Here is a 56,042-nt window from a genome sequence, read left to right as displayed (position 1 = left end):
GGGAATCCCGGCGGAACCTCACCGACCCCGGTCTGCGCACGGCGATCGGGAGCCCGGCAGCCCGGCCACGGGAAGATCCCCGCCCGGTCGAGACCGGACGGGGACTCACGTGACCGTTCGGTCAGGCCAAGCCGAAGGCACCACGTCTGGTGCCGGCGACGAAGGCATGCCAGTCACCTGGGGCGAAGACCAGGGCCGGGCCGGCCTTGTCCTTCGAGTCCCGCACTCCGACCGCCCCGGTCACGTACGCCACCTCCACGCAGTTGTCGCAGTTCGGCCCGCTCTTCGAGCTCTTGAACCACGTTGCCTGCGTCAGGTCCACGGGGAACCCCTTGGTCGCCATTTCCACAACGGCTCCTCTGCCAGTTTTGCGATGTGTGCGACGGACTCCTCCGGACGAATGGCCGCGGCGCGGATGTGATCGAAGATGAAGCTGTACTTCTGTAGTTCGTCACTCTTCTCAAGGAAGAGCCCACCCGTGGCGTTCTCCGCGTACACGACATCCGGATCACCGGGCTCGGGGAAGCTGAGGATCGTGAAGGTGCCGTCCATGCCGGCGTGCGCACCCACCTCGAAAGGCAGGATCTGCAACGTCACGTTCGGCAACTCGGCCACTTCGACCAACCGTTTGAGCTGGCCACGCATCACCTCGTCCCCACCCACCGGCCTGCTTACCACCGCCTCATCGAGCACCACCCACAGATCGACCGGATCGTCCTGGGTCAATAACGACTGACGGCCCAGTCGGACACGCACCCGCTGGTGGACCTGATCGGCGGTGAAGTCCGGCCGGGCGGCGCGGATCATCGCCCCCGCGTACTCCTCGGTCTCCAGCAGACCAGGCACCACCTGCTGCTCGTACGCCCGGATCGAACTCGCCGCGGCCTCCAGCCCGACGTACGCGCCGACCAGCACGGTGCTGTACGGATGCCACCAGCCCTTCTGCCGGGCCTCCCGGGCGATCTGCACGAGTTCGTCGCTCTCGGCACCGACCACGCCGTAGATCCGCAGCATGTCCCGGACGTCGCGCGGGGTGGCCGTGGTGTGCCCGGTCTCGATCCGGGAGACCTTCGACGCCGAGCACTCCAACTGCTCGGCGACGACCTCGATGGTGATCCCGGCGGACTCCCGCTGGCGGCGCAGCTCGGCACCGAGCCGCCGCCGCCGGATGGTCGGGCTGCGCCGCTCACTCATGCCGCTCCCCGGTCACTGGTCCCCGCCGCTGGCTGCTCGACCCCACTCGGGCTACCTCCGGTCGACGCGCCACTGGCTGCCGCCCGCCGTTGGCGCGACCGTCGACCGGCGAGCGTTCGCGGCGAGGGGTGGTGCCGGTCATCGGCCGGCCGCGACGGGCGAAACCATTCCTCAGTGTGCCGTCCGGACGCGGATGGCTTCAAGCGCCGCTTTGCAGGGGCGACTCACGTATCGGCAAAACTCGACGTGCAACTTGCATGAAGCACGTCACTGATGCACTCTGTCCGTATGGCACGGATCACTCAGCGTCTCCGTCCGGTCCCCCGGTGTGGTGATCCCACCGATCCGGGAGAGCCGGGCGCGATGCGGGCCCGGCCGGCGACACCGAGAGCTGCTCCGGGGTGATGACCCCGCCGCTGCAAGCCTGCCGGCTGCGGCGGCGGGCGCGGTTCCCGGAAGCAGCCGCGTGATGGTCGGGTGGCGGCACGCCACCAGCGGAGTACGGCCCGACCACCACCAACCGCACCACCGGTCCACGAGGCGCGACCCCGTCACCGGGCCGAGACGTTCCCCTGATCAGTCACCGCCGGCACCACCGCCGGCCGAACTTTCCAGGAGCCCATGTGCTTCCCCGCTCCGGTGACGTACTGAACGTGACTCGCGCGGCGAGTGTCCAGTTCCTCAGGCCCATCAATTTCCGGGTGATCCGGGTGCTCGACTGGCCGACCTACGACGGTTGGCTCTGGCTCGACGGCTACGAGTTGAACACCGCGGGCGACGCGGTCAACCGTCGGTCGATCTTCGTCCAGCGGGAGGGGCTGCAACAGGTGCAGGCCGCGCCGGAGTCCCGCCCGCACACCGTACGGAGCCGCCGCCCGGTCGTCCGTACTCCGGTACGGGTTGGCTGACCGACGCGATCCGCCGCCGGTGGGCGTGCCGTCGCCATAGAATTGGTACGCCCACCCCGGCACCGTTTCACCCGCACGTCCAGGGCCCTGAGCCTGGGATGGTCATGGTCAATCAGCCCGCCGTGCGGCGGCACCACCGCTCCCGTATCGCCTACGCTTCTGGACTGCTCGCCCTGCTCGGGGCCGTGACCATGCTCGTGGTCCTGGTCCGCGACCCGGCACTGTCGTCCACCCGGCTGACCACTCCGGTGCCGGCACCGGAGATAACCGTGGTCGATGCCGACCCGCCGACGGCCGACGAACCCGGCTGGTTCGAGACCCACACACCGGACAGCAGCGCCGACGTGATCGACCCGGCCGGTGTCGGCTCGGGTGGCGGCGGTCAGTCCGTCGGAGGAATCACCGAGGCCGGCCCGGCCCGGCACACCGCGACGGACGTCCGCCGCTCGTTGTTCTGGTCCGGCATCTTCGGTCTCACCATCTCGCTGGCCGGCCTCGGCCTGGTCGGCACCCGCCGCCGGATGTGGTGAGCAGGGGTCACGGCGTGCGCGTCACCGTCGGGCTCGGCCTTGCCGGACTGGTCGACGTCCCCGCCGAGGGTCGGGCCTGGGACACGATCAACAGCACCTCCTCGTCGGCCGGCACCGTGCTGCCGGCGTCCGGTTCGGTGCCCACCACCGTCCCCGGTGGCAGCTCGGACGGGCGGTACACCACCCGGTAGGTCAGGCCGAGGCGGTCCAGCAGCCCTTCCGCGGTGGCCTGCGGCAGACCGGCGAGCGGCGGCACCGGCACCTCGGCGGACTCGGTGGTGGCCGCTGGGCTGCTCGGCGTCTCGCTGGTCGGCGCCGCCGAGGTGGGGGCCGCACTCGTCGGGGCGGCGCTGGTGGCACTGGGCGGCGGCAGCGACGGGGTGGAGCCCGGGTCGTCGTCCCGGCCGTCGTCCTGCGCGGCGAGCACCACCCAGAGCGCGGTGCCGAGCAGGCCGGCGAGCAGGAGCGCGAGCACGCCCCAGAGGATCGGCAGCCACCACCGTCGACCACCCTGCTCCTCGGCGTACCACTCGCCGGAGGGCTCGGCCGGTCGCGGCGCCCGTACCTCCGCCCGCCCGGACCACGGCGCCGGAGTCGCACGCTCGGCGGGCATCCGTGCGGTCCGGTCGACCGGCGCGCCCGGCTGCGTCGGCCCGGGGCGGTCGATCGGCATGGTCTGGTCCGGCGAGGCGGCGGGGGCCGAGGCCGCCCGGTCGATCGGTGCCGTCTCGTCCGGCGACGCGGGCGTAGGGGTGGCGGGCCCGGTCGGTTGGGGCGGCTCGGACCCGCCGGCGCTGGGCGGCAGGGGGCGCGTCCGGTCGTCGTCGTGCTCCCCGGTGGGCGGCTCCTGGCGGTCGTCGCTCATCGCACGTCCTTTCCCGACCCGGGCGGGCGGCATGGCCCTCGACCGCCAACCTAACCGCCCGCACCCTGATCGGCGCGGATCATCGGCCCGAACCGCCCGGCGCGCGCGAGCCCCGACCGGCACATCGGCAACCGCGATCGCGCGTGCGGATGGCGGTGGGAACCGGTTCGTGGGCCGGGTGTCAGAGGGGAGGGTTCGTGCCCGGCAGGCTCGGTGGCGTCGCCCCGCACCAGATGCTGACCTCGTCGTTCCAGCGGGCCGGGCCATCCTCGGCCGGCTCCTGCCGGCTGACCTTTCCGGTGCGGCCGCTGCGGTAGCGCGGGTACAGCCCCTCGTCGACCAGCTCGTCGGCAGCTCTGGCGCAGTCGTCACCGACCACGTCCGGCACCTCGGCCGCGGGCGGCGGGCCGGCAACCCGCAGTTGCACCGTGGTGCCCCGGGCCACCTCGGTGCCCACGGCGGGCGAGGTGCTCTCGACCGTACGTCCGGTGCCGCTGCCGAAGACCAGCCGCCAACCCAACCGCTGCTTGCGCAGGGTGTCCCGGGCCTCGACGAAGTCGGTGCCGACCACCGGTGGCACGGTCAGCCCGGTCCCCTTGGTGGCGCTGGCGGAGGTCCGGGGGGCGGAGGGCGTGGTCCGGCCGGTGCTCGGTCGGGGCGCGGTGGCCCGGCTGGTCGGCGTACCGGTCGCGGTCGCCACCGCCAGTGGATCCGCCGGAGGTGCGTCGTCCTCGCCGGCCAGCAGCCACCCGCCGGTCGCGCCGACCGCGGCGAGGAGCACGGCGACCAGCCCGCCACCCAGCAGCACGCTGGCCCGGCCCGCACCGCCGCCGTCCCGGCCGGCGATGGAATCCTGCCGACCCGTGTTCGCGTCCGTCATTGCGCCCACCGCCTCATCACCGGCGACCGTACCGGTCGTCGCCCAATCCGTTGCGTCTGCGGTCCACCCCGGCGGGTAATTGCGACTCGCCGCGCCGACGACGGGACGTTACGCTGCCCGGCATGGCCAAACGGGGCTGGGGAGTATCGATCGTGACGGCGATCGGGGTCGCTGCCGGCGCTGGCGCCGCGCAACTGGGCTTCGGCTACGGGCTCGGCGTCATCACCTGGACGCCCACCGATGCGGCGGCCACCGGCACGGCCTGGGCGGATGGCCTCGCCTGGGCCACCTGGCTGGCCGCCAGCTCCACGGTGCTGGGTGCGGTCTGTGCGCAGCGCCTGCACCAGCGGGCCGTGCCGCCAGTGGCCGAGCCGGCGGTGACCAGCGCGGAGCCGACGAAGGTCCCGGCGGCCGATCCCGCTGAGCCGGTGACGCTCGCAGCCGGGCGGCCGGCCCCCTCCGAGGGCACCGGCGCGGCGGCGGACCGGCCGAGCGCGTCGGACGGCGTGACGCCACAGGCGGCCGAGGTCCTGCCCAGCGAGCGCGGCGGCCTGCTGCGGCGGGTGTCCGTGGCGCTCGGCGCCGCGCTCGGCGGGCTGGTCACGGTGCTTCTGGTCGCCGTACCCGCGCGGGTCGCGGTGGGCGCCGACACCGGCGCGCCGCAACGGGTGGCCGCCGTACACGCGGGGTTGGGCGTCCTGATCGGGGTGCTCGTCGCGCTCTGGGCGCTGCGCTCCCGCGCCGCTGCGGTGAACGTGACCGCGACGGCCGCCTGGCTCTGGCTGCTCGCGGTGGTCTCGGTGATCGACGGGGTACGCGTCGGGCGCGGGCTGACCGGCGCCCAGCTCGGCACCTGGCAGCTCGACCCGGACCACCCGCGGTACTGGATCGCCGACCAGCTCTACTGGCCCGGTGCGCTGCTGGCGATCCTTCCCGCCCTGGTGATCGGCGCGCTGGCCGCCCGGCGGGCCGCCCGGTCGACCGGGCACCTGGTCGGCGCGGCGGTCTCCGGCGCGGCCGGCCCGCTGCTCGTCGCGCTCGCGTACCTGACCACCGTGCCGCGCTGGTCGGCGCTGGGCCCCGCGCAGCTCTCCACCCAGCTGATCGCCCCGTACGCGGTGATCGCCGGCGTCGGCGGCTCGGCGCTGGTCGCCATCCTCGCCGAGCGGGCCAACCGGAGTCGGCCTGCGGACCGGGACGCGACCGTCCCGGTCGGAGGAGGCCCCGCGCCCGCCTCGACCCGGGCCGGTGAACCCGACGCCGAACCGGTGAGCGCCACGACCAGGGCGAGCACCGGGCCCGGAACGGACGATGCCGCACCTCCGGCGACCGGAACCGCCGCGCGGAAGCGGGACGGGGCCCGCGTACCCCGGATTCCGGCGCCCCGCACGGACCCGGACAGCTCCGCTCCGGCCGCGGGGAACGGCGACCCGGTGGAGGGCGCGGCGCCCGGCGGACGGCCGGGCCGGGCACCGCGACGGACCGGGCGACCCGTCACCGACTGAGCCCGGACGAGCCACGGCCGAGGCCGCGGGTGTGCGGGGTCAGTCGACCGGCCAGGTGTGCACCGGCTCGTTGCCGCGCTGGAGTTCCGCGTAGCGCTGGACCATGTGGTGCAGCGCGGCGGCTCGGTCCATTCCGTGGTGCCGCTCCGCCGCCCAGACCGCCTCGGTCTGCCACACCGCGCCGTTGCGACCGGTTCGGCAGCGCTGCTCGATGATGCCGAGCAGCCGGTCGCGCTCCGCCGGGGCGACGCCGAACCGGTCCAGACCCGCCGCGGCGGTGGGCAGCAACTGATCCAGCACCAGCGTGGTGACCGGCACGTCGCCGACCCGGGGCCAGTGCAGCACGGCGTCCAGGCCGCGCCGGGCGGCGGCGTGGAAGTTCTCCTCGGCGGAGCTGAAGGTGAGCTGACTCCAGATCGGCCGGTCGGCCTCGGCCAGGCCGCGGGCCAGCCCGAAGTAGAAGGCCGCGTTGGCCAGCATGTCCACCACGGTCGGACCGGCCGGCAGCACCCGGTTCTCCACCCGCAGGTGCGGACGGCCGTTCATGATGTCGTAGACCGGGCGGTTCCACCGGTAGACCGTCCCGTTGTGCAGCCGCAGCTCGCCGAGCTGGGGCACACCGCCGGCGTGCAGCACCTCCACCGGATCCTCGTCCTCGCAGATCGGCAGCAGCGGCGGGAAGTACCGGACGTTCTCCTCGAACAGGTCGAAGATCGAGGTGATCCAACGCTCGCCGAACCACACCCGGGGGCGTACGCCCTGGGCCTTCAGCTCGTCCGGGCGGGTGTCGGTCGCCTGCTCGAACAGGGCGATCCGGGTTTCCGCCCAGAGCTGACGGCCGTACAGGAAGGGGGAGTTGGCCCCGATCGCCACCTGCACCCCGGCGATGGCCTGGGACGCGTTCCAGTAGTCGGCGAAGCTGTCCGGCGCGACCTGGAGGTGGAACTGGAGGCTGGTGCAGGCCGCCTCGGGGGCGATCGAGTCGGTGTGCGTCCGCAACTGCTCGACGCCACGGATGTCCAGCTCGATGTCCTCGCCCCGGGCGCCGACGATCTGGTCGTTGAGCACCCGGTACCGCTCGTTGGTGGAGAGATTGTCCTCGACCAGGTGCCCCTCGGTGAGGGTGGGCAGGATGCCGACGAGGACGATCTTCGCGTCGGACTTGGCCGCACGCTCGTCGGCACGGGACAGGCTGCTGCGCAGGTCGTGCTCGTAGTCGGCGAAGCCGCTGCCCTCGATCAGCCGGGGCTCGGCGTTGAGCTCCAGGTTGAACTGCCCCAGCTCGGTCTGGAAGAGCGGGTCGGCGATGTCGGCGAGGATCTCCTCGTTGCGCATCGCCGGCTCGGCCGCCGAGTCGACCAGGTTCAGCTCGATCTCCAGGCCGGTCATCGGCCGGTCGGCGTCGAAGCCGAAGTCGTCCAGCATCAGGGCGAAGACGTCCAGGCACCGCCGGACCTTCTGCCGGTAGCGGACGCGGTCCTCCCGGGTGAAGGCGCCCTGCGAGACGTCCCTGCCCATGTGTCCTCCCGGCGGCCGGCGCGGTCGGGATCCTGCCGTCCCGGAAAGCGCATTGTGAACCATCCACGTTAAGAGCGCCCACCTGGCGGGAGCCAGGGGCCGGCACCGGTGCTGCGGAACCGACCGGAGCAGACGCGCTCGTGGCGCATCTGTACCCCGTCGGGATCGCGTCGGACCCGACGAAGGTGCGAACAAGCCGTGACAATTCACACGCAGGTGGCGACCGCCGGCAGAGACGACGCCGGGCCCGCGCCGACCTGCGGCGTGGGCCCGGCGTACCGGCGATCCGGAGGATCAGGCCTGGCGGACGGCCTCGCCCTCGATCTCGATCTTGATCTTCTTGCCGACCAGCACGCCGCCGGTCTCCAGCGCGACGTTCCAGGTCAGGCCGAACTCCTCGCGGTCGATCTCGGTGCTCGCGGAGAAGCCGAAGATGTCCTGGCCGAACGGGCTGCGGCCGACACCCTCGAACTCCACCTGCAGCTCGACCGGACGGGTGACGTCCTTGATGGTGAGCTCACCGGCGAGCACGAACTCGTTGCCACGGCGGGACGTGACCCCGGTGCTGCGGAACTCCAGCGTCGGGTACTTCTCGACCTCCAGGAACTCGGGGCTGCGCAGGTGCGCGTCCCGGTCGTCCTGCGTGGTGTCGATGCTGGCGGCCTGAATGGTCGCGACGACCGAGGACTGCAGCGGGTCCTCGGCGATGGTGATGGTGGCGGTCGCCTCGTTGAACTCGCCGCGGACCTTGCTCACCATCATGTGCCGGGCGACGAAGCCGACCCGCTTGTGTGCCGCGTCCAGCGCGTAGGTGCCGGCCGCCGGGATGGTGAGGCCGTCCCAGTCGCGGGTAACCGCATCGATGCTGCTGGTCATGCTGATGTCCTCCAGGAGAATGTTTAGTAGCCCAACGACTGCCTGAGCAACTATAGCCATAGCAATATTCCCCGTGTCAAGGACTGGTAGGATGAACGAGTGACCAACGTGTTCGACGATCCCCGGATCACCGCCGTCGGCCTGCTCTACGAGGTGCACGCCGGGCTGTCGGCCCGGTTCGCTGCCCAACTCGACGAGCAGGGCCTCTCCGTGGTCGAGTTCGAGGTGCTCACCCGACTGGCCCGCTCGCCGGGCAACCAGCTGCGGATGACGGACCTCGCCGCGCAGACCTCTCTATCTACCAGTGGGGTGACCCGCGTGGTGGACCGGATGGAACGTGACGGTCTGCTCACCCGCCGGGCCTGCCCGTCCGACCGCCGCAGTTCGTTCGCCGTGGTGACCGCCGTGGGCATGCAACGGCTGGATGAGACGCTGCCCGGGCATCTGCGGATCATCGAGCAGTGGTTCACCGGCCAGCTCGACCCCCAGGCCCTGGCCGCGCTGCTCGACGGCCTGCGCCGGGTACGCGACGCTGTGCACCCCTGCGCCACGGCTGGCAGCACCGACACCGCGCCCGAGGACGAGATCCAGGCCACCGACGACTCCGCCCGGCTCTGACCGCCGACGCTCACCCGGCCCCGATCGGACGGCCGCTGGCGTTGGCGGGCCGGCCCGGAGCGGTGTCCGCACTACCGGCAGAAAGACCGGCAGAACTGACCTTGCCAACCGGACCTATCGCTCGGAATAGACTTTCCGCCCCGATAACGGTGGCAGGCTTCATGGCACCGGGGATACACCGGGGGGTGACGGCGCGGGCGAACAGCGAGGGGTAGCACCAAGGGGGCTTTTCGTCCGCGCCACTCCCCGCCCGCACGTCCCGTCCGCTGCGACCGACCAGCGACGAGGGCGCGGCCGACCCGCCGCCACTACCGCGCGGCCGACCCGTCCCGGGCAGCCATCAGCGAGTAGAGCAGCCCCGACTCGGTCGGCAGCAGCCGGATGCCATTCTCCTGACAGACCCGGTCGAGCCGGTCCAGCACCGCCGGGTCTGCGGTGCTCGCGGCCAGCCCCACCAGTGCCTCCACCACGTCCCGCCGATCCTGACCGGCATCTGCCGCGGCGGCGAACCACTCGGCCGCCAACTCCCGGTCACCCCGGTGCAGCGCCAGGTTCCCCTCGATCAACGCGCAGATCCCCGCGTCCGGACCGCCCCAGGAGAGCACCGGGTCGTCCGAGCGGGGCCGTGGCGCCACTGACCACTCGGCCCACGGTCGCACCGGTACGGCCACCGCCCCCTCCGCCATTCCCGCCCGCAACTCGGTGAGCACCTCGGTCGCCTCCGCACCGCGACCGTCCTGCGCGAGCGCCAACCCGACCGTGCCGAGCACCCGGCGCCGGTGCCGGGGATCACCCAGCTCGGACAACGCCGCCACGGCCCGCCAGCCCTGGTCGACGGCGTCGGCGTACCGGCCCTCGAGGCGGGCGACCTCGGCCCGGTTGGCCCAGGCCAGCACGCGCAGCCGCTGCTCCCCACCCTCGGCGGCGAGTCGGTCCACCGCGGCCAGCCGCCGGCGCGCCGCGGCCAGATCGCCGACCCGGATGTCGTGCCAGGCGAGGCTGTTCTGAGCCACCGCGAGGTCCCGGGTCCGTCCGTTGCGGGCCGCCAACCGGAGCACCGCCTCGGCCTGCTCGCGGGCCTCGTCGTGCAGGCCGACGGTGATCAGCGACGCGCCGAGCACGGTCCGCGCCTCCAGTTCCCCGGTCACGTCGCCGGCCTGCCGGAACACGTCCAGCGCCGCCCGCGCCGTCGGCAGTTCGTCGGCACCCGCGCCGTGTTCGGCGGCGAGCCGGGCCACCCCGAGGGTGGCCCAGCCACGCAGGACGAGATCAGCGTCGGCGGTCCGCGGATCGGCCAGCAACCGGCGTAACCACTGCCGCCCGGCGACGTCGCGGCCCCGGAACCGCCACCAGCGAGGCAGGCAGGCCGCCATCCGGAGCGCGGTCACCGGGTCGTCGGCGGCCGCGTGGGCCAGCGCCGAGCTGATGTCGCTGCTCACCTCGTCCAGCCGGTGCACCGCGTCGGTCAACCGGGGACCGGCCAGGTCGGTGGCGATCCGCGCCACCAGGCGGGCGATCACCTCCGCGTGCCGGCGCCGGACGCACGTCAGCTCGCCGCCTCCGGCCGCCTGTTCGAGGGCGAACTCGCGGACCGCGTCGAGCAGGCGGAACCGGAACGGCCCCGTGCCGCGCACGCTCAGCAGGCCAAGCTCGACGAGCCGGTTCAGCAGCGGCAGAGGGTCGATCGCCACCGTTCCGTCCGGGTCGGCCTCGTCGGCGAGCATCTCCTCGGCCAGTTCCACCGACCACCGGTTGCCGAACATGGCGAGCCGGCGCAGCGCGTCCCGCTCGTCCGGCGCCAGCAACCGGTAGCTGGTCGCCACCGCGTCCCGCAGGGTGACCGTCACCGCGGCCGGGGTGACGTCGGTGCCGTTCGAGCGCTGGGTGGCCGCATCGGGTCCGTCCCAGCCGGGGTGGACCGCCGGGTCGGCAGGCGTCGCCAGGTCGAGCACGTGGTCGCCGTACCGGTCGAGCAGCTCGGTGAGGTCGAGGAGCCGGCCACGGGCGGCCATCAGCTCGATGGCCAGCGGCAGCCCACCCAGCCGGCGGACCAGCGCGGCCAGCGCCGGCAACTCGCCGGGGGTGGGCGGCTCCCGACGGACCTGGGCGAGGCGGGCGGTGAACAGCGCGACCGCCGGCCACGACCCGAGGGTGGCCGGTCCGGACAGCTCGGCGTCGGGCGGCGGCACGTCGAGCGGCGCGACCGGCCAGACCCGCTCGCCAGGCAGCCCGACCGGGTGTCGCCCGGTGACCAGCACCCGCAGCGAGGGCAGCGCGCCGGTCAACCGGTGCAGCGTCTCGGCCACCGGGCCGGGCGCGCGCTCCACCGCGTCCATCAGCAGGAGCGCCGGACGGCCGGCGAGCCGGGCGGCGAGTTCCGGCAGCCGGGCCGGGCCGAGTACGGCCATCGAGGCGGCGAGCACGTCCGGCCCGTCCGAGCCCTCGCCGACCAGCACGCCGACCACGCCGGCCGGGTGGGCGTCGGCGACGACGTGTGCGACGGACAGCGCCAGCGCGGTCTTGCCGACCCCGGCGAGCCCGACCAGGCTCACCAGCCGGGGGCCGTGCTCCGCGGTGAGCATCGCGGCCAGCTCGGTGACGTCGCGGTCCCGGCCGATCAGCGCGACCGCCGGTGGGAGGGCGACCGGCGGATCCGACCAGGCCGGGTCGGCTGCCGACGTGGTGGGGCCGGTCGCCGCGAGCGCCGCCGGAGTGACGTCCGGGCGGGGCGGCTCACCGCCGGACTGGCCCCGGGCGGCGGCCAGGAACGCCGCCCGGGTGGCCCCGGTCAGCTCCAACACTCCGGCGAGCAGCTCGACGGTGGTGCGCTGCGGTCGGACGGACCGACCGCGCTCCAGGTCACGCACCGTCCGCACGCCCACGCCGGCCCGGGACGCCAGCTCGGCCTGGGTCAGGCCGGCGGCACGCCGGTGCCCGCGGAGCAGTTCCGCCAGCCCGGTGGGACCGGCCCGGCTCCGCGACCGTTCATGATCCGGAGTCATGGGCTCGAAGAGTACGGTTCGACACCGGCCATCGGCAGTGGAGCGTCGGGCTGCCGACGCCCGCTCGCCGATATCCGACAGCCGGGTCTGCCAGTCCTTCCGGAGGCGGCTGGGCGCCCGGCCCTCGGCCGGCGGCTGGGCCGGTCAGAGACCCAGGTCGCGCGCGATGATCATGCGCTGCACCTCGCTGGTGCCCTCGCCGATCTCCAGGATCTTGGAGTCACGCCAGAACCGGGCCACCGGGTACTCGTTCATGAAGCCGTAGCCGCCGTGGATCTGGGTGGCCTCCCGGGCGTTGTCCACCGCGATGGTGCTGGCGTGCAGCTTGGCGATGGCGGCCTGCCGCTTGAACGGCTCACCGGCCAGCATCCGGGCGGCGGCGTCGTAGTAGGCCAGCCGGGCGGTGTGCGCCTTCAGCTCCATGTCGGCGATCTTGAACTGGATCGCCTGGTTGGCACCGATCGGCCGGCCGAAGGCGTGGCGCTCCCTCGCGTACTTGATCGACTCGTCGACGCAGCCCTGGGCGAGGCCGACGGCCAGTGCGGCGATGGCGATCCGACCCTCGTCGAGGATCCGGAGGAACTGGGCGAAGCCCCGACCCCGCTCGCCGAGCAGGTTGGCCGCCGGCACCCGGCAGTCGTCGAAGGTCAGCTCGTGGGTGTCCGAGGCGGTCCAGCCCACCTTGGAGTAGCCCGGCGCCACGGTGAACCCCGGCGTGCCGGTGGGCACGATGATGGTCGACAGCTCCTTCGAGCCGTCCGGGTTCGTACCGGTCACCGCGGTCACGGTGACCAGGGCCGTGATGTCGGTGCCCGAGTTGGTGATGAACGCCTTCGAGCCGTTGATCACCCACTCGTCACCGTCCAGCACCGCCCGCGTCTGGGTGCCGGCGGCGTCCGAGCCGGTGCCCGGCTCGGTGAGCCCGAAACCGGCCAGTGCCTCGCCGCTGAGCAGCTTCGGCAGCCACGTCGCACGCTGCTCGTCGGTGCCGAACCGGTAGATCGGCATCGCGCCGAGCGAGACCGCCGCCTCCAGCGTGATCGCGACGCTGGAGTCGACCCGGGCCAACTCCTCCAGGGCCAGGCACAGCGCGAAGTAGTCGCCGCCCATGCCGCCGTGCTCCTCGCCGAAGGGCAGGCCGAACAGGCCCATCTTGCCCATCTGCCGGATCACCTCGTACGGGAAGGTGTGCTGCTCGTAGTGCTCGGCGATGACCGGTGCGACCACCTCGCGCGCGAAGTCCCGCACGCTCTCCCGCAGCGCCGCTTGCTCGTCGGTGAGCCGGAAGTCCATCTCATCCTCCTGTGTGGACGGGGCCGCCGGGCGCTCGTGACGCCGGGACGGTTCGCTGTGCTGGGCCGGTCGGGGTCAGACCGGGGTGACGCCGTGCCGACGCCGGGAGAAGTGCCGATCCTTGGTACGCGCCGCCGCGAACCGCCGGACCAGCTCGGTACGCAGGTCGTGCGGCTCGACGATGGCGTCCACCACCAGCTCGCTGGCGAGACGGACGACATCGATGTCCCGCTCGTACTCGGCCCGCTTGGCGGCGACGAAGGCTGCCCGCTCGTCCGCGTCCGGGATCGCGGCGATCTTGTTGGCGTAGACCGCGTTCACGGCGGCCTCGGCCCCCATCACCGCGATCTTCGCGGTGGGCAGCGCGATGGTGGCGTCCGGCTCGAACCCGGGGCCGGCCATCGCGTAGAGGCCGGCGCCGTACGCCTTGCGGACCACCACGCAGATCTTCGGCACGGTCGCCTCGGAGATGGCAGTGATCATCTTTGCGCCGTGCCGGATGATGCCCTGCTTCTCCACCGCGCTGCCGACCATGAAGCCGGGTACGTCGCTGAGGAAGAGCAGCGGCACGTTGAACGCGTCGCAGAGCTGCACGAACCGGGTCGCCTTGTCGGCGGAGTCGACGAAGAGCACGCCGCCCTTGAACATCGAGTTGTTGCCGACCACTCCGACGACCTCGCCGTCGAGGCGACCGAAGCCGATGGTCAGCTCCTTGGCCCACAGCGCCTGGATCTCGAAGAACGAGCCCTCGTCGAGCAGGCCCTTGACGTACCGCCGCATGTCGAACGCCTGCCGCTCGCTGGCCGGTACCAGCGCGGCGAGGTCGGCGTTCGCCGGCGCGGCGACGGCCGGCGCGGCCGGCGGCGCTTGCGTCCAGTTCGCCGGCAGGTACGACAGGTAGGTCTTCACCACGTCGAGCGCGTCGGCCTCGGTCTTGCAGAGGAAGTGCCCGACGCCGGATTCGGCGGTGTGCACCTTGGCCCCGCCCATCGCCTCCAGGGTGGTCTTCTCGCCGGTGACCATCTCGACCATCCGGTCGGAGCCCAGGTACATGCTGGCGTTGCCGTCGACCATGGCCACCACGTCGCAGAACGCCGGGATGTACGCCCCACCGGCGGCGCTCGGGCCGAACAGCGCGCACACCTGCGGGATCGAGCCCGAGGCGCGGACCTGGTTCCAGAAGATCTTGCCGGCGCCGCGTCGACCGGGGAAGAGGTCGACCTGGTCGGTGATCCGGGCGCCGGCCGAGTCGACCAGGTAGACCATCGGCACGCCGGCGCCGTAGGCCCGCTCGATGATGCGGATGATCTTTTCGACGGTGCGGGCGCCCCAGCTGCCGGCCTTGACGGTGGAGTCGTTGGCCATCAGGCAGACCTGCCGCCCGTCGATGGTGGCGGTGCCGGTGACCACGCCGTCGGCGGGCAGCCCCTCGGCCAGCGCGTTGGCGTAGAGGCCGTCCTCGACGAACGAGCCCTCGTCGACCAGGAGCGCGACCCGCTCACGGGCGAAGAGCTTGCCCTTGGCCGCGTTGGCCGCGTGGTACTTGTCCGCGCCGCCGGACCGGGCCCGCTTGCGCAGCTGCTCCAGCGCCTCACCGTCGAGCGTCACGCCGACTCCCTCACCGTACTGACCTGAACGATCGTTAGGTTAGCGCATTCGCGCGACGTCCGGCGACCCACGGGCAGATCGGGCGGCGGGGCGGGGCCGGGAGGCCACGGATCCGTACGAGATATTGAAATCTATTAATCTCTGCGATTAGGCTCCTGGCACCCCCCTCCCAGATTGGAGTCAACGATGACCTCACGACTCAATCGGCTCGCGGTCGCGTTCGTCGCGACGGCGCTCGCCACCCTCGGCGTCACGGTCGCCAACCCGGCGCCCGCGTCCGCCGCCATGACCATCTGCTACAACACCAGCCAGGCGGGGAGCTTCGCCGGCACCGCCAACCAGGCCGCCTCGATCTGGAACAACGCCACCGTCAACCTGACGCTCTCCGCGAACTGCGGCTCCAACCTGCGGATCTACCAGATCACCGGCGGTGGCTCGTACGCCGTCCGCACCAGCCTCGGCAACGGCCGGGTCTACATCGACACTCAGCAGGCGGCGCAGTACAGCCCGCTGCGGATCATGACCCACGAGATCGGCCACATCCTCGGCCTGCCGGACAACTACAACGGGAACTGCGCGATCCTGATGTCCGGCGGCAGCGCGGGCACCAGCTGCACCAACCCGTACCCGAGCACCGCCGAGGCGAACCGGGTGAGCAACCTCTTCGCCGGCACCCGCATCGCCACCGAGCGCAGCACGGACCGCACCGGAGCGGACATCTTCCGCGACAGCTGGCCGGCCGCGCTCACCACGGTGGGCTGACCGAACAGATACGGCGGAGGGGCCGGCAGTGCGCCGGCCCCTCCCCGCGTCTCGAAACGGTCAGCTCGGCATCGGCGTCAGCCGGGTACGGGGGCCGGCGCGCAGCACGCCGGACGGGAGCTTCTTGCCGAGCAGGTGCTCGGCCAGCTCGGCCGCCTCGATCAGGGCGGCCAGGTCGATGCCGGTGTCGATGCCCATGTCGTGCAGCATGTGCACGGCCTCCTCGGTGGCCAGGTTTCCGCTGGCCCCCGGGGCGTACGGGCAGCCGCCCAGGCCGCCCACACTGGCGTCGAACTCGGTCACTCCCAGCTCCAGCGCGGTCAGCAGGTTGGCCAGCGCGGTGCCCCGGGTGTTGTGGAAGTGCAGCAGCACCGGCACGTGCGCGTTGCGGTCGCGTACCGCGGTCAGCAGCTCGCGGACCCGACGTGGAGTGCCCATGCCGGTGGTGTCGCCGAACGCGATCCGGTCGGCGCCGTCGCGGACCACCCGGTCCACGATGCCGGCCACCCGCTGCGGGTCGACGTCCCCCTCGTACGGGCAGCCGAAGCTGGTCGCCACGATCACCTCGACCCGCGCCGAAGCACCGTGCAGCAGGTCGATCAGCTCGGCGATGTCGTCCAGCGACTCATCCGTGGAGCGGTTGACGTTGCGCCGGTTGTGCGTGTCGCTGGCCGAGACCACCACCTCGATCTCGGTGAACCCGGCGGCGAGCGCCCGCTGGGCGCCCCGCGTGTTCGGCACCAGGGCCGAGTAGCGCACCCCGTCCGCCCGCGCCGCCCGCCGCCACACCTCGTCGGCGTCGGCCATCTGCGGGATCGCCTTCGGGTGCACGAACGACACCGCCTCGATCCGGCGTACGCCCGTACCGGAGAGCGCGTCGAGCAGCCGCACCTTCGCGTCGGTCGGAATCGGGTCCTCGTTCTGCAGCCCGTCCCGAGGCCCGACCTCACGGATCGACACGGAATCTGGCAACTGGCTCATCGGTCACCTCGCTGTGACGTCGGATCGGGGCGGGATGTCGGCTCCACCTCGCCCTTTGCACTGCTTCAACGGACGCAACGGCGACTGTCCGGTATCCGGACGACCGCTGTTGCCTCCAGGTAAGCAGAGCAAAGGGCTCGGCTGCCAGTGCCGCCGGATCGCCGGGACGAGGGCCCGGCGGCCCGGCGGGCGGGCGGGGTCAGCGCATGCGGGAGACGATGCCGGTGTCGTAGGCGCCGGAGAGGAACTCCTCGTTCTCCAGGAGCTCGGCGAAGAAGGGGAGGTTGTTCTTCGGGCCCTCGATCTGGAAGGCGGCGACCGCCGTCCGGGCCCGCTCGATGACCTGCTCCCGCGTGTCACCGCTGATGATCAGCTTGGCCATCAGGCTGTCGTAGAACGGGGTGACGGTGTTGCCCTCGGTGTAGCCCGAGTCCACCCGGACTCCCTCACCCGTCGGCTCCACCCAGGTCCGGACCACACCCGGGCCGGGCAGGAAGCGCTTCGGATCCTCGGCGTTGATCCGCATCTCGATGGCGTGCCCGCTGGGCGCCAGCGCGTCCGGGTCGAAGGTCGGCGCCAGCCCGGACGCCACCCGCAACTGCTCCTCGACCAGGTCCACGCCGTAGACGTACTCGGTCACCGGGTGCTCCACCTGGAGGCGGGTGTTCATCTCCAGGAAGAAGAACTCGTTCGTCGCGGGATCGAGCAGGCACTCCACCGTGCCCGCGTTGCGGTAGCCGACCGCCTCGCCCGCCCGCACGGCCGCAGCCAGGAAACGCTCGCGCAGCTCGGGCGAGACCGCCGGGGACGGCGACTCCTCGACCAGCTTCTGGTTGCGCCGCTGCACCGAGCACTCGCGCTCGCCCAGCGCCACCACCCGGCCGTCGGCCAGGCCGAGGATCTGCACCTCGACGTGGCGTACCCGGGGGAAGTACCGCTCGATCAGCACCGAGCCGTCCCCGAACATCCGCTCGGCGAACGCGCGCACCTTGTCGTACTCGGTGCGCAGCGCGGCCTCGTCGACGGCCACGCCCATGCCCATCCCGCCGCCACCGGCGGCGGCCTTGACCATCACCGGGTAGCCGATCTCGGCCGCGGCGGCAACCGCCGTGTCCAGGTCGGCGGCCGGGTCGGTGGTGCCGGGCGCGACCGGAACGCCGGCCGCCGCCATCAGGTTCCGGGCGTTGATCTTGTCACCCATCGCGGTGATCGCGTCCGCGCCGGGGCCGACCCAGATCAGGCCGCTCGACTCGACGGTACGGGCGAACTCGGCGTTCTCCGACAGGAATCCGTACCCGGGGTGGATGGCCTGCGCGCCGGTCGACTTGGCGGCGGCGAGGATCGCCTCGGCGTTGCGGTAGCTCTGCGCCGGGTTCGGCGGGCCGACGAGGACCGCCTCGTCGGCCTCGGTGACGAACGGCAGGTGGGCGTCGGCCTCCGAGTACACCGCGATCGCGCGGATGCCGAGCCGCTTGGCGGTCCGGATGATCCGGCGTGCGATCTCGCCCCGATTGGCGACCAGCAGTGACTCGATCATGTTTCCTCCCGGCGTCCGGATGGTGGGACGCTGTCAGGAAACCATGACCGGCATGCCGGTGACGAGTCGGCTCAGGCGAGCAGCGCGGCCAGGGTCGCGTCACGCAGCAACTCGGCGCGGCGCCGGCGGTCCACCTCGCCACCGAGGAACGGGGTCGAGTTCATCAGGCCGAACGCGGCGTGCGCCAGCACCCGCGCCTCGCCGTCGGGCATGCCCGGGTGCAGCGCGGTGAGCACGGTCACCCACTCCTCGACGTAGAGCCGCTGCAACCGGCGGATCCGCCGCCGCGGCTCCTCCGGCAGGCGGTCCAGCTCGTGCAGGTGCAGCGCGATCACCGCCGGATTGGCCAGCGCGAACTCGACGTGGAAGTCGATCAGCGACTCCAGCGCGCCGCGCGGGTCGTCCGGGTGCCCGGCGGAGCGCTCCCGCCCGCCGGCCAGCAGCCCTTCGCTGACCGGGATCAGCGCGGCGGCCAGCATCGCCTCCTTGCCGGCGAAGTGGTGGTAGAGCGCCGGACCGGTCACCCCGGCGGCCGCGCCGATGTCGTCCATCGACACCCCGTGGTAGCCCCGCGCGGCGAACAGACCGACCGCGATCTCCAGGATCTCGTCCTTGCGGGACCGCCGCCGGCCCGCACCCGCCGCGCCCCGCGCCTGCTGCTCCACCGTCACCGGGCAAGCGTAGACCGCGAGCCGTGCGCGGTGGAGCGGTGGTTACCGGTCGGTTGCGCAGGCCGCACCGCCGGTCGACCCCTCCCGACCTGCCCGGGAGGGGTCGACCGGCCGGCGAGGTCAGTCGTCCTGGTCGAGGTCGTGCTCGGCCCGCAGCGCCGCGGCCTCCTCGGGCCGGTCCAGCAGGTCCAGCGCACGGGCCAACAGCCAGGCCGTCTGGCGCACCGGCCGCGAGTCGGCCGGGAGCCCGCCGAGCACCCGGCGCAGCAACGGCTCCGCCTCGGCCGGCCGGTCCAGGCGCAGCAGCAGCTCACCGGTGAGGACCTCCACCTGGGCGGCCTCACCGAACGCCTCGATCGACCGCAACCGGTCGGGCACCCCGGCCAGCCGGGCCAGCGCCTCGTCCGGCCGGTCCTCCCCGGTCAGCACCCGCGCCCCGGCCTCGGCCGCCATCGCCAGCTCGTACGTCACCGGCGGAGGCTGTTCCGGCTGCCCGGCCAGCGCCGCCACCAACCCGTCCACCAGCTCGATGGCCCGTACCGCCGCCGGCCGGTCGTCGGACCAGAACCAGGCGTACGCCTCGCGCCGGCGGGCCCGCAGCTCGTCGAGCGGCAGACCGGCGAGCCGGTACGCCGTGGCGGCGGCCGCGAACCGCTCGGCGGCCACCGCGTCCCGGTCGGCGTCGTAGAGGATCCCGCCGGCCTCCTCCAGCACCTGCGCGCGGTGCGGGAGGTTGTCCGGCCCGTCCAGGTTGTCGGCCAACCGCTCCAGGATTGCCAGCGCCGGGTCGATCTCGCCGAGCCCGGCGTACACGCCGGCCAGCAGGTGCCGGCAGCGGTCGGCCTCGGCCTGGGCGCCGAGCCGGTCCAGACCGAGGACGGCCTCCTCGGCGACCTCGGCCGCCTCACCGAGTCGGCCCACGATCCGGTACGCGTTCGCCAACTCCCAGCGCAGGAAGGCGTCGCCCTCGGCGCCCCGCTCCACGCAGAGCGTCACCGCCTCGACGAAGTCGTCCACCGCGTCGGCGGCCCGGCCGGCGGAGAGCAGCGCCCGGGCCCGGGCGACCCGCACCGGCAGCTCGGCTGCCGCCGGCGCCACCCCCAACGCCTCGTCGCAGGCGGCGACCGCGTCGGCCGGGTCGTCGACCGTCCGGACGTACGTCAGGCAGCCCGCCGTGACCAGCTCGCCGACGCCCAGCTCACGGCCGATCCGGCGGGCCTCGTCGGCGGCCGCTCGGGCCTCGTCGACGCGGTCGGACTGCTCCAGCAGGTGTGCCCGGTGCAGCGCGATCCGGGCCGCCAGGTGCCGGTCGCCGCCCGCGTCGGCCGGCGCCCGGTCGAGCGCGGCGAGGGCGTCCGCCCAGCGTTCCCGGTGCAGCAGCGCCAACGCCACCCGGTCGTGCCCGGCGGCCCGCTGTCGGGCGTCACCGAGCCGGTCCAACACCTCGGCGGCGGCCCGGACCAGCGCCAGCCCCTCCTCGGCGTCGTCGTCCGACCGGGTGAGCAGCACGCCGAGCCGCCCGGCGACCACCTGGGCGGGTACCTCCTCGGCCGCCTCCCGGTACCGGCTCAGCGCCGCCCGGTTCATCTCGATCGCGCCCGCGATGTCGTCCTCGTCGCCGCGCTCGGCCGCCCGCAGCGCCAGTCGGTGCGCCACCGTGCGCGGTGGCAGGTCGTCGGTGCCGAACCGGTCGTCGCAGGCGGCCAACGCCGCCCGGAACGTCGCCCGGTCGTGCCGGCCCCAGCTCTCCTCGGCGAGGGTCAGCAGCTCGTCCGGGCCGGCGTCGGCGGGCAGGGTCACCGCCTTCTCGTCACCGGCCCCGGCCCGCGCCCGACCGGCGGCCGGTGACGCACCCGGGTCGTGGGGGATGCTCGGCCCGCCGGCCGGGCGACGGCGAACGCTCGCGGAGAGCGGCAGGTGCTCACCGCTCGCCCGCAGGGCGAAGCGACGGGCGATCCACTCCGACTGGTGTGCGCTGCCGTTGCGGGCGTCAAAGCGGGTGGCCAGCGCGGTCGCGGTCTCCGCCAGCTCGTCGGCGAGCGCCAGCGCCGGCACCTCGCCGGCCGGCCGACCCTCGGCGGCACGGCGGTACACGGTCGGCGCGCCCACCTGACCCGCCTGGCGCAGCGCGGCGGCGGCGGTCGCCGCGAAGTGCATCGCGGCGGCCGGGGACGGCGGCCGGTCCAGCCAGTCCAGGTGCCGTTCGACCAGCTCCACCGCCCGCGCCTCGTTGCCGGTCAGCGTGCAGAACTCGATGTGGTCGCCGATGTCCCACAGGTCGGCGAGGTTGCCACGCAGCCGGCGGTACGCCTCCCGGTGCGCGTCCCGCGCCGACTCGCCGCGCCCGGTGCGCAGGTACGGCAGGAGCAGCGCGGTGAGGATGGCCTGCGGCTGCTCGGTGCAGGTGAGCCGACCGGCGAGCACCGGCTCGGCCAGCGTCACCGCCTCGGCGTCCCGCCCGGTGTCGGCGAGGTAGCCCACCTGGCTCGTCGGGTCGCAACCGGCGCAGTCGGAGAGCTCGTCGCGCGGGGTGGTCTGCCAGAGCCGGTACCAGTGCGCGGCCGCCTCGGTGTCGCCCACGTGGTCGGCGATCCGGAACCGGTGCTTGTGGACGGGCTGCAGGCTGTGCCCGCCGGCCCGGTAGCGCTGCTCCATGTCGTCCAGCACCGCGTACGTGCGGTCGAGCGGCACCTCCGGGAACTTCAGCAGCCCGGACACCATGTACTTGAAGTGCCACAGCAGCTGGTGCAGGTGGCGCTGGTGGTAGGGCTGCGGGTCCCGGTCGAACTCGGACAGGCACCAGGAGAAGGTGACGAACGACTTCGCCGGCTCGCCGCCGTAGACGTACCCGGTGGTGGCCTGCATCCGGGTCACGAAGGCGAGGTGGCGGTCGTCCGCCGCGTCGACCCGGCGCAGCAACTGCTCCAACGCGGCGATCTGCCCCGCCCCGTACGGCATGTCGGCGATGCCGCGCAGCACCCGCCACAGATCCTCGTCGGCCATGGTCACTCCCGTCCCGGCACGGCCCGGCCGAGCAGGCCGAGGAAGGAATCGTTCAGCAACGCGGCGTCGGCCGCGCGGATCGGATGGTGGCCGAGCAGCAGCGCCTGCCCGTACAGCGCCTCGACGGCGAGCCCGACCAGCTCCGGGTCGGCCAGCATGGTGACCCGGCGGACCAGCGGGTTGCGGTGGTTGAGCACGAGTTGCGGGCGGTCCGGCGGGGCAGTGGCGGCGAGCGCGTCGAGCACCCCGCCCCACAGCTCGTCGGCCCGGTCCCGGCTGGCGGCGAGCTGGTCGTTGAACGCCGCCGACCGGCTGACCAGGTAGAGCGCGGGCAGCGAGACCGGGTCGTACGCCCGGATGACCACTTCGCAGCCGGAGCGCTCGACGGCCCGCTGGGCCGCGCTGAGGAACGGCCGCAGCGCCAGCTCCACCTGCGGGTCGAGCCCGTCGAAACGGGTGGTCAGGTCGCTCGGCTCCAGCCGCTCGATGAGCACCGAGCGATCCACCGTCGGCAGCCGCTCGATCAGCTCGGTGTCGTAGGTGTAGCCGGCGTTCACCACCGCCAGGTCCTGCGCGGCGGCCACCGCGGCGAGCTGGCGGAACTCGTCCAGGCTCGCCGCGTAGCGCAGCACCCCGTAGCGCTCCCGGAACTCGGCGAGGGTGAGCGTGCCGACGTTGGTGTCCATCGGCCACCACCGGTCGACCAGCCGGAGCATCTCGTCGTCGTGCAGTGCCAGCGCCTTCACGCCGAGGTGGTGCACCTGGAGGAACTCGGCCAGCCGGTGCGGGTCGTGCCGCGCCAGCCGGACGAGCCAGCCGCGTACCTGGTCGCCGAGCGCGTCCCTGGTGGCGGTGAGCAGGGTGTCCTCGTAGAGGGCCTCCCGGCTGGCGGTGGGGCGCAGCTCGGTCGCGTCGACGACGCAGTGCGCGAAGAACGCCCAGTCCGGCAGGAGCCCGTCGGCGTGCTCGGTGAGCAGCATCCGCTTCAGGTAGACCCGGTGCCCGGCCCGGGCCGCCGGGTTCACCGGGGTGGGCAGGATGAAGGCGACGCCGGTCAGCCCGGCCTCCGGCACGGTCAGTGGCAGCACGTCGAACGGGTCGACGCCGAGCATCTCCCGGGCGTACGAGATCAGCGCAGCCCGGTCGACCGGCGCACCGGCCGTGGTCGGCCAGGGTGGCTCGCCGGTGGTGGTGACCACGTCGCCGACCCGGACGGTGACCGGCAGCAGGGAACCGAAGAGCCGGGCCAGGTCGGTGACGGTCGGGGTGCTGAACCACTGGTCGGCGTCGCGGCGGGGCACCAGCGTGACCGTCGTGCCCGGCTCGGCGCGGGCGGCCTCGGGCGGCGCCACCGTCACCGAGTAGCGGCCGTCGGCGTACCCGGTCCAGCGGACCGTGGGGTGGTCGCCGTGCCGGGTGAGCACCCGGATCTCGTCGGCCACCAGGAAGCAGGAGAGCAGGCCGATGCCGAACTGGCCGAGGAACTCGTGCCGGGAGAAGCCCAGCTCGTCGCGCTTCGAGCTGCGGCCGATGGTGGCCAGCAGCTCGTGCACCTGCGCCTCGGTGAGGCCGATGCCGGTGTCGTGCACCCGCAGCGTGCCGTCACCGGTGCTGTCCGGCGGCTCGATGCGGACCAGCGCGGGAGCGTCCGGCTCGCCGGCACGGCGGGCGGTGATCGCGTCCACCGCGTTCTGCAGCAGCTCACGGACGTAGACCCGCGGGCTGCCGTAGAGGTGATGACTGAGCAGGTCGACCACGCCACGGAGGTCGACCTGGAAGGTGTGGTCCACGCCTGATTTCTCCCCGGTCCGGATGCCGGCGCCCACCGTACCGATGATCACCGACGGGCGCGTCCCCCTTTCGCCCGGTCGCGCTGAGCGGGTTCGCGCTGGCACGGCACCCCGTGCCGGGCGGGATCGCGCTGGCCGTCTTCGCCGCCGGCACCGTGGTGTGGAACAGCCTGTGTGCGTCGTACGGGCAGCGGCACGTGCCGGCCGGGCTGCTCGGTCGGGTGGGTGCCGCCCAGCGGATGGTCGGGCTGCTCGCCGCACCGGTCGGCGCGGCGCTCGCCGGGCTGGCCGCCTCGGCGTACGGGACGGTGCCAGTGGCGGGTGCGGCCGCCGGGACGTTCGCCCTGGTCACCCTGGCCGCGTGGCGGACACTGCGGGCCTAACTCGGCGTACGTTCCCGGTGCGACAGCCCGGACAGGCGCAGCGCGATCTGCCGGCGGGCCGGCGGAACGGCACCGAGCAGCCGGAGCAGCACGTCCCGGATGGGCCGGCGGGCCGGGGAGAGCGTGGCCAGCCGGGTCAACCCGGCCGCGAAGCTCAGCACGTCCTCGGCCATCGGGCGTTGCCGGGCGGTGTAGTCGTCCAGCAGCGTCTCGGGGCCTCCGCCGAGCACATCGGCCAGCGCGGTGCCGAGCGCCACCGCGTCGCAGATGCCGAGGTTCATGCCCTGCCCGCCAGCGGGGCTGTGCACGTGCCCGGCGTCGCCGGCCAGCAGCACCGGCCCGGACCGGAAGGTGTCGGCGATCCGGTGGTGCACCCGGAACCGCGAACCCCAGAGCACCTCGGTCACCCGCTCGGGTCGCCGCGCCGGGCCGCGCTCGTCGAGCAGCGCCTGGAGGTACGCCGGGTCCGGCTCTGCCGGCGCGGTCGGGACGGCGGCGACCAGCCGGACCACCCCGTCCGGGAGCGGTGCCCAGATCAGCGGACCGGAACGGGCGAGGAAGAGCGCCGCCTCGTCGCGGGGCAGGGCGCTGCGCACCCGGACGTCGGCCAGCACGAAGGACTCCTCGTCGCTGGGGCCGGTGAATCCGATGCCGGCCAACTGCCGGACCGTGCTGTGCAGGCCGTCCGCCCCGACCACGTACCGGGCGCGCACCTCGGCGCCGTCGACCTGCGCGAGCGCCCCGTCACCGGTCCGCGTCAGACCGGTCAGCCGGCACGGCCGCCGCACCTGCACGCCGAGGTCGGCCAGGCGTTCGGTGAGCACGGCCTCGGTGACCGCCTGGGAGACCAGCAGCGCGTAGGGAAAGCGGGACGGCAGTTGGTGGAACGGGACCGACAGCAGCACCCGGTCGCGGTCGCGGACGGTGAAGCGCGGCGCCCGCACCCCCTGGGCGATCAGCGGCGCCGCGGCGCCGATCCGGTCCAGCACCTCCAGGGTGTACGCGTGCACGACGGCCGCCCGCGAGGTCACCGGCGGGCTGTCGAGCTGGTCGAGGACGGTGACGTCGACCCCGCGGCGGGCCAACGTCAGCGCGGTGGCGAGGCCGGTGGGCCCGCCGCCCACCACCAGAACGTCGGTATTCGTGGGCAGCATGACCACCTCCGGAACAACCGTTGCCAACACGTGTTGGCAAACACTTGTTGGCAACGGTAGGTCGGCACGAGTTGTCTGTCAACAGCCGTTGGCCTACGGTCGTTGACATGACAGCGCCCGCCCATTCGACCCAGCCCCGCCGCTCGGACGTCACCCGGGCCGCGATCCTGCAAGCCGCTCGCGAACGGTTCGCCGCCGACGGGTACGAGCGCGCCACCATCCGGGCCATCGCCGCCGACGCCCGGATCGACCCGTCGATGGTGATGCGCTACTACGGCAGCAAGGAGGGGCTCTTCGGGGCGGCGGCCGAGTTCGACCTCCGGCTGCCCGACCTGACCGACGTGCCGCCAGGGCGGCTCGGCGAGGTGCTGGTGCGGCACTTCCTCGCCCGGTGGGAGGGCGACGACACGCTCGTTGCGCTGCTGCGGGCCGCAAGCACCAACCCGGGCGCGGCGGAACGGATGCGCGGCATCTTCGCCGACCAGCTCACCTCCACCGTGGCCACGTTCGGCACCGAGGAGACGATGACCGCCCGGCGCGCCGGCCTGGTGGCCAGTCAGATCCTCGGTCTCGCCTTCACCCGCTACATCGTCCGCCTGCCACCGATGGTGGAGATGGATCCGGAGGAGCTGGTCTTCTGGGTCGCACCGACCCTCCAGCGCTACCTGACCGGGCAACCGGAGAGCTGACCCAACCTTTTCCCCCTCCCCGTGCGTCTGCCAGGTGAGGCCGAACGCGACGGCCGGGAGGTGGGCGGATGGCAAGCGACGGACGCGACGGCTACCTCGCCTTCGTGGAGAGCCACCAGCACCGCCTGCTGCGCGCGGCCTACCTGATCTGCGGCAACCGGCACCAGGCCGAGGACCTCCTCCAGGACGCGCTGCTCAAGCTGGCGCTGCGCTGGACCACGGTCCGCGACGGCGATCCCGCCGCCTACGTGCGAGCCATCCTCTACCGGGACACGGTGTCGTGGTGGCGGCGCCGGCGGCGCGAACGGCTGAGCGCCGAGCCGCCGGAGCAGGTGGCCCCCGACCGCGACGGCGCACTGCGGCTCACGCTGCACGACGCACTCGGCCTGCTACCGCCCCGACAGCGGGCGGTGCTCGTGCTGCGCTACTACGAGGACCTGACCGAGGCGGCCACCGCCGAGGCGCTGGGGGTGACCGTCGGCACCGTGAAGAGCCAGTGCCACGCGGCGCTGCGCCGGCTCCGTGAGTTGGCTCCGGACCTCGCCCGGGACTCCCGGCCCGTCCAGGAGCCGACGAGTCACGGCGACCTGGCCACCGGCCTGGAGGTGAACCCATGAACGAACAGGACCTGCGCCGGCTACTGACCGTCAGTGTCGAGGACGTGCTGCCGAGCCAGCCTGCGACGGCCGGCTGGGAGCGGGCCCGGCGTACCCGACGTACCCGCCGGGCGGTCGGCGCGGTCGCCCTGGCCGTGGTACTGATCGGCGGCGGCACGGTGGCCGCCCTGCGACCGACCGCCGAGCCGCCGCCGGACCTCACGGTGGCCCCGACCGTCGCCCCGACCGTCGAGACCCCGCACTCCGGTCCGGTGCAGCGACCCCCGACCGAGCTGACCTTTCCGCCCGACCCGCTGGCCCGGCTCGGCGACCCGGCGACCGTGCCGCTCTCCGCGCGACCGGTCCAGCAGGCGCTGGCGCTGTTCCAGCCGCTGGACGAGGAGTACCGCGCGGACGGGCCGGTCCGGATCCTCGGCGACGACGGAGTCATGCGCAGTCTCGACGTGGTGACCCCGGCACCCACCCGGGACGAGGGCGGCAACGAGGCACCCGCCCTGAAGCCGGGAGTGCTGTCGCCCGATGGCCGTTCGGCCGCGTTCGCGCAGACCAACGAGCTGATCCTCGTCGACCTCACCACGGCCACCGTGCGCCGGATCCCACTCGCCGGCTACCTGGAGCTGGTGGTCTGGGCGAACGACCGGGTGCTGGTCGGCGGGGACAACCGGACGTACGCGGTGGACCGGGTGACCGGCGCGGCGAGCACGATCACCGTCTCGGCCTGGGACGTGGCGGCGCCCGACCCGGCGGCCGGACGCGAGGCGGCGCTGATCGAGACGGGCGGCGAGCGGGGCGGCCTGATGATGCGCAGCCGGACCGCCAGCAAGGGCACCGTCCGCTCCGAACAACGCGTCACGGGCCAGTTGCTGCCAGCGCCGTACCAGGTCAACGAGTTCTACGGCCGGGGCTGGTTGCACGGCAACCGGCTGGCCCGCGCCGCGTGGATCACCAGCGGCGAGATCGACGGTGCCGAGGGGGTGGCCGTGCTGGACGCCCGTACGGGTGCGGTGGCCCACGTGCTCGACCTGGGCCGGGACCGGGCCAAGGGCTGCTGCGAGGTGCTGGGCTGGGACAACAAGGGCGGGGTGCTGCTCCGCCTGGAACCGGTCGGCCTGGCGCGGTGGAACCCGGAGACCGGCGAGATCACCGGCATCGTCCGCGACCTGCGCGGCATGGTGGCACTCGCCGGCTGAGCACCATCCCCGCGCGTCCGCCACGGACGCGCGGGGACAGGTGGGCCGCTCAGGCGGCGAGCCCGCCCGGCTGGTCGCCCTTCACGACGGGAGCCCGGACCAGGTTGCCCCACTCGGTCCAGGAGCCGTCGTAGTTGCGCACCTGCGGGTAGCCCAGCAGGTGTCGCAGCACGAACCAGGTGTGGCTGGACCGCTCACCGATCCGGCAGTACGCGATCACGTCGTCGTCCGGGCTGAGGCCGAGCTGGTCGGCGTAGATCGCGCGCAGTTCGTCCGACGACTTGAACGTGCCGTCCTCGTTGGCGGCGGACTTCCACGGCTTGCTCACCGCGCCCGGGATGTGCCCGCCCCGCAGCGCACCCTCCTGCGGGTAGTCCGGCATGTGCAGCATCTCGCCGGTGTACTCACCCGGCGACCGCACGTCGACCAGCGGGCGGCCCGCGGCGATGTGCGCCATCACCTGCTCGCGGAACGCCCGCAGCGGCGTGTCGTCCCGCAGCGGCACCGGGTAGTCGGCGCGCGGGCGGGACGGCTTGTCCCGGGTCACCTCGCGCCCCTCAGCGATCCACTTCTGCCGGCCGCCGTCGAGCAGCCGCACGTCGGCGTGCCCGAAGAGCGAGAAGACCCAGAGGGCGTACGCGGCCCACCAGTTGAAGTTGTCGCCGTAGAAGACCACCGTGTCGCCCCGACCGATGCCCTTGGCGGCGCACATCTCGGCGAAGCTCTTCGCGTCGAGATAGTCCCGGGTCACCTGGTCGTTCAGCTCCAGGTGCCAGTCGACCTTGATGGCGCCGGGGATGTGACCCGACTCGTAGAGCAGTACGTCCTCGTCGGACTCGACCACGACGAGGCCCTCGTCGCCCAGGTGCTCGGCCAGCCAGTCGGTGGTGACCAGCCGCTGCGGGTCCGCGTACGACTGGAGGCGGGGATCAGGATCGTTCGGCACAGACATGATCCCCAAGGTACGCCGCGATTCGGCCCGGCGGCCGGCCATCGGGGATCGGGGGCCGCGGATGTGGCGGTGGGCACGTGACGGTGGTCAGGCGCGACGGTGGGCGATCCGGCCGGCGACCACGGTCACCAGGCAGGCACCGTCGGCGGCATGGACCGCCAGGTCGGCACGCCCGCCCCGATTCAGCTTCGGCGGTACGGCGGTGGGCAGCGCCAGCAGGTCACCCCGGTCGATGGCCGCCCGCAGCGCCGGGTCGGCGAGATGCTCGGCCAGCACCGCCGTCACTCCGCGCCGCAGCAGCGCGTGCACCCGCTCGCGCGGGGTTGGCGCCGCCGGCAGCGGCCCGTCGTGCAGCATCCCCGGCCCCAGCGTGCCGGGCCAGCGGCGGACCCGCACCCCGGCGTACGACCCGCTCAGCTCGGCCAGCGGGCCGACAGCCTCGATCCGGTCGCCGCTCACCAACACGGCCTGATCCGGCACCGGCTCGCCCTCGGCGGTGAGGCGCAGCAGCGGCGCGGTGTGCAGGGTGAGCACGGTCAGTCGGTGAGCGGACCGAGCAGGGGGCGCTTCGCGGTCACCGTGTCACCGGACGACCGGCCGGTCAGCCGCCGCCTGATCCACGGGGCCAGGTGCTGCCCCGCCCAGCGCAGGTCGGCCGCGCGGGCGGCCAGCCACGGCGACGGCGCAGGGTGCGGCGGGACCAGCAGCCACTCCTCGTCGCAGCCCACCCCGAGCGCGGTCAACACCTGCCCGGCGACCCGGCGGTGCCCGGCCGGGGAGAGGTGCAGCCGGTCGGTGCTCCAGAGCATCGGGTTGAGGAAGGTGTCGTCGGCGTAGAGGTCGACCAGGATGGCGCCGTGCCGCTCCGCGGTCTCACCGACCGCCTGGTTGAGCAGATTCACCCGGGGAGCGACGAGGCGCTGGCCGGGCAGCCGGGCCATCACGTCCGCGAACCGGAAGAGCAGCACGTCCGCGCCGCCCGAGCGCAGTTGCCGGACCACGTCGTCGAAGCGGGCGACCAACGTGTCCGGGTCGAAGGTGCGACGCAGCACGTCGTTGCCGCCGGCCGCGAAGCTGATCAGGTCGGGCTTCATCGCCACTGCGGCGGGCACCTGCTCGGCGACCACGCCGGGGAAGAGCCGGCCCCGGATGGCCAGGTTGGCGTAGCGGAAGTCGGGCCCCGCCTCGGCGGCGAGCCGGGTCGCCACCAGATCCGCCCAGCCCCGGTACGTGCCGTCCGGGTAGGCGTCGTCCATACCCTCGGTGAAGCTGTCCCCGACCGCGACAAAACTGCGCCAGCGCACCCGCGCCTCCCTCACGCCACCCGTTGCCTGCGGCGACCAGTCTGTCACCGCAGGAAGGCCTGGCACCGCCCCGATTCCACGACGTGTCGGAGGTCATGGCGCACACGACAGGCGGGACCGGCCACCCCCCGTCAGTGGCCGGTCCCTCGTACCCGGTGGCAGCGCACCGGTGGCTCAGCCCAGCAACCTGCTCCGCAGGTCCTGCGCAGGCAGCAGAAGGGTGGGCCACCCGAGGGCGGCCCACCCTTTCGCCCGTGACGCTCGTCAGTCCACGACGGCCAGGATCTGCATGTCCTTCAGGCTCGCCGGCTCCGCGGTCTCGGAGATCTTCTTACCGTCCTCGTCCACCAGCAGCACCGCGTACCCGCTGCCAGCCTGCACTCGCACGACCATGGAGCCGTCGGTCTGGAAGTAGACCTGCCGCAGCGTGCGTCCGCCCAGTGGCAAGGTGACCTGCCTGCCACTGCGGGTGTCCAATACCGCGTTGGCCCACAGTTCACGAGCGATGTCGCCGGACTCCTCGCCGGGCGCTCTCCGCAGCAGAGCGATCCGAGAGCCGTCCGAGGACAGGCTGGCGATGTCGTGGCTGCGCCAACCGTCCAGGGAGAAGCCGGGGACCACCCGCTTCTTCGTGCCGTCCGTGGCGTAGAGGGTGACCCCGATGTCCACGGCCATGGCGATGGTCCGACCGTCCGCCGACCAGAGGGCGTGGCAGCCGGGGGGCTGCTCGGTCCACCAGGCGACTGTCCGCTTGTCGCTGCGGGTGTCCAGCACCCCGTGCCGACCGGGCTCACCCGCCGACTTCGCCTCGATGAACAGCAGGTGCCGCCCATCCGGTGACCAGACAGGGGTGCAGCTGCTCGCCACGTCCGAGCGCATCTCCTGCCTGTCGGAGCCGTCGGCGTCGGCGACGACGAGGGTGCCTTCACTCTCCACCCAGGCAACCCGGCGGCCGTCCGGCGAGATGCTCGCGTTGCCCTTCGCCGCGAGCTCGGGCAGAGCCAGCAGACGCACCGGACTGTCGCCCGGACGCCAGGAGCGCAGGTTCGTCGTCTCCGCGTCGGTCACCACGGCGGGGCCGTAGAAGAGCTTCCCGAACTGCAGGGCCGGCGTGTTCGTGCTGGACCCGCTGCTGCTGGGCGGGGCACCGGGCGTGTCGGCGCTGGTGGACGGCGTCGGGGTGGGCGACTGCGTCGGCGAGGGCGACGCCGTTACCGACGGGGTGTCCGCGGGCAGTGGGGTCGGGGACTGGTCCGGTCGGATGGCGAAGGCGGTGCCAGCCGCCGCTGCGATCAGCACCAGCGCGGCGGCCGACGTGGCCACCGCCCGCTGGATACCGAGCCGGCGGGACGTGCGCAGCGTACGGTCCCGTAGGTCGACCGAGGTGACCTCGTCGGCCAGGGCGGTCAGGTCGAGCCGGAGGCGCTGGTCGTTCATCGGGTGCTTCCTTCCAGGACGTACAGCTCGGCGAGTTCGGGCGCGACGGCGCGCAGCCTGGCCAGTGACTTGGCCGTCTGGCTCTTCACGGTGCCGACCGTGACGCCGAGAAGGTCCGCCGCCTCCGCCTCGGTGCGGTCCTCGAAGAACCGCAGGACCAGCACGGCCCGCTGTTTCGGGGAGAGCTTCGCCAGCGCAGACCGCAGGGTGAGTCGCAGGCTGGTCTGGTGGGCGTGGTCGGGGGCCGAGTCGCCTCCGCGTGGCTCGGGCAGCTCGCCCGGCATCGACTCGGAGATCCGGCGTCGCCGCCACCAGGAAACCTGCAGGTGGTACATGGTCTTGCGGGTGTACGCCTCGGCGTTGCCGCTGTGGTGCAGGCGGTTCCAGGAGCGGTGGGTCCGGGCCAGGGCCGACTGGACGAGGTCCTCGGCCAGGTGCTGGTCGCCGGTGAGCAGGTAGGCCGAGCGCAGCAGCGCCGGCGTGCGGGTACGGACGAACGAGTCGAACTCACTCAATAGAGGGTCCACACGAGCCGATCCTTGGGGTAGTGGTGCGGGTTGATGTCCTGCCCTCCCTGACGCGAGCCGGCGCGGCCATGGTTGCCACCCGCGCTGTCCGCTCGCCGTCACCCGTCCGGCTCGACGATCGGTCGGCGGTACGGCCCCCAGGCGACGAACCGCTCGAACAGCTCGCGCGGCGTCGGGCCGTCGTGCGGATTCAACCGGAACAGGTCGTGCGTCGCCTCGTGGTAGAGCCCGGAGAGGTAGATGGCCAGGTCGACGTAGTGATTGTCGTACTCGATTTTGAGCAGCAGCCGCGCCTCGACGCAGGGCCAGGGCAGCCCGCAGGCCCGGCACAGCCACAGCGGACGGATCGGCAGGTGCGGCCGGTGGCCAGGCGGGTACGGCCGGGGCCGGTCGGCGTGCGGACCGAGCCGGGGTACGGGCAGCTCACCGGAAAGGCGCTTGCGCATCTCGACCTCCTTCAGGCCCTGCGTGACACTCTGCTGAAGGACGAACTACTGTCGGAAGGCATCGACGGTGGTCGGGGCGAGGTCGGGTCGGTGCCCGGCGATCGTCCGGACCGGCCGGGGCAACGCAGAAAGAGCGTGGAGGAAGTGTGGAAGGTGAACCGACCGCGGAGCTGATCCGGGCACAACTCCGGAGGCTGCGGCTGAGCGCCGAGCTGAGTCAGGAGGAGTTCGGGAAGCTCGTCCACTTCTCGGGCTCCCAGGTGTCCGCCGTCGAGCTGGGTCAACGCCCGCTCGACCGGTTCTTCCTCAAACGGGCGGACGAGGTGCTGGGCACAGGCGGGCTGCTGATGTCGCTGCTCAAGCTGGCCGAGCGGGACGGTCAGCCGAGCTGGCTCCGACCGTGGCTGGAAGCCGAACGCCAGGCCCAGCAACTGCGGTGCTACCAGCCCACGCTCATTCCCGGCCTGCTACAGACCGAGAACTACGCCCGGGCGGTGATTCGGGCGAACGACGCGCTGAGCGATGACGAGGTGGAGAAGCGACTCGCAGTCCGGATGGACCGCCAGTCCATCCTGGAGCACGCGGAGGCCCCGAAGCTCGTGGCAGTGATCGAGGAAGGTGTGCTGCGGCGCGCCGACGAAGGGTTTCGCGGTCTGATGAGCCAACAGGTCGCCCACCTTGTCGAATGCGCCGATCGCCCGCACATCAGCGTGCACGTCATTCCTATCGAGGTCAGCAACCACATCGGACTCAACGGTCCGTTCACCCTGGCTCGTGGTAGTGACGGTGGGTGGGTCGGTCACCTGGAGAACCAACTCGGCGGCGTGGTGGTCGACAGGGACGAGGACGTGGCTATCCTGCTGGCGAGGTGGGAGAGCGTCCGCAGCGAGGCCCTGCCTCACCGGCAGTCGACCCTGCTCATGAAGGAAGTGATGGCGTCATGGAGCTGATCGGCGCGGCCTGGCGCAAGTCCACTCGGAGCGGGCAGGGTGAGTGCGTCGAGGTGGCCGACAACCTCGTCGGCATCGTCGGCGTGCGGGACAGCAAGGACCCGGCCGGCCCGGTGCTCACCTTCGACCGGCAGTCCTGGCGAGCCTTCGTCATCTCTGCCAGTCAACGCTGACGCCAGTTGATCATCGGCCGGGACGTCACTGGCCGAACGTGTCCCGCAGGTTGCCGTTGATCAGCAGGTTGAGCCGCTTGCGCAGGTGACCGAGCAGCGACGGGTCCGGCAGCGGCTCAGCCAGCAGGAGTGTCCAGCGCAGATCGGTGCCGTAGGTACCGTCGAACGGCAGGTCGAACCGCACGACCGCGTCCGGTCGCTTCGGCCAGACCGAGGACCAGACGACGAGGTCGGGCCTCCGGGCCTCGAGTGTCCGCGGGCGCTGCTCGTCGTCCAGCAGCAGGAGCCACGGGCGGGTCGGGTCACGGTCCGGGTCGGTCAGCGCCTCGAAGACCGCGTGCGGTGGTGCCGGTTGGTTGCGCTTGCGGCTGCCGGCTTCGAGCACGCCTCAGCTTAGGCCGAAATGAATCGCTCATTCCGCCGCGCCGGTCGTAGGCTGCGCGAATGCTGCTACGCATGTCGACCCTGCTGCTGCGGACCCTGCGCGAGGACCCGGCCGACGCGGAGGTGCCGAGCCACCGGCTCCTGCTGCGCGCCGGCTACATCCGTCGTGCCGCACCGGGCGGCTACACGTGGCTGCCGCTGGGCAAGCTGGTGCTGGACCGGATCACCGAGGTGGTGCGCGGCGAGCTGATCGCGATCGGCGACCAGGAGGTGCACTTCCCGGCACTGCTGCCGGCGGAGCCGTACCGGACCAGCGGCCGGTGGACGGAGTACGGCGACGACATCTTCACCCTCGCCGACCGGCGCGGCGCCGAGCATCTGCTGGCGCCCACCCACGAGGAGATGGCGGCGCTGCTGGTCAAGGATCTGTTCACCTCGTACCGGGACTTCCCGGTGACGCTGTTCCAGGTGCAGACGAAGTTCCGCGACGAGGCGCGGCCACGGGCCGGTCTGCTGCGCGGCCGGGAGTTCCTGATGAAGGACGCGTACTCCTTCGACCTGGACGAGGAGGGTCTGCGGGCGGCGTACCGACGGCACCGGGCGGCGTACCGGCGGATCTTCGACCGGCTGGGCCTGGAGTACACGGTGGTGCACGCGATGTCCGGGGCCATGGGTGGCTCGGCGTCGGAGGAGTTCCTGGCTGCGACGCCCGTCGGGGAGGACAGCTACGTCGGCTGCACGGCCTGCGAATACGCGGCGAACACCGAGGCGGTCGTCACCCGGGCGCCCGCCGCCGGGGATCCGGCCGCGCAGCCGGCCGTCGAGGTGCACGACACCCCCGAGACCCCGACGATCGCCAGCCTGGTGGAGCTTGCCAACGCGCACCGGCTGGGTCGCCGGGACGGCTGGACGGCCGCCGACACCCTGAAGAACGTCGTGCTGACCGTCCGTCAGCCGGGCGCGGACCGGGCCGAACCGCTGGTGATCGGTGTTCCCGGTGACCGGGAGGTCGACCTGAAGCGGGTCGGTGCCGCGCTGCACCCGGCCCAGGTGGCCGTCTTCGAGGACTGGGCCGACCATCCGGAGCTGGTTCGCGGGTACATCGGGCCGCAACTGCTCGACAAGCTGGGCATCCGCTACCTGGTCGATCCGCGGGTGGTGCCCGGCTCGGCGTGGTTGACCGGGGCGAACGAGCCGGGCCGGCACGCGACGGACGTCGTCTGCGGGCGGGACTTCACGCCCGACGGCACGATCGAGGCGGCCGACGTACGCGCCGGCGACCCCTGCCCGGCCTGCGACGGTGGGGAGCTGACCATCCGGCGGGGCATCGAGATCGGGCACATCTTCCAGCTCGGCCGCCGGTTCACCGACGCGTTCGCGGTCGACGTGCTCGGCCCGGCGGGCAAGCCGGTCCGGCCGACCATGGGCTGCTACGGCATCGGGGTGTCGCGGGCGGTGGCGGCGGTCGCCGAGCAGCACCACGACGACCGGGGGCTCGTCTGGCCGACGGCGGTCGCGCCGTGCGACGTACACCTGGTCGTGGCGGGCAAGGGGCCGCAACTCGACGCGGCGCTGGAGCTCGGCGGGCGTCTCTCCGCGGCCGGGCTGCGCGTGCTGGTCGACGACCGGACGCACGTCTCGGCCGGCGTGAAGTTCACCGACGCGGAGCTGATCGGCATTCCGCGCGCGGTCGTGGTCGGTCGCCGGCTCGCCGACGGGTACGTCGAGCTGCGCGAGCGGGCCGGCGACGGGCGCACCGAGCTGCCGCTGGACGGGCTGGTGGAACGGCTGGTCGACGAGGTGCGCCGGGAGCGTGCGAACCTGGTGTAGCGACGGCGTCACGGGGTACCGCAGTCTGATCGGGTGGAAACGTCTTCGGAGGCTCTCATGACCGGTTACCGGGTCAGCGACGTGATGACCAAGCAGGTGGTGTACCTGCCGGCGGAGACCACCCTGGACGAGGCGGCCAGGGTGATGAAGGAGGCGGACATCGGCGACGTGGTGGTCACCGACGGCGCCAGCCTCGCCGGCATGCTCACGGACCGCGACATCGTGGTCCGCGCGGTGGCGGAGAACAGCTCACCGGCGGCCACCACCATCGGCTCGATCGTCACCCGTGAGGTGGTCATGATCGAGCAGCACTGCACGGCGGGCGAGGCGGCGGCGTTGATGCGGGACCGGGGCATCCGGCGGGTGCTGGTCTGCGACACCGACCGCAAGCTGGTCGGGATCGTCTCGCTCGGCGACCTGGCCATGCAGCTCGACCCGACCAGCGCCCTCAGCGAGATCAGCGAGCAGTCCCCAACCGTGTGAGGAAGGGGCGCTGTCCGCAGCGGTAGCCTCGACGCATGGCTGACATGCCGGCCCGACTGGCCGAGATCGTCGACGAGTTCGCCTCCGCGCCGCGCGACCTGGTGCTGGAGTTGCTGCTCGAGTACGCCGACGTCATCCCGCCGCTCCCGGCCGGGGCCGCCGAACGTGAGGGCATGGAGCAGGTGCCGGAGTGCCAGACGGCGTTCTTCCTGCGCGCCCGGGTGACGCCGGAGGGGGTCGTGGAGACCCTCTTCGACTGCCCACCGGAGGCCCCGACGACCCGGGCGTTCGCCGGGATCCTCGCCGAGGGGCTGGCCGGCGCGAGCGCCGAGCAGGTGCTGGCCGTGCCGGACGACCTCTACCAGCGGATGGGCCTGGCGCAGGCGATCAGCCCGCTGCGGGTTCGCGGCGGCACCGCGATCCTGGGCCGGCTCAAGCGCCAGGTCCGGGAACAGATCGGCTGACCGGGGGGTTGGCACCAATCATGGAGATCGAGATCTACGCGGATGTCGTGTGCCCGTGGTGCTACATCGGCAAGCGCCGGCTGGAAGAGGCACTCGCCAGCTACGACGGCGACGTGACCGTCCGCTACCGGCCGTTCCAGCTCGATCCGTCGCCGGTGGCCGAGCCCCGACCGCTGGTGGAGGCGATGGCCGCCAAGTTCGGCGGCCCGGAGCGGGCCCGGCAGATGTTCGCCCACGTGACCCAGGTCGCCGCGGGTGACGGGCTCCGGCTCGACTTCGACCGGGCGGTGATCGCCAACACCTTCGACGCGCACCGGCTGGTCTCGTACGCCACCGACCACGGCCGGGCGGCCGACATGGTGGAGGCGCTGTACCAGGCGCACTTCACCCAGGGTGTCGACGTGGGCTCCCGGGAGGCCCTGGCCACGCTGGCCGGCGGCATCGGCCTGGACGCCGCCGACGTGCGTCGGTTCCTCGACTCCGACGAGCGGACCGCCGACATCGCCGCCGAGCTGGCCGCCGCCCGGGAGCTGGGTGTGACCAGCGTGCCGACCTTCGTGCTGGCCGGGAAGTACGCGGTCACCGGCGCTCAGGAGGCGCAGACGCTGCTCGCCGCCCTGGCCGAGGTCGAGCAGCGCGAGTCCGGGGCGCACTCGCACTGAGTCGGGCCGCACCCGGCATCGACCGACGTGATGTTTCACGTGCAACGGTATCGATGCCGGTGCCTGGTCAGGCCGGCCGGGCCAGGCCCTCCACCACCTGCGCGCCGGGCAGGGCGCCCAGCGCCGGCCCGGGCAGGGCGATCTTGCTGTGCCGTACGCCCGATCCGATGATGACGTGTGGCGTGGCGATCACCCGCGCGTCGACCAGGATCGGCCACTGCGCCGGCAGCCCGATCGGGGTGATGCCGCCGTACTCCATTCCGGTCAGCTCGACCGCGTCGGCCATCGGGGCGAAGCTCGCCTTGCGCACGTCCAGCGCCCGGCGGACCACGCCGTTCACGTCGGCCCGGGTGGTGGCCAGAACGATGCAGGCCGCGTAGCGGACCACACCCTCGCGCTTGCCGGCCACCACGACGCAGTTGGCCGACACGTCCAGCCCCACCTCGTACGCCGCGCAGAACGCGGCGGTGTCGGCGAGGTCGGCGTCGATCGGCGCGACCAGCAGCTCGTCGACGTCCACCGGCGCGCCGGCAGGCCACTGGGCGATCGCCTCCGCCACCGGCGGGGCGAGCAGGTCGAGGCGGACGCGGGCCGGTTCGGTCTTCAGCGTTCCCATCACGGGTGCGATCCTCGCATCCGCCACGCCGAACCGCCCGGCGACTCCCGAGCCGCCCCGCAGCACCACCCGTCCGGGCTCCACCGACCGGTGGCTCAACTTCCGGCGAGGAAGGCGTTCTCGCGCAGGAAGGTGCGGTCGCGGGAAGCGGCCAACTCCTCGGCCCGCTGGGCCTTGGCCCGGTACAGCTCCAGGTCCTCCAGCGCGTGCCGGACACCCAGCCGGATCACGCCATAGAGGAAGACGAAGCCGAAGACGTACAGGATCACGGTGACGACGACAGTGAACATGGCGTCACCGTAAGACGAACGTGAACCGTTGTACGTCTCATCTCCGCCGGGTTCCCCCGTACGTGTCAGCGAGGTGGTCGGCCCAGGTGCGAACGCCCCGGGGCAGCGCCTCGGTGACCAGGCCGCCAGCACGCAGTTCACGACCGATCCGGCCCGGGATCCGCACCGGCAGCAGGGGCCGGCGCGACCCTCGGGCCTGTCGCCAGGCGCGGACCGCTTCGTCGAAGCGGAGCACCTGCGGCCCTCCGTACTCCTCGATGCCGCCCAGCGGGCCGGCGACCAGCCGGGCCGCCAGCCGGGCTGCCACCTCGCCGGGGTCGACCGGTTGGGCGAGCACCGCCCGGTCCCCGATCACCGGCCCCAACCGTGCGCTGGTGGTCAGAATCTCGTCCAGGAGCTGCGGGAACTGGGTCGCCCGCAGCACCGACCACGGCACGGGGCCGGCCGCGATCACCTGCTCGGCGGCGAGCTTGTGCCGGTAGTACGGGATCGGCACCCGGTCCACACCGACGATCGAGACGTACACCAGGTGCTGGACGCCGGCCGCGCCAGCGGCCACCACCAGCCGGCGTGTGCCCAGCACGTCCACCTGGTAGGTCCGCCGGCCCTGTGGTGCGGACGCCAGGTGCAGCACCGCGTCCATCCCGGCCACCGCCTCGGTCAATCCTCTCCCGGTGACCAGGTCGGTCACCACCCACTCCACGTCGCCGCCTCCGCGCGGCCGTCGGCTGGTGGCCCGCACGCTGACCCCGTCCGCGTGCAGCCGGGCCAGCACCTTGGAGCCCAGGCGACCGCTCGCCCCGGTGACCAGAACCTTCATCCCGTCCTCCTGTCCGCCGCACGACCACCGCTGTTGACGACGCCTCGGAACGACCCGTGACCGGATGTGCGGTGGCTCACCCGGTGCGGATCAGGTCCAGCACCGTCAACACCGCGAAGAACGCGATCAACACCTCATTGACCACCCAGGCGTGCCCCTCGGCCCACTCGCGCATCCGGGTCAGCACCCGCGCCGCGCGATGCCCGAGCAGCAGCAACGCCAGCAGCGGCAGGGCCAGCAGCGTCACCGTGAGCAGCACGAACGGCAGCAGGTGCCACCACGGCAGGCCATGCCGGGCCACGCTCGCCCCGACCGCCGCCATGATCAGGTCGTCGGTGGGCGTCACCACGAAGAGCAGCGCGCCCAGGCGCAGCGCCCAGCGCGGATCGGCGTGCCCGATGCTTCTCAGCCATCTCGGCCGCCCGGCCCGGTTCCGACGCAGCCAGACCACCACGGCCAGGCTGACCAGCAGGGCGAGCACCACCAGGTCGATGACGGGACCGCTATCGACCCGGCCGGCAACGTCGCTGGCGTCGGTGGCCACGCCGCCCACCAGCCGGACGAGCAGCCACGCCACCGTCACGCCGACGGTGATCACCAGCCCGGCGCCGGCGAGGAAGCCCAGCGACGCGGCCCGGGGACGGTCCGACGAGGCGAGGAAGACCGCCACGACCAACTGGGTCCCGGCGACCATCACCACGGCCAGTGGCAGGACGGTCAGGAAGGTCATCGTCCGCCATCCTCCCGGCCCAGCGGCGTTGGACGCGCCGAATGCACGGATCACCCGCCCGGCCGCGCGCTCCCGCCAACCACCACCCGGCCCGCCAGCAGCGCACCGAGCAGCGCCAGTCCGGCGGCCACCGCCAAGGTCGCCGTGTAGCTGGCCGGGCCCGGGGCGCTCCCGGCTGCCAGCACCGCGCCGGTGAGCGCCAGCACGGTCGCCGCGAAGAGCGAGTCACCCAGTTGCAGCGACGAACTGTTGCGGCCCTGCTCCCCGGGGGCGGACAGCTCCAGCGTGAGCACCGACAACGACGGGTAGAGCAGCCCCATGCCGAGACCGGCCACCGCCCAGCCCAGCACGGCGACGGCCACCGGCAGCTCGGGCCGGACGGCCAACGCCACTGTGGCGATGCCGACCGTGATGCAGCTCAACCCGGCCCGGGGCAGGCTGGCCCAGGACGCCGGCAGCGGGATCCGGCCCTGCACCCAGGAACCCACCGACCAGGCCAGCGCGCCGACCGTGAGGACCAGCCCGGCGGCGGTCGGCGACAGACCCCGCTCCCGGGACAGCATCAGCGGGAGGACCACCTCGGCGCCGACGAACGCCGCCGAGGCCAGACCCCGCAGCCCGATCACGGTGGGCAGCCCCCGGGCCGCCCGGAGAAACCCGGCCGGCAGCAGACGCGGGGCGCAGACCAGCAGGCCGGCCACCGCGAGCGCGACCACGACCACGGCGGCCCCGCCACGCTGCTGTCCCCCGATGTGCAGCAGTGCGGCGCTCACCCCCGCCCCGCACGCCCAGCCGATCCGGGCCGCCGCACCCGCCGGCGGCCGGGTCGGCACACTCCGGTCCAGCGACCGCAGGCCGGGATGGATCAGCAGCACGGCCGGCACGGCCACCGCCGGCACCGCCAGGAAGACCCAGCGCCAACCCAGGTGCTCCACGATCAGGCCGGCCAGCGCCGGCCCGACCAGCGACGGAACGACCCACGCGGCCGCGAACGCGGCGAAGATCCGCCGGTGCAGCTCCTCCGGGTACGCGTGCCCGACGATCACGTAGAGCGCCACCGAGAGCAGCCCGGAGCCGAACCCCTGCACCACCCGGCCGACGACCAGCGCGCTCATCACCGGGGCCGTCCCGGCGATCAGCAGCCCCACCACGAACCAGGCGACGCCGTGCCACATCGGCCCCCGTGGCCCCCGGGCGTCGCACCAGATTCCGGAGACCACCATGGCCAGCACGCCCGCGGCGAACGGGCCACCGAACGCGATGCCGTACAGCGCCAGCCCGTCCAGGTTGCGGGCGACGGTCGGCATCGCCGTACCGACCGCCAATGCCTCGAACGCGAGCAGTGAGATCAGCGCGACGCTGCCCACCGTCATCGCCCGCAGCCGGGGCGCGAACAGTCCCGGTGGGACCGGTGGGGCCGGTACGGACGTGGTGGAAGGGCTCGGCATGCCCCGAGCCTGCGACCTCAACCCGTATTCATGTCAACCGGGTGGTGACCCGGCTCTCGTCAGGCGCTCTCCAACGCGTCCCCGACTCCTCGTACCAGTCCCGAAAAATGCTGGTCCGCCAGCAGGTGACCGGCGGTGATCACCAGGGCCATCGGCCACTCGATGACCTGGAGCGCGGCGAGCACCCCGAGCCCCGCGTAGTAGGCGAGTTTGTCCGGCGGTGGCACCGCGACCTCACCCAGCATCGGCACCTCCACCCGCCGGCTGTACATCTGGACGGTTTCGCGCGAGCCGTTGAGGTGTCGCGTCAGCGTGCTCATTCCGGCCTCCCCGTGTCCGTTGACGTTCGCCGGATTCCACCACCCACCCCTGTCCATGCACCCCGGACTGCGGAAAGTTCCGCTGCTCGCGGGGCATAACGGGCGGCAGGCAGGGAAGCCAGGCCGCCGGACGCGAGGCGGTGGGAGGGCGGCGATGGGCGAGTGCAGGACCAGCGGCAGCGGGGAGTCGTGCCGGCGTCCTTCCGGCCGTACGCCTCGATGACGGCGGCGGGCCGCGTCGTCGGCCGCGTCCTGCCTACCTTCGGCGTGCCCAACCTGGTCGGTGCGGCGTCCCGGACCGTGGGGTCGGCCGCGACCGGGCTGGCCCGGACGGTCGGCCTCACCGGGCGTCGGGTCTGGTCCCGGCCCGGCCGGCACCACATCGAGGTGCACGGCGTCTGCCAGGACGGCGGTGACCGGCTGGCCCGGCAGGTGGAGCGTGCGCTGGAGCGGCTGCCCGGGGTGGCCTGGGCGCGGGTGAACGCGCCGTCCGGTCGGGTGGTCGTGGCCGTGCAGGCACCCGAGCCGAAGCTGCGCGACCTGATCGCCACGATCGCCCGGTGCGAGAAGACCTGTGACCACGAGCCGGACCCGGAGATCCCGCCGCCGCACCCGCCGGAGGAGGGGCCCCGCACCCCGCGGACCCTCGGCGCGCTCGCCTCGGACGCGTTGGGCCTGACCATCTCGGCGGCCACCCGGATCCTGCCGTTCACGCCGGTGCCCGGCGAGGTGGCGGGGCTGCTCGCCGCGGTCGACCTGCAACCGAAGCTGCACGCGCTCGCCGGCCGGGGGTTGCGCTCCGATCCGCGCGCCGACGTCCTCTTTCCGTTCGTCGAAGCGGTGGTGCAGGGCCTGACCGGTGGCTGGGCGGGGATCGTCGTGGACGGCGCCCAACGGATCGTGCAGTGGGGCGAGGCGCGGGCCCAGCTCTCCGCGTGGGAGCGGGCCGAGCCGCGGCTGACCGGCGATCCCGAGCGGGCCGTCGCACCCTGGCCGGCGACCGATCGCCCCCGGCCGAAGCCGGACGGCCCCGTCGAGCGGTTCGTCAACCGCATGCTCGCCGCCGGGGCGGCGGCCGCGGCGGCGGCGACACCGTTCGCCGGGCCCAAGCGTGCCGCCGCGCTGGGCCTGTCCGCACTGCCCAAGGCCCCGGGCAGCGGGCGCGAGGGGTACGCCGCCCAGCTCGGCCAGATTCTGGCCCGGCGCGGGGTGATCGCAATGGACCGCAGTGTGCTGCGGGAGCTGGACCGGATCGACACGCTGGTGCTGGACGCCGCGGTGCTCGGCTCGGACCGGGGCGTGCTGGCTGACCTGGCACCCGCTCGGGGAGTGGACGTCGAGCAGGTGGCGGAGCGGGCGTTCGCGCTGTTCGACCCGGCGGATCCGGCCGGCTCACGGGCGGCGGACGGCTGGCAGCTCGGTCCCCTGGACAAACTGTCCGCGGGCGACCCGGATGACATCCCGGACGGCGACCGGTTGCGGTCGGCCGGCGGCCAGTTGCTCGGTCTGGCGCACGGCGAACGGCTCGCCGCGCTGCTGCGGGTCGACCCGGAGCCCGCGCCGGGTGTCGACGGCCTGCCGGCCGTAGCCCGACAGGCGGGCCTGCGGCTGGTCGTGGCCGGCGGCGACGAGCAGCGGTACGGCTTCGCCGACGCGATGCTGCCCGGCGGGGACCAGCTGGCCGAGTCGGTACGCGCGTTGCAGCGCGACGGGGCGGTGGTGATGCTGGCCTCCGGGGACCGGACGGCGCTCGGCGCGTCCGACTGCGGTCTCGGGATGTCAGCTACGGAGGATCTGCCGCCGTGGGGGGCGCACCTCCTGGTGGGCGCGGACCTACGGGTGGTGGCGCTACTGGTCGAGGCGACCGGGGTGGCCCGGCGCATGACCGAGCAGAACATCCGGCTGTCCATGGCCGGCACCGGTCTCGGGGCGCTGGGCGCGTTCACCGCCGCACCGACTCAGCTGCCCCAACGGTCGCTGGTCGCGGTGAACGGCGCGGCCGGGTTGGCGTTCGCACACGGCGTCTGGCGGGCACGGCGGCTGCCGGACCGGTCGGACACCCCGGCGCCGGTCGCGACCGCCTGGCACCTGATGCCGGTCCGCAGCGTGTGCGACCGGCTGGGCACCGGGCCGGACGGGCTGGACAGCGCCGAGGTGCGGCGCCGACAGGACGGGAAGGGCCCGAGCGGCGGCGACGCGCCGGGCAGCGGTGGCCTCCTGCGTGCCTTCGTGGACGAGCTGTCCAACCCGCTCACCCCGGTGCTGGCCGCCGGGGCGGTGCTCTCCGCCTCGTTCGGCTCGCTGGTCGACGCCGCGCTGGTCGGCGGCGTGGTCGGCGGGTCGGCCCTGATCGGGGCGGTGCACGAGCGCAACACCGAACGGTCGCTGGCGGAGCTGCTGTCCCGGTCGGCGGTGACCGCCCGGGTCCGCCGCGACGGCGACGAGCGGGTGGTCGCCGCCGAGGACCTCGTCCTCGGGGACGTCATCGCCCTCGAGCCGGGTGACTCGGTGCCCGCGGACTGTCGGGTCCTCGAGTCGGTGGCGCTGGAGGCGGACGAGTCATCGCTGACCGGTGAGTCGCTGCCGGTCGCCAAGACCGACCGACCGGTGGTCGCCGCCGCCGTCGCCGACCGGCACTCGATGCTGTACGAGGGCACCACCGTCGCCGCAGGGCACGGCACCGCCGTGGTGGTGGCCACCGGCGCCGACACCGAGGCCGGACGCAGCCTGGCGCTGGTCCGGCAGGCGCCACCGACCAGTGGAGTGGAGGCCCGCCTGGGCTCGTTGACCAGCGCCGCCATCCCGTTGGCCGCCGGTTCGGCGGTGGCGGTGGCGGGCGCCGGCCTGCTCCGGGGCGTACCCCTGACCGAGACGGCGGCGACCGCCGCGAACCTCGCCGTGGCGTCGGTGCCGGAGGGGCTGCCATTCCTGGTCAGCGCGGCGCAGCTGGCCGCCGCCCGGCGGCTGGCCGAGCACGGCGCGCTGGTCCGCAACCCGCGCACCATCGAGGCGTTGGGTCGGGTCGACGTGCTCTGCTTCGACAAGACCGGCACCCTCACCGAGGGCCAGTTGCTGCTCGCCGGGGTCGGCGACGGTGTCGGAGACCGGTACGCCGCGCTGGACCGGCTGGACGACCGGCTCCGGTTGACGCTGGCCACGGCGCTGCGGGCCACCCCCGCCGCCGCCGACCCGGAGGAGTTGGCGCTCCAGACCGACCGTGCGGTCCGGCGGGGTGCCACGGTGGCCGGGGTGGTGGAGCAGACCGGTGCCGCCGGCTGGCGGGCTGCCGGCGGGCTGCCGTTCGAACCGTCGCGCGGTTACCACGCGAGCGTCGGGGAGACCGAGGGCCGCCTGCTGTTAAGCATCAAGGGCGCCCCGGAGACGGTGCTGCCGCGCTGCGCGGCCCGGCGCACGGACGGCCGTCAGGAGCCGCTGGACGACGCCGGCCGGGCGGAGCTGCAGAGGGTTCTGGCCGACCGGGCCGGCGCCGGGCACCGGATCCTGGCCGTCGCCGAGTGCGAGGTGGACGACCCGAAGGTGACCGACGGCGACGTCCGGAACCTGACCTTCGTGGGCTTCCTCGCCCTCGCGGACGGGGTCCGGGAGAGCGCCGCCCCGGCGGTGCGGCGGATCCGGCAGGCCGGCGTACACACCATCATGATCACAGGGGATCATCCGGCCACCGCCGAGGCGATCGCCGCCACCATCAGCGAGCACGACGAGCAGCGGGTGGTCACCGCCGGCGAGCTCGACCAGTTGGACGACGAGGCGCTCGCCGAGCGGTTGGCCAACACCGACGTGGTGGCCCGCTGCACCCCGGCGCACAAGGTGCGGATCATCCAGGCGTTGCAGAAGTGCGGGCGGACCGTGGCGATGACCGGCGACGGCGCCAACGACGCCCCGGCGATCCGGCTGGCCGACGTCGGGATCGCCCTCGGCCAGCGGGGCACCCCGGCGGCGCGGGCCGCCGCCGACCTGGTGGTCACCGACGACCGACTGGAGACCATCATCGCCACCCTGGTCGAGGGCCGGGCGATGTGGTCGTCGGTGCGGCACGCGCTCAGCATCCTGGTCGGTGGCAACCTCGGCGAGATCGCGTTCAGCGTGCTCACCGCCGCGGCGACCGGCCGCTCCGCGCTCACCGGACGGCAGCTGCTGCTGGTCAACCTCCTCACCGACCTGGCACCGGCCCTCGCCATCGCGATCCGGCCACCCGCGTCGGACCGCACCGACGGCCTGCTCCGGGAGGGCCCGGACGCGTCGCTCGGGGAGACGCTCACCAGGGAGATCGGGCTCCGCGCGGCGGCCACCACGCTGGGCGCCACGGCCGGCTGGACGTTGGCCCGGTACACCGGTCGCCGTCAGCGGGCCGGCACCGTCGCGCTGGTGTCCCTGGTCGGCACCCAGCTCGGCCAGACGATCCTGGCCGGCGGCACCAGCCCGGCGGTGCTGGCGTCCACGGCAGCGTCACTGGGGGTGCTGGTCGTGGTGGTGCAGACGCCGGGAGTGAGCCAGTTCTTCGGCTGTACCCCGCTCGGGCCGGTCGGCTGGACCATCGGGGCCGGGTCCGCGCTCGGCGCCACCTTCGCCAATGGCGCGCTCACCAAACTGGTGGAGCACCTGCCGCAGACCCGCCCCGGCGGCGGTGGAGCTGGCGGGTCCGAGGGCTGACCTCCAACCCACACATGCACGCCGCTCGCGGGGGTACCGGAGCACGGAAGGAGGTGGGCATGGTGACCGAGCAGCCGCAGGTGACGTTCATCGGCACCGCGACGACCGTGCTGCGGATCGGCGGGTTCACCCTGCTGACCGATCCGAACTTCCTGCACCGGGGCCAGCGGGCGTACCTGGGCAAGGGCATGTGGTCGCGCCGGCGCACGGACCCGGCACTGCGGATCGCCCAGCTCCCGGAGCTGGACGCGGTGGTCCTCTCCCACCTGCACGGCGACCACTTCGACCGGGTGGCACGCCGCGACCTGGCCCGCGAGCTGCCCATCGTCACCACGCCGGCGGCGGGACGCAAGCTGCGTCGCTGGGGATTCCAGGCCGCCGAGGGCCTGCCGACCTGGTCGTCGCGGGAGCTGCACCGCGACGGTACGACCCTGCGACTGACCTCGATGCCCGGCAAGCACGGCCCGGGTGCCCTGGACCTGCTCATGCCCGACGTGATGGGCACGATGATCGACGTGGAGCGCGCCGGGCGGCGCGACTTCCGGCTCTACGTCACCGGCGACACGCTGAACCGGCCGCTGCTCACGGCCATCCCCGAGCGGTACCCGGACATCGACGCGATGCTCATCCACCTCGGCGGCACGAAGGTCGCCGGAATTCTGCTCACCATGGACGCCCAGCAGGGCGCCGACCTGGTGGAGCTGGTCCGGCCGAAGCTGACCGTGCCGATCCACTACGACGACTACGGGGTGTTCCGCTCCCCGCTGGCGCACTTCGTCGACGAGGCCCGACGTCGAGGCTGGGCGAAGCAGGTACGCACCATCGCCCGCGGCGAGACCGTCCCCCTCACCCCGCCGTCCTGACCGCCCGGCGGCTTCGGCGACACAGCGATCGCCCCCACCGGTTGGCCGGTCGGGGCGATCGGTGACAAGCGACGGTCAGCTTCGCTCGGAGATGGCCTCGATGAGGTCACCCACGGGCCGCTCCGGCAGGGACCGGGCCACATCGGCCACCGCCACGATGCCGACGAGCTGATGCCCGTCGATCACCGGCAGTCGGCGTACCTTGTGCTGGCCCATCGTCCGCAGGATCTCGGCAGCGTCGTCGTCCGCGCCGATGGTCACCGCCTCACCCTGGGCCAGCTCACCGGCGGTCACGTTGGCCGGGTCACGACCCTCCGCCAGCACCTTCACCACGATGTCGCGGTCGGTCAGCATGCCCTTGAGCCGGTTGTCGTCACCGCAGATCGGCAGCGAGCCGACCCCCAGCTCGGCCATCCGCTTCGCGGCCGACTTCAGGTCGTCCTGCTCGCGGACGCAGCTCACGTCGTTCGTCATGATCTCGCGTGCGGTCGGCATTGGTCTGACACCTCACTTCCGGGGGGTTGTTGCCGTTCCTCCTACCCCGACCGCCTTCGACCATGCGAAGCCCCCTCGGCCTCGATGACGCTCGGGAGACCGAAACTGCGTTGTTGTCCTGGTGGCCCGTGTCTACGGTGCAGTGATGCTCTCGCGAATGCTGACGGTGACCTTCGATGCGCACGAGCCGGCTCGCCTGGCGCAGTTCTGGGCCGGCATGCTCGGCCGGGAGGTCGTCGAGAACGCGGGTGGCGCGCTCCTGCCTGGCGATGAGACCCAGGTCAGCCTCCAGTTCGTCCCGAGCCCCGCGAGGAAGGTGGGGCCGAACCGCATCCACCTTCACCTGACCAGCGCCCGCGACGACGACCAGCAGCACACGGTGGATACGGCGCTGAAGCTCGGTGGCGGCCACCTCGACGTCGGGCAGCGCCCCGAGGAGGGGCACATCGTCCTGGCCGACCCCGAGGGCAACGAGTTCTGCGTGATCGAGGCGGGCAACGGCTTCCTCGCCGGGTGTGGCCTGCTCGGGGAACTCGCCTGCGACGGCAACCGGGAGGTCGGTCTCTTCTGGAGCGAGGCGCTGGGCTGGCCGCTGGTGTGGGACCAGGACCAGGAGACCGCGATCCAGTCACCGCACGGCGGCACGAAGGTCGCGTGGGGAGGCCCACCCGTGGCCCCGAAAAAGGGGAGGAACCGGCAGCGCTTCGACCTCGCCCCGGCCGGTGGCGATCAGCAAGCGGAGGTCGAGCGGTTGGTCTCGCTCGGGGCGACTCGGCTCGAGGTCGCTGAGGACGGCGCCGTCATGCTGGCAGATCCCGACGGCAACGAGTTCTGCGTCCGAGGGAGCTGACTCGACAGCGGGATCAACCGAGGAAAGTGCTGGTGGAGCCCAGGGGACTCGAACCCCTAACCCCTGCCGTGCAAGGTTCTTTGCGTCGCAGACCCGCCGGCTGTCAGCCGAACAGAGGAAGGTCAACGACAACCACGTCCGTGGCCGTCGGCGTTGTGGCAGCGTCACCCAAGAGGGCGTGACGGAAGTGGCACTCCTGTGCCGTGATCTGCGGTGAGAGGAGATCCCTACATGAGCGCATCGTCCACCGGCCTGCGCCCCGCGGAGGGCCCCGGCTCCGTCTCGCAGGCTCCGAACCTGCCGGACGGGTTCACGGACACGTTCACCAGCCGGTACGTCGATGCCGGGGCACTGCGTCTGCACGCGGTCATCGGAGGCGACGGGCCGCCGCTGCTGCTGGTACACGGCTGGCCCCAGACCTGGTACGCATGGCGGCTGATGATGCCGGCGCTGGCCGAGAACTTCGAGGTGATCGCGGTCGATCAGCGTGGTATGGGGCTGTCCGACAAGCCCCGGGACGGCTACGACACCGCAACCGTCGCAAACGACCTTGTGGCGTTGATGGACGCGCTCGGCCACCAGCGGTTCGCCATGGTCGGCTGCGACACCGGACTGCTCATCGGCTACGCCCTGGCCGCTGATCACCCCGACCGGGTCGACCGCCTGGCCCTCGGGGAAGCCCCTCTTCCGGGCGTGTCTCCCACGCCGCCGCTGTTCCTTCCCGCGCCGCTCAACGAACGCCTGTGGCACATCCCGTTCAACGCACTTCCAGAGGTCAACGAGAAGCTCGTCAGCGGGCGGGAGGACATCTTCTTCGGCGCGAAGTTTTCGGCCGCGGCCGGAAAGAAAAACCTGTCCACCGACGCCATCAAGTACTACGTCGACCTCCTCGCGGCCGACCCGGAGGCGCTGCGCGCCAGCTTCGAGCTCTACCGCGCTTTCCCGGTGAGCCAGGCGCAGAACGAGCAGCGCAAGACCCGGCGGCTGACGATGCCCATCCTGGCGATCGGCGGAGCGGAAAGCTTCGGCGAACAGGTCGGCAAGTGGATGGACCTCGTCGCGGACGACGTGCAAACCGTGGTCCTGCCCGACTGCGCACACTGGGTCGCCGAGCAGGCTCCGGACGCGATGCTCGCCGCCCTGATCGGGTTCCTGGCCCCGTACCGGGACGGGTGGCTCGCGGCCCGCAATTCGCGCTGAGCTACTACTGAGCCGGCCGACGGGCGGACTGGACGGCCCGTCAGAGGTGCGTGAACAGCCGTAGATCCGGATGCCGTGCCGGTGCTTTCTTTGCCTGAGCACCCGGCCCCGAACACCGGGGTAACGCTGCTCGGGGCCGGGTGGGGTTGTTAGGCCGTTGCTTCGCGCAATCGGTGCCAGGCGAGGGTGGTGACCGCTGTCATCACCACGGCGGCGATCCAGAACGGTATGGTGATCTCCCAGACGCTGGCGAACAGACCGCCGAGGAGAGAGCCCAGCGCGGCTCCGCCGAGGTCGAGCAGTGCGTATACGCTGCCGACCCGACCGCGCAGATGTGCGGGCACCGTCCGCTGCCGGACGGAGGCGACGGTGATGCCCCAGACCATTGCGTGGATGCTGAATACGACCAGGATGACTGCGGCCACCCAGGGTGTCGTCGTGGTCGCCAGGGTCACGTGCGTGACGCCCTCGATGACTAGGCCGGCACGTAGCACCGTCGTGTTCCCGAAGGCTCGGGTGAGTTTGGCGGCGACTGTCGTACCGAACAGGCCGCCGACCGCGAAAGCGGTCAGTAGGAAGCCGTAGCCGACGTCGGACAGGTCCAGTCGCTGCCGGCAGTAGAGGACGAACACCGCGAACGCGGCACCGAACGCGATGTTGCCTAGGCCCATGGTGATGGCGAGGGTCCGCAGCAGCCGGTGCCGCCACAACCACCGCACACCAGCTGCGATCTCGCCGTGCAACGAGACCCGCGGCTGGGGTTGCTCGGGTGCGGGAACCGATCGGATACCCGCTATCAGAGCTGCGGCCACGGCGAACGTGAACGCGTCGAGCCCGAACGGTACGGCGGCGGAGATGACGAACAACCACGCGCCCAGCGGTTTGGCGACGAACTGGTTTCCGATGGTGAAGCTCGCGTAGAGCCGGGCATTGGCGCTGGGCAGCTTCTCGGGTGCGACCACCGACGGAAGTAAGGCACCCATGGCGGTGTCCGCGAGGGTTTCTCCGGTACCGAGCAGAAAGAGCACCGTGTAGATGATGGGCACGGTGACGGTTTCGGTCGCGATGGTGGCCGCCAACCCGGCTAGGGCGGCGGCACGTACCAGGTTGACGGCTACGACCAGCTGGCGCCGGTCGAGGCGGTCGACGTAGGCGCCGCTGATCAGAGCGAACAGCAGCCAGGGCAGCTGCTGGGCGAAGGCGGCTCCGGCGATGAGGGCCGGATTGTCACTGACGGAGGCGACCAACAGAGGGCCGGCAGCCATGGTGACACCGTCGCCGATGTTGGACACCGCCGAAGCGGTCCACAGTTTGGTGAAATCCGCGCCCAGACGCGCGGATACAAGGGCACGCAAAAGAGCTCCTCAAGCCAAGAAAGGGAAACGGTCGTAGGACCGCTCCGCGGCGAGGAGCACCGCACCGCCGGCTAGATCTCTCCGGCGGCGAACGATCAGTGTCCGGTGTGCTCTCGCGGCGAAGCGGGGACCGTGACCATGGCGAGGCGCATCTCAGCTCCTAACTGTGGATCAATAGCCCGAGCAGGGTAGCCGGGGTGCCGTTGCGGCTCAAGCGGATACGGGCATGACCGGCCGGGCGACGAGGTCAAGGCAGGAAGCGCGCGACTGTTCGTGCCCCTGGCGACCGTCCGGGGTACCGACTACTGGCACGTGGATGGCACGGCAACTGGCGAGGTTTGTAACTCACTCCTCCGACCAGGAGTGAGGCTCGATCACCCACGGCTCGCCGGGGTTCTTCCGGAAAGCGGACTGGCCGAGCGGGAGGCTGGCGAGTTGGGCCACCGATGAGTTCAGTTCGATGACATGCCTGATGCATGTCGCGACTACTGCGTCAGGCTGGTTCGGGTCGTTGACGCCGTCGCCGACCATCCATGAGTTGGCGTCGGTGTGGATCACCTCGCGGGCTGGCTCTCTGCCCTCCAACACGGTGCGCTGCACGACTGCCCCCAGATTGTCTGGGAACCGGTCCCCGCTAAAGGGGAAGGGCAGGAATCTGAACATCTCATGCTGATCCGAGTGCCCGGAGGTCTGGGTGGTGTGATCGTCCACCGCGACACCATAGGCCCTGCCCCCCCCGGATAGGTGCCAAAGACTGCGGCGCATGGTCGGGGTCCTGCCGGCGCGGGCTCGTCAAGCTGCCTCGGCCATCGATCGCCTGCTAAGCGAGGAGGGGACGGCGTGACCGCTTGGCTGCACTCGGGAGGTCAACCAAAGGAAGTGCTGGTGGAGCCCAGGGGACTCGAACCCCTAACCCCTGCCTTGCAAAGGCAGTGCTCTGCCAGTTGAGCTAGGGCCCCGTGGGCGGCTGCGGCGGTTGCCGATCGCTCGCCGCCGGGCCGACGTCAGCGCAGGTCGGGTGAGGTGGTCGCCTCGTGCCACAGGGCGCGCTCGTCGTTGGCGGCCTTCACCTTGTTGAACACGACGGCGGCCACGCCGACGACGCCGGCCAGAATCAGCAGCTTCTTGAACATGGGGCGACCCCTCGCGCTCGACTACCGTCGGACGACGTGCGGTGGGGCTAGATGGAATCGAACCATCGACCTCAGAGTTATCAGCTCTGCGCTCTAACCGACTGAGCTATAGCCCCGCGTTGCGACGAGCAAGATTAACCCATCCGCCGTGCCGGCCCCAAATCGGGGTCCGCGCCCGCGAGCCGGGTCGTCGCCGCCTGCAAAACCTACCTGAGTACGGGACGCCGGAGCGACCGCATTCCGCGGTGCCCCGGCGTCCCGGTCGCTCAGTCCCGCTCTGCGAGGGTCAACTCGACCCCGCCGACCAGGTCGGCGCAGACGTTGTAGACGAACGCCCCCAGCGTGGCCAGCGCGGTGAACAGCACCACGTTGACCAGGCCGATCAGCGCCGAGCTGAGGATCACGCCCTTGGCGGTGATCTGGAAGCCGCTGGTGCTCTGCCCCCCGCCGGCGTTCACCAGGTCGCTCAGGCTGTCGTTGACGCTCTGGAACACACCCATCGCGTCCAGCGCCAGGTAGAGCACCGAGGTGGCGACCACCACGACGATGAAGAGCACCACCGAGACGGCGAACGCGAACTTCATCACGGACCAGGGGTCGATCCGCTTCAGGTTCAGCCGGGCCCGGCGCGGTCCGCGGGACGCGGCCGAGGTGACCGAGGTACGCGCGGCGCGTACCGCCTCACCGACCCGGGCCGCCCCGACAGCGGACGCGTTGCCGATCCCCGGTGGCAGGCCACCGCCGCTGGCCGGGCGGCTGGCACCGGTGGTACGCCCCGAGTCCGGCTGCGGCTGTGTCATGCCGGGCGTGATCCGGGGCTGGGTGCCGGTGGTCCCGCTCGACGCCGCCTGGCCGGCCCGGACACTGATCGGCTGGGTGGTCGTGGGACGGGCCGGGGTCGCCGCCGGCGCCGGAGGCGCGTCGGCGGACGCCGGCGCCTCGACGCCGGCCGTCTCGGTCTTGTCGCCCGACCCACCGTCCTCGCCGGGCTGGTCCGGCGGTGGTGTCATGCCGGGAGCCCGGGTGAATTTCGGGGCAGGCGCGTCGGCGGGGACCGTTGCCCGGCCCACGGCCGCGCGGCCGGTCGCTGGTGTGCCGCCCTTGGCGGCCTCCTCGTCGACCGGGTTGGCCGAGGTCCCCGTGTTCCCCGACTTCGCCTGTGTCTCCGTCATTCAACTAGTCCTGTTCGTCGGGTTCGTCGGCATTGCGAGCAATGGCCACGATAGTCACGCCGTCCGGGAGGTCCATCAGCTTGACCCCCATTGTGTTCCGGTCACGCGTTCGGCGTACAGGCTTCACCGGAGTCCGGATGACACCACCGTTGCTGGTGATCGCGAACAGCTCGTCGTCCGGGTCGATCACCACAGCGCCGACCAGACCACCGCGCCGCTCGGTGATCTTCGCAGTCAACACGCCCTTACCTCCCCGGCCCTGCACCGGGTATTCCTCGATCGGGGTACGTTTCGCGTATCCCCCGTTCGTGGCCACCAGAACGTCCAAACCCTCGCGAACGACCTCCATGGCGAGCAGGACGTCGTCGTCCGTGAAGCGCATGCCGATCACGCCCGAGGTGGCCCGGCCCATCGGCCGCAGCGCCTCGTCGGAGGCGTTGAACCGGATCGCCTGCGCCTTCTTGGAGACCAGCAGCAGGTCGTTCTCCGGCGCCACGAGCGCAGCACCGACCAGCTCGTCCTCATCGCGCAGGTTGATCGCGATGATTCCGCCGGAACGGTTGGAGTCGAACTCCTCGAGCCGCGTCTTCTTCACCAGGCCGTTCTTCGTGGCCAGTACCAGATAGGGGGCTACCTGGTAGTTCGGGATTTCGATGATCTGCGCGATCTGCTCGTCTGGCAGGAAGGCGAGCAGGTTGGCCACGTGCTGGCCCTTGGCTACCCTACTGGCCTCCGGCAACTCGTACGCCTTGGCCCGGTAGACGCGGCCCTTGTTCGTGAAGAACAGGATCCAGTCGTGGGTTGAGCATACGAAGAAGTGGCTGACAATGTCGTCCTGCCGCAGAGTTGCGCCGCTGACTCCCTTGCCGCCCCGCCGCTGCGAGCGGTAGAGATCGACCTTGGTCCGCTTGGCGTACCCCGTCCGGGTGATCGTGACGACCACGTCCTCCCGGGCGATGAGGTCCTCCATGGAGACCTCGCCGTCGAACGGGATGATCTGCGTTCGCCGCTCGTCGCCCCACTTGGCGACGATCTCGCCCAGCTCCTCCGAGACGATCCTGCGCTGCCGCTCCGGCTTGGCGAGGATGTCCTTGAGGTCGGCGATCTCGATCTCGAGCTTGGCGAGGTCGTCCAGGATCCGCTGCCGCTCCAGAGCCGCGAGGCGGCGCAGCTGCATGTCCAGGATCGCGGTCGCCTGGATCTCGTCGATCTCCAGCAGCCGGATCAGGCCCTGCCGGGCGTCATCCACGGTCGGCGAGCGCCGGATCAGGGCGATCACCTCGTCCAGCGCGTCCAGTGCCTTGGACAGACCGCGCAGGATGTGCGCCCGCTCCTCGGCCTTGCGCAGGCGGAACGCGGTCCGCCGGCGGATCACGTCGATCTGGTGCTCGACGTAGTAGCGGATGAACTGCGCCAGGTTGAGCGTGCGCGGCACCCCGTCGACCAGGGCCAGCATGTTGGCGCCGAAGGTCTCCTGGAGCTGGGTGTGCTTGTAGAGGTTGTTCAGCACGACCTTGGCGACCGCGTCGCGCTTGAGCACGAGCACGATCCGCATGCCGGTACGACCGGAGGACTCGTCGCGGATGTCGGCGATCCCCGCGAGCTTGCCCTCCTTGATCAGCTCGGCGATCCGCTCGGCGAGGTTGTCCGGGTTGACCTGGTAGGGCAGCTCGCTGACGACCAGGCACGGCCGGCCGCGCTTGTCCTCCTCGACCTCCACCACGGCGCGCATCCGGATCGAGCCGCGACCGGTGCGGTACGCGTCCTGGATAGCGGTGGTGCCGACGATGAGGCCGTGGGTCGGGAAGTCCGGGCCCTTGACGATGCCGAGCAGGGCTTCGAGGGTGGTCTCCTCGTCCTCCTCCGGGTGCTCCAGGCACCACTGCACCGCCGCGCCGATCTCCCGCAGGTTGTGCGGCGGGATCTTGGTGGCCATGCCGACCGCGATGCCCTCGGAGCCGTTCACCAGCAGGTTGGGGATCCGCGACGGCAGGATGGTGGGCTCCTTGGCCCGGCCGTCGTAGTTGTCCTGGAGGTCGACGGTGTCCTCGTCGATGTCCCGCAGCATCTCCATGGCCAGCGGGTCGAGCTTGCACTCCGTGTACCGCATGGCGGCGGCCGGGTCGTTGCCCGGGGAGCCGAAGTTGCCGTTGCCGTCGACCAGCGGATACCGCAGCGACCAGGGCTGCGCCATCCGGACCAGCGCGTCGTAGATCGCCGAGTCGCCGTGCGGGTGGAACTGGCCCATCACGTCGCCGACGACCCGGGAACACTTCACGTAGCCGCGGTCCGGGCGGTAGCCCGAGTCGAACATCGCGTACAGGATCTTGCGGTGGACCGGCTTGAGCCCGTCCCGGACGTCCGGCAGCGCGCGACCGACGATGACGCTCATGGCGTAGTCGAGGTAGGAGCGCTGCATCTCCACCTCGAGCCCGACCGGTTCGATCCGGTCGTGCGCGACCACGGCGGCGATGGCGTCGGCGGGGACCTCGGGCTCGTTCGGTGTGGACTCGGGGGAATCGGTCACTGTATACCCTTATCAGACTCAGAGTCGTTTTCGTGCTGTGGATAACGGCTGTGGATACCGGCCAAGCTGTGGATAACTCTGTGGATCGGCGGGTCGGCCGGGTTCACCCCGGCCGACCCACCAAGCTCCGTCAGATGTCCAGGAACCGCACGTCCTTGGCGTTGCGCTGAATGAACGACCGGCGCGCCTCGACGTCCTCACCCATCAGCACGCTGAACAACTCGTCGGCGGTCGCCGCGTCGTCGAGCGTGACCTGACGCAGAGTACGCGTTGCCGGGTTCATCGTGGTTTCCCACAGCTCGGGATAGTTCATCTCGCCGAGGCCCTTGAACCGCTGAATGTCGTCCGGCTTGGCGTTCGGCTTCT

General features: G+C 72.4%; 54 protein-coding genes and 2 tRNA genes (1 of these 56 cut by a window edge). 19 read left to right on the top strand and 37 right to left on the bottom strand.

Features of this window, described 5'->3' with window-relative positions:
- Window positions 1-121: 121 nt before the first annotated feature.
- Both AB0K07_RS01285 and AB0K07_RS01280 read right to left on the bottom strand, forming a co-directional pair.
- A complete protein-coding gene (locus AB0K07_RS01285) occupies window positions 122-343 on the bottom strand; it encodes a DUF397 domain-containing protein (RefSeq protein WP_363750046.1) in 222 nt (73 codons plus the stop codon).
- The gene (locus AB0K07_RS01280) at window positions 313-1,194 is read right to left on the bottom strand and encodes a helix-turn-helix transcriptional regulator (RefSeq protein ID WP_030487606.1); all 882 of its coding nucleotides are present in this window, start codon (window positions 1,192-1,194) and stop codon (window positions 313-315) included. The genes AB0K07_RS01285 and AB0K07_RS01280 overlap by 31 nt, the downstream gene beginning before the upstream one ends.
- 623 nt (window positions 1,195-1,817) lie before the next feature.
- Between AB0K07_RS01280 and AB0K07_RS01275 the strand changes: the two genes are divergently transcribed.
- Together AB0K07_RS01275 and AB0K07_RS01270 are read left to right on the top strand one after the other, a co-directional pair.
- The gene (locus AB0K07_RS01275; RefSeq protein WP_363750044.1) at window positions 1,818-2,102 is read left to right on the top strand and encodes a hypothetical protein; all 285 of its coding nucleotides are present in this window, start codon (window positions 1,818-1,820) and stop codon (window positions 2,100-2,102) included.
- A gap of 98 nt (window positions 2,103-2,200) precedes the next feature.
- Window positions 2,201-2,632: a hypothetical protein gene (locus AB0K07_RS01270; protein ID WP_363750042.1), complete on the top strand. Its 432-nt coding sequence runs from the start codon at window positions 2,201-2,203 to the stop codon at window positions 2,630-2,632.
- Between the two features lie 7 nt (window positions 2,633-2,639).
- On the opposite strand, the gene AB0K07_RS01265 is transcribed toward AB0K07_RS01270, so the two are convergent.
- On the bottom strand, window positions 2,640-3,497 hold the full coding sequence (locus AB0K07_RS01265) for a PASTA domain-containing protein (RefSeq protein WP_363750040.1): 858 nt from the start codon (window positions 3,495-3,497) through the stop codon (window positions 2,640-2,642).
- Window positions 3,498-3,678: 181 nt separating this feature from the next.
- The gene (locus AB0K07_RS01260; RefSeq protein WP_363750038.1) at window positions 3,679-4,377 is read right to left on the bottom strand and encodes a PASTA domain-containing protein; all 699 of its coding nucleotides are present in this window, start codon (window positions 4,375-4,377) and stop codon (window positions 3,679-3,681) included.
- 122 nt (window positions 4,378-4,499) lie between these two features.
- Between AB0K07_RS01260 and AB0K07_RS01255 the strand changes: the two genes are divergently transcribed.
- A complete protein-coding gene (locus AB0K07_RS01255; protein WP_363750036.1) occupies window positions 4,500-5,882 on the top strand; it encodes a hypothetical protein in 1,383 nt (460 codons plus the stop codon).
- A gap of 39 nt (window positions 5,883-5,921) precedes the next feature.
- Here the strand turns inward: AB0K07_RS01255 and AB0K07_RS01250 are convergent, their stop codons facing one another.
- Together AB0K07_RS01250 and AB0K07_RS01245 are read right to left on the bottom strand one after the other, a co-directional pair.
- Window positions 5,922-7,400, bottom strand: a complete 1,479-nt coding sequence (locus AB0K07_RS01250; protein ID WP_363750034.1) for a glutamate--cysteine ligase — start codon at window positions 7,398-7,400, stop codon at window positions 5,922-5,924.
- 294 nt (window positions 7,401-7,694) lie between these two features.
- A complete protein-coding gene (locus AB0K07_RS01245) occupies window positions 7,695-8,276 on the bottom strand; it encodes a YceI family protein (protein ID WP_363750032.1) in 582 nt (193 codons plus the stop codon).
- A 99-nt stretch (window positions 8,277-8,375) separates the two neighbouring features.
- Between AB0K07_RS01245 and AB0K07_RS01240 the strand changes: the two genes are divergently transcribed.
- On the top strand, window positions 8,376-8,894 hold the full coding sequence (locus AB0K07_RS01240) for a MarR family transcriptional regulator (RefSeq protein ID WP_363750030.1): 519 nt from the start codon (window positions 8,376-8,378) through the stop codon (window positions 8,892-8,894).
- A gap of 308 nt (window positions 8,895-9,202) precedes the next feature.
- On the opposite strand, the gene AB0K07_RS01235 is transcribed toward AB0K07_RS01240, so the two are convergent.
- From AB0K07_RS01235 to AB0K07_RS01225, 3 genes are all read right to left on the bottom strand, one after another.
- Window positions 9,203-11,896 carry a helix-turn-helix domain-containing protein gene (locus tag AB0K07_RS01235; protein WP_363750029.1) on the bottom strand — a complete coding sequence of 898 codons (2,694 nt, stop codon included), beginning with the start codon at window positions 11,894-11,896 and terminating at the stop codon, window positions 9,203-9,205.
- Between the two features lie 144 nt (window positions 11,897-12,040).
- On the bottom strand, window positions 12,041-13,189 hold the full coding sequence (locus tag AB0K07_RS01230) for an acyl-CoA dehydrogenase family protein (RefSeq protein ID WP_363750027.1): 1,149 nt from the start codon (window positions 13,187-13,189) through the stop codon (window positions 12,041-12,043).
- Between the two features lie 75 nt (window positions 13,190-13,264).
- Window positions 13,265-14,797, bottom strand: coding sequence for an acyl-CoA carboxylase subunit beta (locus tag AB0K07_RS01225; RefSeq protein WP_363750025.1), 1,533 nt, complete (start codon window positions 14,795-14,797; stop codon window positions 13,265-13,267).
- Window positions 14,798-14,983: 186 nt separating this feature from the next.
- On the opposite strand from AB0K07_RS01225, the gene AB0K07_RS01220 reads away from it, so the two are divergent.
- A complete protein-coding gene (locus AB0K07_RS01220; protein WP_363750023.1) occupies window positions 14,984-15,559 on the top strand; it encodes a snapalysin family zinc-dependent metalloprotease in 576 nt (191 codons plus the stop codon).
- 60 nt (window positions 15,560-15,619) lie between these two features.
- Here the strand turns inward: AB0K07_RS01220 and AB0K07_RS01215 are convergent, their stop codons facing one another.
- From AB0K07_RS01215 to AB0K07_RS01195, 5 genes are all read right to left on the bottom strand, one after another.
- Entirely contained in the window at window positions 15,620-16,531 is a 912-nt protein-coding gene (locus AB0K07_RS01215; RefSeq protein WP_363751368.1) for a hydroxymethylglutaryl-CoA lyase, read from the bottom strand.
- A 208-nt stretch (window positions 16,532-16,739) separates the two neighbouring features.
- Window positions 16,740-18,077, bottom strand: a complete 1,338-nt coding sequence (locus AB0K07_RS01210; RefSeq protein ID WP_363750021.1) for a biotin carboxylase N-terminal domain-containing protein — start codon at window positions 18,075-18,077, stop codon at window positions 16,740-16,742.
- A 71-nt stretch (window positions 18,078-18,148) separates the two neighbouring features.
- Complete coding sequence (locus AB0K07_RS01205) at window positions 18,149-18,748, bottom strand: TetR/AcrR family transcriptional regulator (RefSeq protein ID WP_363750020.1); 600 nt, start codon at window positions 18,746-18,748, stop codon at window positions 18,149-18,151.
- Between the two features lie 120 nt (window positions 18,749-18,868).
- Window positions 18,869-21,751: a hypothetical protein gene (locus AB0K07_RS01200; protein ID WP_363750018.1), complete on the bottom strand. Its 2,883-nt coding sequence runs from the start codon at window positions 21,749-21,751 to the stop codon at window positions 18,869-18,871.
- 2 nt (window positions 21,752-21,753) lie between these two features.
- Entirely contained in the window at window positions 21,754-23,541 is a 1,788-nt protein-coding gene (locus AB0K07_RS01195) for an HSP90 family protein (protein WP_363750017.1), read from the bottom strand.
- A gap of 113 nt (window positions 23,542-23,654) precedes the next feature.
- On the opposite strand from AB0K07_RS01195, the gene AB0K07_RS01190 reads away from it, so the two are divergent.
- A complete protein-coding gene (locus tag AB0K07_RS01190; protein WP_363750015.1) occupies window positions 23,655-23,924 on the top strand; it encodes a hypothetical protein in 270 nt (89 codons plus the stop codon).
- Here the strand turns inward: AB0K07_RS01190 and AB0K07_RS01185 are convergent.
- Window positions 23,921-25,078 carry an FAD-dependent oxidoreductase gene (locus AB0K07_RS01185; RefSeq protein ID WP_363750013.1) on the bottom strand — a complete coding sequence of 386 codons (1,158 nt, stop codon included), beginning with the start codon at window positions 25,076-25,078 and terminating at the stop codon, window positions 23,921-23,923. The genes AB0K07_RS01190 and AB0K07_RS01185 overlap by 4 nt on opposite strands.
- Window positions 25,079-25,185: 107 nt before the next feature.
- Here AB0K07_RS01185 and AB0K07_RS01180 point away from each other — a divergent pair, with 107 nt between their 5' ends.
- The 3 genes from AB0K07_RS01180 to AB0K07_RS01170 all read left to right on the top strand — a co-directional run bounded on the left by AB0K07_RS01180 (window position 25,186) and on the right by AB0K07_RS01170 (window position 27,574).
- Window positions 25,186-25,767, top strand: coding sequence for a TetR family transcriptional regulator (locus AB0K07_RS01180; RefSeq protein WP_363750011.1), 582 nt, complete (start codon window positions 25,186-25,188; stop codon window positions 25,765-25,767).
- Between the two features lie 68 nt (window positions 25,768-25,835).
- Entirely contained in the window at window positions 25,836-26,384 is a 549-nt protein-coding gene (locus AB0K07_RS01175; RefSeq protein ID WP_363750010.1) for a SigE family RNA polymerase sigma factor, read from the top strand.
- Window positions 26,381-27,574, top strand: coding sequence for a hypothetical protein (locus tag AB0K07_RS01170; RefSeq protein ID WP_363750009.1), 1,194 nt, complete (start codon window positions 26,381-26,383; stop codon window positions 27,572-27,574). Before AB0K07_RS01175 ends, AB0K07_RS01170 begins: the two co-directional genes overlap by 4 nt.
- Window positions 27,575-27,623: 49 nt before the next feature.
- On the opposite strand, the gene AB0K07_RS01165 is transcribed toward AB0K07_RS01170, so the two are convergent.
- The 6 genes from AB0K07_RS01165 to AB0K07_RS01140 all read right to left on the bottom strand — a co-directional run bounded on the left by AB0K07_RS01165 (window position 27,624) and on the right by AB0K07_RS01140 (window position 32,240).
- Entirely contained in the window at window positions 27,624-28,526 is a 903-nt protein-coding gene (locus tag AB0K07_RS01165) for a sulfurtransferase (protein WP_363750008.1), read from the bottom strand.
- An 87-nt stretch (window positions 28,527-28,613) separates the two neighbouring features.
- A complete protein-coding gene (locus AB0K07_RS01160) occupies window positions 28,614-29,060 on the bottom strand; it encodes a hypothetical protein (protein WP_363750006.1) in 447 nt (148 codons plus the stop codon).
- A gap of 2 nt (window positions 29,061-29,062) precedes the next feature.
- The gene (locus tag AB0K07_RS01155; protein WP_363750005.1) at window positions 29,063-29,830 is read right to left on the bottom strand and encodes an SGNH/GDSL hydrolase family protein; all 768 of its coding nucleotides are present in this window, start codon (window positions 29,828-29,830) and stop codon (window positions 29,063-29,065) included.
- Window positions 29,831-30,094: 264 nt separating this feature from the next.
- A complete protein-coding gene (locus AB0K07_RS01150) occupies window positions 30,095-31,267 on the bottom strand; it encodes a hypothetical protein (RefSeq protein ID WP_363750004.1) in 1,173 nt (390 codons plus the stop codon).
- Window positions 31,264-31,794, bottom strand: a complete 531-nt coding sequence (locus tag AB0K07_RS01145) for a SigE family RNA polymerase sigma factor (protein WP_363750003.1) — start codon at window positions 31,792-31,794, stop codon at window positions 31,264-31,266. The genes AB0K07_RS01150 and AB0K07_RS01145 overlap by 4 nt, the downstream gene beginning before the upstream one ends.
- A 98-nt stretch (window positions 31,795-31,892) precedes the next feature.
- Window positions 31,893-32,240, bottom strand: coding sequence for a hypothetical protein (locus AB0K07_RS01140; protein ID WP_363750002.1), 348 nt, complete (start codon window positions 32,238-32,240; stop codon window positions 31,893-31,895).
- 146 nt (window positions 32,241-32,386) lie between these two features.
- Between AB0K07_RS01140 and AB0K07_RS01135 the strand changes: the two genes are divergently transcribed.
- Together AB0K07_RS01135 and AB0K07_RS01130 are read left to right on the top strand one after the other, a co-directional pair.
- On the top strand, window positions 32,387-33,190 hold the full coding sequence (locus AB0K07_RS01135; RefSeq protein WP_363750001.1) for a helix-turn-helix transcriptional regulator: 804 nt from the start codon (window positions 32,387-32,389) through the stop codon (window positions 33,188-33,190).
- Entirely contained in the window at window positions 33,181-33,363 is a 183-nt protein-coding gene (locus AB0K07_RS01130; protein ID WP_363750000.1) for a DUF397 domain-containing protein, read from the top strand. The genes AB0K07_RS01135 and AB0K07_RS01130 overlap by 10 nt, the downstream gene beginning before the upstream one ends.
- A 25-nt stretch (window positions 33,364-33,388) precedes the next feature.
- On the opposite strand, the gene AB0K07_RS01125 is transcribed toward AB0K07_RS01130, so the two are convergent.
- Window positions 33,389-33,748, bottom strand: coding sequence for a hypothetical protein (locus AB0K07_RS01125; protein ID WP_363749999.1), 360 nt, complete (start codon window positions 33,746-33,748; stop codon window positions 33,389-33,391).
- A 59-nt stretch (window positions 33,749-33,807) separates the two neighbouring features.
- On the opposite strand from AB0K07_RS01125, the gene AB0K07_RS01120 reads away from it, so the two are divergent.
- The 4 genes from AB0K07_RS01120 to AB0K07_RS01105 are packed head-to-tail and all read left to right on the top strand — an operon-like array spanning window position 33,808 to window position 37,186.
- On the top strand, window positions 33,808-35,577 hold the full coding sequence (locus tag AB0K07_RS01120; RefSeq protein WP_363749998.1) for a proline--tRNA ligase: 1,770 nt from the start codon (window positions 33,808-33,810) through the stop codon (window positions 35,575-35,577).
- 57 nt (window positions 35,578-35,634) lie between these two features.
- On the top strand, window positions 35,635-36,060 hold the full coding sequence (locus tag AB0K07_RS01115; RefSeq protein WP_252416973.1) for a CBS domain-containing protein: 426 nt from the start codon (window positions 35,635-35,637) through the stop codon (window positions 36,058-36,060).
- A gap of 35 nt (window positions 36,061-36,095) precedes the next feature.
- A complete protein-coding gene (locus AB0K07_RS01110; protein WP_363749996.1) occupies window positions 36,096-36,524 on the top strand; it encodes a SufE family protein in 429 nt (142 codons plus the stop codon).
- A gap of 20 nt (window positions 36,525-36,544) precedes the next feature.
- A complete protein-coding gene (locus AB0K07_RS01105; RefSeq protein ID WP_363749995.1) occupies window positions 36,545-37,186 on the top strand; it encodes a DsbA family oxidoreductase in 642 nt (213 codons plus the stop codon).
- 67 nt (window positions 37,187-37,253) lie between these two features.
- On the opposite strand, the gene AB0K07_RS01100 is transcribed toward AB0K07_RS01105, so the two are convergent.
- From AB0K07_RS01100 to AB0K07_RS01075, 6 genes are all read right to left on the bottom strand, one after another.
- Window positions 37,254-37,802, bottom strand: a complete 549-nt coding sequence (locus AB0K07_RS01100; protein WP_363751366.1) for a YbaK/EbsC family protein — start codon at window positions 37,800-37,802, stop codon at window positions 37,254-37,256.
- Window positions 37,803-37,897: 95 nt separating this feature from the next.
- Window positions 37,898-38,092, bottom strand: a complete 195-nt coding sequence (locus tag AB0K07_RS01095; protein ID WP_363749994.1) for a hypothetical protein — start codon at window positions 38,090-38,092, stop codon at window positions 37,898-37,900.
- Window positions 38,093-38,129: 37 nt separating this feature from the next.
- Window positions 38,130-38,912 carry an NAD(P)H-binding protein gene (locus AB0K07_RS01090; protein WP_363749992.1) on the bottom strand — a complete coding sequence of 261 codons (783 nt, stop codon included), beginning with the start codon at window positions 38,910-38,912 and terminating at the stop codon, window positions 38,130-38,132.
- Window positions 38,913-38,988: 76 nt separating this feature from the next.
- Window positions 38,989-39,642 (bottom strand): GAP family protein, encoded by a 654-nt coding sequence (locus AB0K07_RS01085; protein ID WP_363749991.1) that lies wholly within the window; start codon window positions 39,640-39,642, stop codon window positions 38,989-38,991.
- 50 nt (window positions 39,643-39,692) lie between these two features.
- The gene (locus AB0K07_RS01080) at window positions 39,693-41,090 is read right to left on the bottom strand and encodes an MFS transporter (RefSeq protein WP_363749990.1); all 1,398 of its coding nucleotides are present in this window, start codon (window positions 41,088-41,090) and stop codon (window positions 39,693-39,695) included.
- 59 nt (window positions 41,091-41,149) lie between these two features.
- Complete coding sequence (locus AB0K07_RS01075; protein WP_363749988.1) at window positions 41,150-41,467, bottom strand: hypothetical protein; 318 nt, start codon at window positions 41,465-41,467, stop codon at window positions 41,150-41,152.
- 162 nt (window positions 41,468-41,629) lie between these two features.
- Here AB0K07_RS01075 and AB0K07_RS01070 point away from each other — a divergent pair, with 162 nt between their 5' ends.
- Together AB0K07_RS01070 and AB0K07_RS01065 are read left to right on the top strand one after the other, a co-directional pair.
- Window positions 41,630-46,081: a cation-translocating P-type ATPase gene (locus AB0K07_RS01070; protein ID WP_363751364.1), complete on the top strand. Its 4,452-nt coding sequence runs from the start codon at window positions 41,630-41,632 to the stop codon at window positions 46,079-46,081.
- A gap of 59 nt (window positions 46,082-46,140) precedes the next feature.
- Complete coding sequence (locus tag AB0K07_RS01065) at window positions 46,141-46,944, top strand: MBL fold metallo-hydrolase (protein WP_363749987.1); 804 nt, start codon at window positions 46,141-46,143, stop codon at window positions 46,942-46,944.
- Window positions 46,945-47,019: 75 nt separating this feature from the next.
- On the opposite strand, the gene AB0K07_RS01060 is transcribed toward AB0K07_RS01065, so the two are convergent.
- Entirely contained in the window at window positions 47,020-47,439 is a 420-nt protein-coding gene (locus AB0K07_RS01060) for a CBS domain-containing protein (protein ID WP_074315599.1), read from the bottom strand.
- Window positions 47,440-47,584: 145 nt separating this feature from the next.
- On the opposite strand from AB0K07_RS01060, the gene AB0K07_RS01055 reads away from it, so the two are divergent.
- Both AB0K07_RS01055 and AB0K07_RS01050 read left to right on the top strand, forming a co-directional pair.
- A complete protein-coding gene (locus tag AB0K07_RS01055; protein WP_363749986.1) occupies window positions 47,585-48,289 on the top strand; it encodes a VOC family protein in 705 nt (234 codons plus the stop codon).
- A 231-nt stretch (window positions 48,290-48,520) separates the two neighbouring features.
- Window positions 48,521-49,489, top strand: a complete 969-nt coding sequence (locus AB0K07_RS01050) for an alpha/beta hydrolase (protein WP_363749985.1) — start codon at window positions 48,521-48,523, stop codon at window positions 49,487-49,489.
- Between the two features lie 149 nt (window positions 49,490-49,638).
- Here the strand turns inward: AB0K07_RS01050 and AB0K07_RS01045 are convergent, their stop codons facing one another.
- The 8 genes from AB0K07_RS01045 to gyrB form a co-directional block, all read right to left on the bottom strand.
- Window positions 49,639-50,844, bottom strand: a complete 1,206-nt coding sequence (locus tag AB0K07_RS01045; protein WP_363749984.1) for an MFS transporter — start codon at window positions 50,842-50,844, stop codon at window positions 49,639-49,641.
- Window positions 50,845-51,189: 345 nt separating this feature from the next.
- On the bottom strand, window positions 51,190-51,555 hold the full coding sequence (locus AB0K07_RS01040; RefSeq protein WP_363749983.1) for a hypothetical protein: 366 nt from the start codon (window positions 51,553-51,555) through the stop codon (window positions 51,190-51,192).
- Between the two features lie 172 nt (window positions 51,556-51,727).
- Window positions 51,728-51,803: transfer RNA gene (locus AB0K07_RS01035), tRNA-Ala, on the bottom strand.
- 45 nt (window positions 51,804-51,848) lie between these two features.
- Entirely contained in the window at window positions 51,849-51,977 is a 129-nt protein-coding gene (locus AB0K07_RS01030; RefSeq protein ID WP_363749982.1) for a DLW-39 family protein, read from the bottom strand.
- A gap of 42 nt (window positions 51,978-52,019) precedes the next feature.
- Window positions 52,020-52,093: transfer RNA gene (locus tag AB0K07_RS01025), tRNA-Ile, on the bottom strand.
- Between the two features lie 150 nt (window positions 52,094-52,243).
- Window positions 52,244-53,149 carry a DUF3566 domain-containing protein gene (locus AB0K07_RS01020; RefSeq protein WP_363749981.1) on the bottom strand — a complete coding sequence of 302 codons (906 nt, stop codon included), beginning with the start codon at window positions 53,147-53,149 and terminating at the stop codon, window positions 52,244-52,246.
- A 4-nt stretch (window positions 53,150-53,153) separates the two neighbouring features.
- Window positions 53,154-55,676, bottom strand: a complete 2,523-nt coding sequence (gyrA, locus tag AB0K07_RS01015; protein WP_363749979.1) for a DNA gyrase subunit A — start codon at window positions 55,674-55,676, stop codon at window positions 53,154-53,156.
- A gap of 130 nt (window positions 55,677-55,806) precedes the next feature.
- Window positions 55,807-56,042: the final stretch of a DNA topoisomerase (ATP-hydrolyzing) subunit B gene (gyrB, locus tag AB0K07_RS01010; protein ID WP_355242939.1), read on the bottom strand. 1,711 nt of this gene lie beyond the right edge of the window; only the last 236 of its 1,947 coding nucleotides appear in the window; its start codon lies beyond the right edge, outside the window; the stop codon is at window positions 55,807-55,809.

The sequence above is a fragment of the Micromonospora sp. NPDC049301 genome, from assembly GCF_040678715.1.
GTDB lineage: Bacteria > Actinomycetota > Actinomycetes > Mycobacteriales > Micromonosporaceae > Micromonospora.
This window is presented reverse-complemented; position numbering and strand designations above follow the sequence as displayed.

Bases quoted from the DNA above. Each gene is read 5' to 3' on its own strand.
- AB0K07_RS01200 (WP_363750018.1), bottom strand. From the start codon at position 21,751: ATGGCCGACGAGGATCTGTGGCGGGTGCTGCGCGGCATCGCCGACATG.
- AB0K07_RS01105 (WP_363749995.1), top strand. From the start codon at position 36,545: ATGGAGATCGAGATCTACGCGGATGTCGTGTGCCCGTGGTGCTACATC.
- AB0K07_RS01270 (WP_363750042.1), top strand. From the start codon at position 2,201: ATGGTCATGGTCAATCAGCCCGCCGTGCGGCGGCACCACCGCTCCCGT.
- AB0K07_RS01130 (WP_363750000.1), top strand. From the start codon at position 33,181: ATGGAGCTGATCGGCGCGGCCTGGCGCAAGTCCACTCGGAGCGGGCAG.
- AB0K07_RS01100 (WP_363751366.1), bottom strand. From the start codon at position 37,802: ATGGGAACGCTGAAGACCGAACCGGCCCGCGTCCGCCTCGACCTGCTC.
- AB0K07_RS01285 (WP_363750046.1), bottom strand. From the start codon at position 343: ATGGCGACCAAGGGGTTCCCCGTGGACCTGACGCAGGCAACGTGGTTC.
- AB0K07_RS01230 (WP_363750027.1), bottom strand. From the start codon at position 13,189: ATGGACTTCCGGCTCACCGACGAGCAAGCGGCGCTGCGGGAGAGCGTG.
- AB0K07_RS01265 (WP_363750040.1), bottom strand. From the start codon at position 3,497: ATGAGCGACGACCGCCAGGAGCCGCCCACCGGGGAGCACGACGACGAC.
- AB0K07_RS01250 (WP_363750034.1), bottom strand. From the start codon at position 7,400: ATGGGCAGGGACGTCTCGCAGGGCGCCTTCACCCGGGAGGACCGCGTC.
- AB0K07_RS01075 (WP_363749988.1), bottom strand. From the start codon at position 41,467: ATGGACAGGGGTGGGTGGTGGAATCCGGCGAACGTCAACGGACACGGG.
- AB0K07_RS01220 (WP_363750023.1), top strand. From the start codon at position 14,984: ATGACCTCACGACTCAATCGGCTCGCGGTCGCGTTCGTCGCGACGGCG.
- AB0K07_RS01020 (WP_363749981.1), bottom strand. From the start codon at position 53,149: ATGACGGAGACACAGGCGAAGTCGGGGAACACGGGGACCTCGGCCAAC.
- AB0K07_RS01050 (WP_363749985.1), top strand. From the start codon at position 48,521: ATGAGCGCATCGTCCACCGGCCTGCGCCCCGCGGAGGGCCCCGGCTCC.
- AB0K07_RS01080 (WP_363749990.1), bottom strand. From the start codon at position 41,090: ATGCCGAGCCCTTCCACCACGTCCGTACCGGCCCCACCGGTCCCACCG.
- AB0K07_RS01235 (WP_363750029.1), bottom strand. From the start codon at position 11,896: ATGACTCCGGATCATGAACGGTCGCGGAGCCGGGCCGGTCCCACCGGG.
- AB0K07_RS01260 (WP_363750038.1), bottom strand. From the start codon at position 4,377: ATGACGGACGCGAACACGGGTCGGCAGGATTCCATCGCCGGCCGGGAC.
- AB0K07_RS01120 (WP_363749998.1), top strand. From the start codon at position 33,808: ATGCTGCTACGCATGTCGACCCTGCTGCTGCGGACCCTGCGCGAGGAC.
- AB0K07_RS01255 (WP_363750036.1), top strand. From the start codon at position 4,500: ATGGCCAAACGGGGCTGGGGAGTATCGATCGTGACGGCGATCGGGGTC.
- AB0K07_RS01180 (WP_363750011.1), top strand. From the start codon at position 25,186: ATGACAGCGCCCGCCCATTCGACCCAGCCCCGCCGCTCGGACGTCACC.
- AB0K07_RS01185 (WP_363750013.1), bottom strand. From the start codon at position 25,078: ATGCTGCCCACGAATACCGACGTTCTGGTGGTGGGCGGCGGGCCCACC.
- AB0K07_RS01055 (WP_363749986.1), top strand. From the start codon at position 47,585: ATGCTCTCGCGAATGCTGACGGTGACCTTCGATGCGCACGAGCCGGCT.
- AB0K07_RS01095 (WP_363749994.1), bottom strand. From the start codon at position 38,092: ATGTTCACTGTCGTCGTCACCGTGATCCTGTACGTCTTCGGCTTCGTC.
- AB0K07_RS01115 (WP_252416973.1), top strand. From the start codon at position 35,635: ATGACCGGTTACCGGGTCAGCGACGTGATGACCAAGCAGGTGGTGTAC.
- AB0K07_RS01085 (WP_363749991.1), bottom strand. From the start codon at position 39,642: ATGACCTTCCTGACCGTCCTGCCACTGGCCGTGGTGATGGTCGCCGGG.
- AB0K07_RS01110 (WP_363749996.1), top strand. From the start codon at position 36,096: ATGGCTGACATGCCGGCCCGACTGGCCGAGATCGTCGACGAGTTCGCC.
- AB0K07_RS01245 (WP_363750032.1), bottom strand. From the start codon at position 8,276: ATGACCAGCAGCATCGATGCGGTTACCCGCGACTGGGACGGCCTCACC.
- AB0K07_RS01175 (WP_363750010.1), top strand. From the start codon at position 25,836: ATGGCAAGCGACGGACGCGACGGCTACCTCGCCTTCGTGGAGAGCCAC.
- AB0K07_RS01070 (WP_363751364.1), top strand. From the start codon at position 41,630: ATGACGGCGGCGGGCCGCGTCGTCGGCCGCGTCCTGCCTACCTTCGGC.
- AB0K07_RS01140 (WP_363750002.1), bottom strand. From the start codon at position 32,240: ATGCGCAAGCGCCTTTCCGGTGAGCTGCCCGTACCCCGGCTCGGTCCG.
- AB0K07_RS01170 (WP_363750009.1), top strand. From the start codon at position 26,381: ATGAACGAACAGGACCTGCGCCGGCTACTGACCGTCAGTGTCGAGGAC.
- AB0K07_RS01280 (WP_030487606.1), bottom strand. From the start codon at position 1,194: ATGAGTGAGCGGCGCAGCCCGACCATCCGGCGGCGGCGGCTCGGTGCC.
- AB0K07_RS01150 (WP_363750004.1), bottom strand. From the start codon at position 31,267: ATGAACGACCAGCGCCTCCGGCTCGACCTGACCGCCCTGGCCGACGAG.
- AB0K07_RS01065 (WP_363749987.1), top strand. From the start codon at position 46,141: ATGGTGACCGAGCAGCCGCAGGTGACGTTCATCGGCACCGCGACGACC.
- AB0K07_RS01165 (WP_363750008.1), bottom strand. From the start codon at position 28,526: ATGTCTGTGCCGAACGATCCTGATCCCCGCCTCCAGTCGTACGCGGAC.
- AB0K07_RS01090 (WP_363749992.1), bottom strand. From the start codon at position 38,912: ATGAAGGTTCTGGTCACCGGGGCGAGCGGTCGCCTGGGCTCCAAGGTG.
- AB0K07_RS01060 (WP_074315599.1), bottom strand. From the start codon at position 47,439: ATGCCGACCGCACGCGAGATCATGACGAACGACGTGAGCTGCGTCCGC.
- AB0K07_RS01030 (WP_363749982.1), bottom strand. From the start codon at position 51,977: ATGTTCAAGAAGCTGCTGATTCTGGCCGGCGTCGTCGGCGTGGCCGCC.
- AB0K07_RS01210 (WP_363750021.1), bottom strand. From the start codon at position 18,077: ATGATCGAGTCACTGCTGGTCGCCAATCGGGGCGAGATCGCACGCCGG.